Source organism: Streptomyces sp. NBC_00057 (assembly GCF_045041165.1).
In the GTDB taxonomy this organism is placed as follows: Bacteria; Actinomycetota; Actinomycetes; order Streptomycetales; family Streptomycetaceae; genus Streptomyces.
In genome coordinates this window covers 8,479,053-8,534,730 of the sequence record NZ_CP108256.1, presented here as the reverse complement: position 1 = coordinate 8,534,730, position 55,678 = coordinate 8,479,053, and the positions used below count along the sequence as shown (strand labels likewise).

Below are 55,678 nucleotides of genomic sequence, written 5' to 3'. Positions count from 1 at the left end.
AGGTCAGGGCCTCGGCTGCCACGGTCGCACTGCATTCCACCGTGCCCGACGCCCAGGGCATCACGCTGCTGGCCGTCCATCCGCGCGCGGTCGGCCGCGGCGCCCGCATCGTGGACGAAGCGCACTGGCAGGGCCTGCCCGACGGACATACCCGCGCCACCACCACCGATCCCGGCACGCCTGCGGCCAGGCCGGCCCGCACGGACGCCGAGCCCGGCGGGCTTGTTTCCTTGCTGACCCGGGCCAGAGCCGCGCAAGTCCACGTCGGCACCCGGCCGCTGGCGCTCTACGACCAGATCACCGGCACCCACCCCTTCACCCCCGCCCCCATCGACCCCAGGGACATGCGTTGAGCGAGCTGGTCACCGCCCGGATCCGCGCCACCGCCACCAAGCTCGGCCTGCCCCATCTGACCCAGTCGCTGGCCGAGTACGTCGGGCGGGCCGATGCCGGTCAGATGGCCTACCTCGACTTCCTCGACCTCGTCCTGGAAGAAGAACTCGCCGTCCGTGAAGAGCGCCGCTTCCGCCATGCCCTGCGGGTCTCCCGGCTGCCGCACTACAAGACGATCGAGGAGTACGACTTCTCCTACCAGCCCGAACTCGACCCCAGGAAGGTCAAGGATCTGGCCACCCTCGCGTTCGTCGAGGCCAGGGCCAACGTTGCTCTGTTGGGCCCGCCGGGAGTAGGGAAAACACACCTCGCGGTCGCCCTGGCGGTCGCCGCCTGCCGGGCCGGCTACACGATCTACTTCACGACCCTCGACGACATGGTCCGCCAGCTCAAAGCCGCCGACTCCATCGGCCGCCTGGCCAGCAAACTCCGCACCTACCTACGGCCCAACGTCCTCGTGGTCGATGAGGTCGGATACCTCCCACTGGAACGTGACGAGGCGAACCTCGTCTTCCAGATGCTCTCCAAGCGCTACGAAAAGGGCTCCACCTTGCTGACATCGAACAAAAGTTTCAGCGAGTGGGGCCAGGTCTTCGGCGACGACGTTCTGGCCACCGCCATCATCGACCGCCTCCTCCACCACTGCGAAATCCTCGCCATCAACGGCGCCAGCTACTGCCTGAAGAACCGCCTCACTGCCATCGAAGGCGGCATCGCCGCCGTCAGCTGACACAGTCTCAAGCTCTGTACATCAGCCCGTACATACCTCTGCACTACAGCCCGTACGCCGACAGCGGGGACCGCGAGGATGCGACGTTGTCGGCGGCCGGCTGCGAGCCGTTCGGTCTGATCGGTGGCCATCGCTGGACCGCGACTGGTGAAGAAGGTCTCCAGGGCACGAGCGAGGGATCCCATCGAGCGGCCCGGGCGGCGGGAGCGTTCGAGTACGGACTGGGGGAGGTTGGGCTGGCCGTCGGTAAGAAGTCGCCCCAGGGAAGTGATCATCGTGCAGGCCCGGCCGACGGAGTACTTGGCGGCGAGATCTGTAGTGAAGTCCTGCAGCCAGTCGGGCGGATTGTCGAGTTCGGCGATGAGGTGCTCGGCCCGGACGAAGGGCCGGTCGGGGTGACGCTGCCAGCAAGCCGAACAGAGTCCCAGACCTGTGTGCTTTCGTACTCTGCCGCATTGTTCGCAGGCCCGGGGCGGCTGCTTGGCCTGCCGGGGACGCGAGCAATGCCCGCACCAGCCGGTGTCCTCGCGCAGATATCCGGGCCGGCCGCAGCAAGGGCAGAGTGCCTTGGCGGCGGCGCGTTCAGACTCGCGCGAGCATGTGCGGCAGAGAATCGAGGACTTGCTCCGCACCGGGTGTCCGCAGGCGGTGCATACGCGTGAGCAAGTGATGCACCGGCCGGTGTCCGCCTGGAGTACACGCTGCTGGCCGCAGCGGGGACAAGCGGCCCGGGCCGCGGCCTCCTTCTGCTGGGCAGTGCAGCGGCAGCAGAAGTGCCGGTCGATGAAGCCGACTGGGGCTCCGCAGCCGATGCAGTCGCTCTGTTTGACGCCCACGATGCCAGCCTCTCCAGGTCACAGAGGAGGCATCGAACGGCCGCGGGCGGAGGCTGCCTTCGGCAGGTCGGCAACCGGGCGCGGTGGGACTGCGGGACGTTCGACGGGCGTGGTGTCGACCTCGAACAAGTCATTCGGGGTGCATTCCAGCGCGGTGCACAACGCGATCAAGGTCGACATCTTCACCTGGGAGGGCTCTTTGCTGAACAGTGCGGACACGGACGCGGAGGACATTTGCAGCCCGGCGCGTTCGGCCAGGAGCCGCTGCAGTTGGGTGCCGGTCCAGATCTCACGCTGGGCGGCGGCCATCCGCAGGCGCCATCGGATCTTCATGCGGGGCTGTCCTCCTCGGCGGTGAGTTCACCGAGCGTGGTGGTCACCGCGCGGCGATAGGCATCCTCGATGAACGTCGCGGAGGGACGGACGTATCTCATGGTCGAGCTGACCGTCCAGTGACCAAGAAGTTGCTGGATTGCCACCAGGTCCACGCCGCGTTCGTAGTTGTGGGTCGCGCAGGGCCGCCGCAGGGCATGTGGGCTGAACCGGTCGGTGGCCGGGCGTCCTTCGAGTTCCATCAGATAGCGCAGGCGGTTGCGGATCGTCCCGCGGTGCAGGCTGCCGCCGGACTCGTCCGCAAACAGCACCGGTGAGTCCGGGAACTTGCCCCGCACGTCGTCGAGGAACCAGTGCAGGACGAGGTCAAGGCCGTCCAGCATCGGAACCCAGCGTGGCCTGGGTCCAGAAGTGCGGGCACCTTTGCCGAACCGCACGTGGAGTTTTCCGAACGGTCCCCGCGTGAAGTGGAGGTCCGAACGCTCCAGAAGCGACGCCTCTTCCGAGCGCAGGCCGGCGTGATACAGGGTCCGGAACATCGCATAATCCCGAGCAGCAGGCCCGTACTTGCGGGCCGTGGCGATCCGGGCCTTGAGGAAATCGAAGAACTCCACCACCCGTTCCGGGGTCGGCGGCGGCAGCTGAGCCGGGGAATCGTCCCCGACATGCCGCGAGGCGTTGAACTCGTCCACCGGGCAGACCAGGCGGACGCCGAACCCCGCTTCGATCTCGACGGCCTTGCGGACCTGCAGGAACCGGTGGAAGCCCTTGAAGATCTGCACGTACTCGCGCCGGGTCGAGGCGCCCCGCCCGGCAAGGGCCAGGTCGCCGACCACACGGTCGATGTCTTCGGGAGTGACCTCCCACGCGGGCCGACCCAGCGCGGTGAGCGTCCGGTCCAGCAGTCCGATGTCGTTCTCGACCGTCACCGGGCTGAACCCCCGGGCCCGCCATGAGGCGACGAACGCCTCGACGCAGTCGGCCTGGAACTCCCACGGATCGGCGGTCACCGGATCCAGCAGGACGGCACCACCCTGGACCACCCGCAACTGGGATGTCACCGGCACACCTTCCTCGCACCTGACCGATCAAGGCGGCACCTGGAGAATCCGCGCACCACCATGAAGACCAACGAGGACCACGGAAGATGGATACGGGCCGGTGGCAGCGGCGATCCACGAAAAGGAACATGTGCCAGCCTCAGATGAATGGGGACAGGTCTTCGACGACGAAGTCCTCGCCACCACCATCCTTGACCGTCTCCTCCACCACTGCGAGGTCATCTCCATCAACGACCCCAGCTACCGGCTGAAGAACCGCCTCCAGGCCATCGAGCGAGAAACCGACGTTGCCTGACCCGGCGCCGGTTGTTAGACAGACTCTTCGCCCGGCGGGATGAAGGCGTCGGCACCATCAGCATCCTCAACATGCCCGTGGACGTCGACCGTGATGGCCGTCGCCCGCCCCTGCGACGTAATGAGCCAGGCCAGCACCTGTTCCGTCAGCGGCGTTCCGCCAGGGCCCTCGTCTTTCCAATACACCTGCCACCCTCCACCAGGCACCGCGGCCACGATCTGCTCGGCCTTCTCCAGGTGGGAGAAGTCTTCGTAGTCCGTCACCGGGCGCAGGGAGCCACGCTTGGGATCGACGACCAGCGCCGTTCGAGTTTCCTGATCCCAGCCCTCTACGGACACCATGCGGCCGATCTCGGTGTCAGTGCCGTTGAAGATCGCGGTCCAGCCGGTCTGATTGAAATAGCGAAGAGACACCGCCCCATCATCTCGAACCACGACGCGAGCCCTTCAAGTGGCTGCCCGCTCTGCACGTTCATCCGTACCTGGCTCTGCACATAGTCGAGTACGCCGACAACACTCGTGGATTCCGACAACACTCGTGGATTCCACTGTCCGGGACCACCTCGGCCGGATGCCGCGACACCCTGACCTCGGTCATGCCTTCCTGTCCACGACGATGGCGGCCGGACCGCGACCGGGTAATCCACCTGCCGAGGGTTTGTCGGGAGACGCCGGCACAGGATGCAACGGGCAGACACGCCCCGGCGCACGAGCGGAGCGGGCTTGAGCTGTGGGGATAGCGGTGGGTGACTGTTCGAGATGCGTGGGTGTCGGGGCGCTGTTTCGCTGATGAGGCCCGCTCTTCCCGACAGATCCAGGAGTGATCATGAGCGTTGCAGGTGAATCCGGCCGTGCCCAGCAGATGCGTGCCAAGGCGCAGGAGATGAAGGACGAGGCCGCGCGCACCGCGGACCCGAAGGAGCGTAAGCGGCTGACGGACCAGGCCCGCCGACTGCAGGAGCAGAGCGAGAAGGAGAGCCGCGGAGGCAACCAGAACGTGGACCCCATGTAGCCAGCCCCCGCTGCACACGCCGGCCGGTGGTCTCCAGCACTCTGAGCGTCGGAGGCACCGGCCGGACCATGTGTCGTTGTCGCTGCGGGCGCCCGCATTGCGTGCCAGGCAGCTCTTCACGGTGCCGGTCGTTGGCTTCAGCGGGCGGCGCTTGAGCGGGACCGCGTAGCGGTCAGGCTGACGTTGCGCGCCGACTGTGAGCCGCCCCGCCCCCAGCGCCGCCGTGTCGACCGCGACGCGCACTGCCCCAGCCTCAGCAACACGAAGCGGCCTCGCCTATTGGGCGAGGCCCTTTCGCGTTTCCACGCCCGGTCTCAGCGGCGCCGGGCTGCGACCAGTGTGACAGGAGCGCGTCGCCGATGTGCCCGGTTGCCGTGCCGAGCGTGACGGAGCGAGGCGCGCCCTGGACGGCCGGACGGCTCCGGCATGTGTCGGGCGTGCCGCTGGCGGAGGCGTAAGGGCCCGTAAAGAATCAACACGTTGCTTCACGGCCTCCCTGTCGTTGGTGTGGTTTGCGCATACCGAGCGAGGTTCGTGACCAACTTGCCCTGAGATTAGTAGTGTTGTTCCCTCATCTGAATGAGCGGCAGCAGCGGCTGGCGCTGGCCGCCGAGGCCCGGCTGCTGGGGCACGGCGGGGTCCGGGCCGTCGCGCGTGCCGCAGGGGTGAGCGAGACGACGGTACGGAAGGGCGTCTTTGAGTTGGAGGGCGGTGAGGGCCCACTTGCCCGATGGCCGGGTCCGCCGGGACGGTGGCGGTCGCAAGAGCGCCGAGAAGCTTGACCGGCTGCTCGTTCCGGCGTTGCCAGCGTTGGTCGAGCCGGATAAGCGGGGCGATCCGATGTCGCCGCTGCGGTGGACGACCAAGTCGCTGCGGTCTCTGGCCGGGGAGCTGACGCGGCAGGGCCATGCCGCGTCGGCGCCGACCGTGGACAGGCTGCTGCGGGAGAACGGTTTCAGTCTGCAGGCCAATGCCAAGACCCTTGAGGGCGCTCAGCACTCCGACCGGGACGCGCAGTTCCGGTACATCAACGACCAGGTCAAGGACCATCAGGCGGAGGGCGAGCCGGTGGTCAGTGTGGACACGAAGAAGAAGGAAGTCGTCGGGGAGTTCAAGAATGCGGGACGTCAGTGGCGGCCGGCCGGTGAACCCGTGCGGGTTGACGTCCATGACTTCCCCGGCGATGCACTGAGCAAGGCCCTGCCTTATGGCATCTACGATCTGGCGACGGACACCGGCTGGGTGAATGTCGGTACGGATCACGACACCGCAGCCTTCGCGGTCGAATCGATCCGCCGTTGGTGGAACGGGCAAGGACGCCTCGACTACCCGCAGGCCAGACGTCTGCTGATCACTGCCGATGCCGGCGGCTCCAACGGCTGCCGCACCCGGGCCTTCAAGACCGAGCTGGCCGCGTTCGCCGCCCGGACCGGCCTGGCCATCACGGTCTGCCACATGCCGCCGGGCACACAATGCCGTTGCTTGACTAGATGCAATACCGGTGACTTTGCAGGTGCTGGCTCGTTGAGTTGGTGTGCCAAGGCCAGGACAGTTGAAGTCAGTTGAGAGTGATCGGTTTTCGGATCGCATCGCTCTGGGAGTGCTCACGCGTGCGTTTCCGCCGGAGCTGGTGGATGAGGTGGTGGCGGGGTGCGGACGCACGGAGGAACGTCGGCGCCTGCTTCCCGCACGGGTGGTGATGTATTTCGTGCTGGCGATGTGCCTGTTCTCGGGGCAGGGATATGAGGAGGTCGGACGGCTTCTCACCCAGGGCCTGGAACGGGAACGCCGCTGGTCGAAGACGTGGCGGGTGCCCACCAGCGGGGCGATCGGACGGGCCCGGCTCCGGCTGGGGGCGGAGCCGGTGAAGGCGTTGTTCGCCCGGGTCTGCCGACCCGTGGCGGTCCCGGCGACTATGGGAGCCTGGTTTCGGGGTCTGCGGTTGGTATCGGTGGACGGCACGACCTTCGACCTTCCCGATACGGAGGCGAACGCCGTCTTCTTCGGGCGGCCGGGAACGGGGCGTGGGCAGGGCAGGAGTGCCTATCCGCAGGCCAGGGCCGTGGCCCTGGTCGAGTGCGGTACCCATGCCGTGTTCGCCGCCGACGTCGCGCCGCTGGCGGTGCACGAGACGGTCCTGGCCCGCCGCCTGTTCCCCTCGCTGACCAGGGGAATGCTGCTCCTGGCAGATCGGGGCTTCCTCGGCTTCGACCTGTGGCAGGCCGCCGCGGCGACCGGCGCGGACCTGCTGTGGCGGGTCAGGAGCAACGCGGTCCTGCCCATGGTGACCGCGCTGCCCGATGGTTCGTACCTGTCGGAGATCGTCGCCGCCCGGGACAAGAACCGGCGAGCTGACCCGGCACCGGTCCGCGTGATCGAATACACCCTGGGCCCACGTGGAGAAGGCACCGTCTACCGGCTGGTCACCACGCTCCTGGACCCGGCCACCGCACCGGCCAGGGAACTGGCCGCGCTCTATGCCGAGCGCTGGGAGATCGAGACCACCCTCGATGAGATCAAGACCCATCTGGGCGGACCCCGCTTCGTCCTGCGCTCCCAGCATCCGGCCGGGGTGGAGCAGGAAATCTTCGCGTTCCTCCTGGTGCATCACGCGCTGCGCGACCTCATGCACCAGGCGGCCCAGCTGGAGAGAGAGGACCCGGACCGGATGTCCTTCACCCGCACCTTGCGCGTCGTCCGCCGGCAGACCACCAGCCAGGCGGGGCTTTCCCCCCTCCCGGCTCACCAGGGCGCTGACGCAGACCCTGCATGAAATCACCGAACGTCTCCTGGAACCACGACGGTTACGGTCCAACCCGCGAGTGATCAAACGCAAAATGTCCAACTGGGCACTCAAACGCACCGAACACAACAACCCGCCTCGCCCGGACACCCCCGTCGTCACCCTCGTCGAGCCCACCAAAACAGCCCCAACCCCACGAGTGAAGCCCTAAAACACCGGTATTGTGACTAGATGATCGATTCCAAGGGGTCAGTGGTCATATGCGGTCAGTGAGCGCAGGACGGGCTGTCCTGTGTGGTCGTTGTGCCAGATCGCTGCGGTCAGCGCGAGGATGCTGTTCGAGATCGAGTTGGCCCTTGAAGGTCTCGTTGACCGACTCGATGACCTGCCGCAACGGCTTGAACAGGGGCGCTCCGGGCCGTTCCGGCTCGCCTTTGCGGGCCGCCGCAGCAGCCGGATGTCCTGCTCGGCCAGTTCGTGTTCGAAGCCCGGCCGTAGTAGTTCTTGTCGCCGATCAGCGTCTGGGCGGGCCGGTCGGCGACCAGGCCGGGTTCGGCAGCGAGGAGGTCCAGCAGGGTCTCACGCTCGTCGGCCTTGGCCCCGGTCAGGGCGAAAACGACCGGCAGGCCCTGGAGGGTGCACACCAGGTGCAGCCGCAGGCCCCAGAAGAAGCGGCTGTGGCTGGCGCAGTACCCGTACTCGGCCCATCCGGCCAGGTCGGAACGTTTGACCGTCTCGCGGGAGCGGCCGCATTCCACCGGTGTGGAGTCACGATCCACACGTCGTCGCTCCACACGGAGGTGTCGGTGGCCAGCAGGCGGGTGACCCGGCGAAGCAGGTCGGCGCTCTTGCGCAGCCGCTTGTTGTAGCCGGGCTGCTTGGGCAAGTACGGGAAGAGATGCCGCAGGTGGAAACGGGCATGGCGAAGCCACCTGGCCTCAGAGGTGAAGCCGAGCATGGCCTGCATCATCGCCAGTGTGACCAGCTCGGCGTCGGTGAGCTGCGGGGCGATCCCCACGGCCGGCCGCCATGGCGAGAGATGCGGAGAAGCCTTCAGCAGGTCGTCGGTCTTCACATAGAGTGCGGTCGCGAGGGTGTCCAACTCTGTCTTCACACACTGACGTTGGACGCCCTCGTCCCATGCGCGCAGCCGATCCCTTGGAATCGATCGTCTAGCAACGGCATTGGCCGGGCACATCGAAGTGGAACAAGGTGGAGCATCGGCTGTTCTCCGCGATCACCATGAACTGGCGCGGCAGACCGCTGAACAGCCACGAGGTCGTCGTGCAGTCCATCGCCGCGACCACCACCCGCACCGGTCTCACCGTCCACGCCGAACTCGACACCGGCACCTATCCCACCGGTGTGAAGGTCAGCGACGCCGAACTGAACGCGGTGCCGGTCACCGGACATGCCTTCCACGGCGAATGGAACTACACCGTGCACCCCCACCCCGCCAGCCCGGCAGGCCCCACCAGGCCGACGCCCGGGCCGGCGGCGGTCTTCGACCGCGGTGCTCTGTCACATCCCGTGCTGACCGGCATGACCTGCACCGCACTGACCGAGCTGACCGAGACCCTGACCCCCGGCTGGCAGGCGCTGCAGAAACAGGACCCGGCCACCCGACGCGACGGCGGCACCCGGCGCCGGGCCCCGGGCGGCGGCCGCAAAGCCAAACTCGACCTGGCCGACCGGGTCCTGGCCACCGTGCTGCAACAAAACCTCGCTCTGCCGCCTACCGTGCTGGCCCACCTCTTCGACGTCAGCAAGGACACCATCCGCCACACCACCAGCGAGATCCGACGACTGATGGACCAGCACACGCACACACCCCAGCCCCCAGCAGCACACCTCAGCACCCTGGCAGGACTCCTCGTCCACGCCACCGCACACGGCGCGATCCTTACGACAGGGACCAAACCAACGTGTTGATTCTTTACGGGCCCTAACTGATCGTTTCAGATTGAGTTTGTTGTGTCGGCTTGGTAGGTGATGCGAGACGGAGCAGGGTCTGCCGGACGTCCGTTGATCTTGTGTCTGACGACCTGTGGGAGCGGGTGGTGCCCTTGCTCCCGGCTCGCCCGCCTCGGCTGCAACGGTTTCCCGGGCGGAAGCCGGCGTGCGACCGTGCGGCCTTGCGGGGCATCGTCTATGCAGTCGATCACAACGCCGCGTGCCGCTCGGGCAGGGTCTCGATGGTGGGCATGACCTGCCACAAACCGGGCGAGCGGTCCCGCCTGATCTACTCGGTCCGCGAGTACGGCGGACGCAAGGACCAGCCGAAGGACTTCGGCCGACGAGACTTCCGAGACCTGCTGGTGCGCGCCCGCATCCAGCTCGGCGGGCCGATCGTGCTGGTCTGGGACAACGTGCGTATTCACCTGACCGCACCCCTGCGCAAGTTCATCGCCGCGAAGCCGACTGGCTCACGGTGTTCCAGCTGCCCACCTATGCACCCGGCCTGAAGCGCAGGAAAGCGTGTGGTCCCTGGTCAAGCGCGAATTCGGCAACCTCGCCGCCGTCGACCTCAGCCAGATCGCCCGGGCCGTGAAGCGCAAGCTCAACATGCTGCGACCGACATCACGAATTCAAGTTCAGTAGCCTGCAGGGCTCCAGGCCGAGGAACGTGAGCAGGGATGCCTCTGCCGCATCCGGCGCGACGCCGGACGGGCGAGGGCCTTCGGCGCTCAGTGCCGTCCCTCGACGCAGCGGCACCCGGAACGACCGGACGCCCGCATCGGACACACGCCGCGACACCGGAGTGTTCCTGTCCCTGCCGCACCGTCGGCCACTGGTCCCGCCCCCCTTGTCGTTGTACCGTCACTGCCCGGATGCTCACATTATCCGGCTGGCTCCGTGCGCGATACGACGGCTTTCGGGGCGGCCGAGAGACGGTCCTGAAAGCGATCCTGTGCGCCGGGATCGCTCGGGGAACCGTCGGCCCGGGGGCCGCCTACGACACCCTGCCTGTGCGGGGTGGCGTAACTCGATACAGCTGAGCCGAGTGCTGTGCTCTGGCCAGACGTTGCTCATCCTGGTAGGCGTCGGGCACTGGCCGAGGTGGTGCCGGACGAGCGAGTCCAAGCCCTGTGGGCGCGGGTGCACAACGCATCGACCGAACTCCAACCCGGGCCGGCCCTGGAGTCATTGCTGCGGGCGACGGTGCTGCACAGCAAGTCATTCCGCGGGCCGACCGTGGTGTTGTCCGAAGAACCTGTCGAGCCCGGACGCCACGTCGAAGCGCGCCACGATCAGTGACATGCGGCGGGTAGAATCCTCCTCCGCCGGGCACAGCAGTTGGGTACGGCCAGGAACGACGTCACGATCCCCGACCTCCTCGACCTGGCCAACGGAGTCGCGGCCGCCACTGAGCAGGGGCGGAAACGGAGCGACGGCCGGCCACCTGCTCGACGTCGTGGTCTCCGGCGTGTGTGTCCCAGGAGACCCAGGCGCAGGCATGCTCAGGTCGGGCACCTTCTCGACGGCCCGGCAGCAAGAACCAGCTGCGCCTGGCGACGAAGCCGGCTTGCTGCGTGGCCAGCAGCGGGGTGGACAGCCGGATCACCACGGCCCCGCCACCGGCAAGCCCTTTTTTACGTCGCACTTCGACCAGCAAGCACTCGACGCGCAAGCCGCCACCGACGGCTGGTACGCACTGCCGACCAACCTCGACCTCGCCAACGGTCGTACCTCCAGGGGTACCACCCTGCCGTTCACACCCGACGGGTACCTGCGGGCGGCGGTGGGCACGACCACGAGCGCGTCCCCTCTGTCGGCGCCTCAGTGGTCCGTCCGTGCTCGCTGCGATGGTCCTGTGCAGCGATTGCGGTACGGGCCAGTCGCCTTTCCCTCCTCCGTACCGGCCGGTTCGCGGACCGGCCGCGGGGCCAGAACAGCTGGTCCGCTGCCAGGGCTCAGTCGCGCATTCCCGCCCGAACAGACGCGCCGTCACCCGGTCCGCCCCGGCGCTCGCACCGGACGTGACGACGGTCCGACTCATGACCGCCGGGAATCCTGGACGCGGCGGGCCCCTGGGACACCCGATCGGAGCACCGGTGAACTGGTGAAATTCGAGGTGTCACCGCCAGTCGTACGGGCCGTCCATGGTGGCAGGCTCCACCATCGAGTCAACCGGGAGGGACGGAGAACCGATGGCACAGGACCTGCAGGAAGCCGCGTCGGCCGAGCCGGTGGCCAACAAGCGCATCAATGCCGGTGTGAGGCTCATGGGCTGGCTGACGACCACGGACCACAAGGTCATCGGCAATCTCTACATGGTCACCGCGTTCGGGTTCTTCCTGCTGGCCGGAGTGCTGGCCATGCTCATGCGAGCGGAGCTGGCCCGGCCAGGACTCCAGATCGTCAGCGCGGAACAGTACAACCAGCTGTTCACCATCCACGGCACCATCATGATGCTGCTGTTCGCCACGCCGATGTTCGGCGGCTTCGCGAACGCCATCATGCCGCTTCAGATCGGCGCGCCCGACGTCGCCTTCCCCCGCCTCAACGCGCTCACCTACTGGCTCTTCCTCTTCGGCGGAATCATCGTGGTGTCCGGATTCGTGGTGCCCGGCGGCGCGGCGCACTTCGGCTGGTTCGCCTACGCTCCGCTGAACAGCGCCGTCTTCTCGCCCGGCGCCGGCGGAGACCTCTGGACCATGGGCCTGGTGCTGTCGGGAATCAGTACGACCCTGGCATCGGTCAATTTCATCACTACGATCGTCTGTCTGCGTGCGCCGGGTATGACCATGTTCCGGATGCCGATCTTCACGTGGAACGTTCTGTTCACCTCGATCCTCGCGCTGCTCGCGTTTCCGGTGCTTGCTGCCACCCTGCTCGCCCTCGAGGCCGACCGGAAGTTCGGGGCGCATGTTTTCGACTCCGCGAATGGCGGGGCGCTGCTGTGGCAGCACCTGTTCTGGTTCTTCGGCCATCCCGAGGTCTACATTGTCGCGTTGCCCTTCTTCGGAGTGGTGAGCGAGATCATTCCCGTGTTCAGCCGGAAGCCGATGTTCGGGTATTTCGGAATGGTGATGGCCACGATCAGCATCACCATGCTCTCGGCGGTTGTCTGGGCCCACCACATGTTCGCGACGGGAGCCGTTCTCCTGCCCTTCTTCTCCGCCATGTCGTTCATCATCGCCGTACCCACCGGCGTCAAGTTCTTCAACTGGATCGGCACCATGTGGCACGGCAGTATCTCGTTCGAGACACCCATGCTCTGGGCGATCGGCTTCCTCGTGACTTTTCTCCTCGGCGGCCTCAGTGGAGTGCTGATCGCCTCACCCCCGCTGGACTTCCATCTCACCGATTCGTACTTCATCGTCGCCCACCTCCATTACGTGCTCTTCGGAACAGTGGTCTTCGCGATGTTCGGCGGCTTCTATTTCTGGTGGCCCAAGTTGACCGGGCGCATGCTGGATGAACGCATCGGACGTATCCATTTCTGGACCTTGTTCGTCGGCTTTCAGCTGACCTTCCTGGTCCAGCACTGGCTGGGTGAGGCCGGAATGCCCCGGCGTTACGCCGACTATCTCGCGGCGGACGGCTTCACCTTGCTCAACACGATCTCGTCCTTCGGCTCCTTTCTGCTGGGCCTGTCGACACTGCCATTCCTGTACAACGTGTGGCACACCAGCCGTTACGCGCCGAAGGTCGAGGTGGACGACCCGTGGGGGTTCGGCCGTTCCCTGGAGTGGGCGACTTCCTGTCCACCCCCGAGGCACAATTTCCGGGCTTTGCCCCGCGTACGTTCCGACTCGCCGGCTTTCGACCTGCACCACCCCCTCATGCCGGAGAAACAGAAGCCGGGCCTCGGCCGAGGCGGGGCCCACTCCGCATCGGGCGCCGAAGAGGAGTCGGGCGAATGAAGACCGAGGCCATTCTCTTCGCCGGGGTCGCGGGGTTCTTTCTCGTGACCGATGTTCTCTACGCCGTGTGGTCCCGGGATCCGACAGGCACGGCGGCTCTCACCGTCTCGTTCCTCATGGCGTTGCTGGTCACATTCTTCTTCGCCACCAACTACCGGAGGAAGGGACTGCGCCCCGAGGACCGCGGGGACGGACACATCCATGAGCGGTCCGGTCCGGTGGACTTCTTTCCTCCGTACAGCATCTGGCCGTCGCTGACAGCCGCGGGGATGGCCCTGCTCGCTCTCGGTGTGGTGTTCGGTCTGTGGCTCTTCCTGATCGGGCTGGGCGTGGTCCTGGCAGGGGTGTTCGGAATGGTCTTCCAATACGCGCGTGCCCAGGGCTGAGGACGGTTCTCAGTCCTCGGGCTCGCGGACCGGCTCCGGCGGCGCGGTCCGCTCGGCGATCCGGGACCGTTGCTCGTCCGTGGCGGGCAGTTCCACGCGGTCCCCGTAGTACCAGCCGCTCAGTACGGACCGAAGCCGTCGCCGAGGCGAGATCGGGCCCTTTGCGGGAAGCTCCAGGGGCGTCGGGACATCACGCATCAGGATGCGGTAGCGGGCTGTCGGGCTCAGACCGCGGTGGCTCTCCGAGAGGTCGCCGTTCAGCGACTGGGTCACCTGGCCGGTCTCCTCGCCCTCGGTCAGTCGGCGGCGGTCCCGCATCTGAAGGGCGAGGCAGAGGCGTTTGGTCAGTGCGAAAGCCAGGAGCGGGCCGGCGATCAGCGCCGTTCTGAGAATCCAGGTCATGGCCTCGACCGAAACCCTGAACGAGAAGGCGACGACGTCGTTGCCGCCGGCGACCAGGAGAACGGCGTAAAAGACGATGGCCGCCGCGCCGAGCCCCGTACGGGTCGGCCGGTTGCGCGGCCGGTCGCACAGATGGTGTTCCCTGCGGTCGCCCGTCACCCATTTCTCGAAGAAGGGATAGAGGAACAGCACTGTGAAGACCACACCTGGCAGCACGATCGCCGGAATGAAAACATTCCACATGATGGTGTGGCCCGCGATGTCTGTCTCCCATGGCGGCATCAGTCGGAGCGCGCCCTCCAGGAACCCGACGTACCAGTCCGGCTGTGCATTTCCGGAAACCTGGTCGGCGCGGTAGGGGCCGTAGTTCCATACGGGGTTGATCTGGGCGAGCGCGCCCAGCAAGGTCAGTACGCCGAACACCATGAGGAAGAAACCTGTGGTCTTCGCGGTGAAGTGAGGGAACGCCGGTGAGCCGACGGCGTTCTCGTTGGTCTTCCCCTGACCCGCCCAGTGGGTGTGTTTGAGGTAGACCACCAGGATGAGATGAGCGGTGATCAGTGCCACGATCAGGCCGGGCACGAGCAGGACATGCACGGGATACAGACGGGGGATCACGTCATCACCCGGGAACAGTCCGCCGAAGACGAACAGCTCCAAGTACGTTCCGACGACAGGGATCGACCCCACAATGGTGGCCGCCGTCCTCAGGCCCGTACCGGACAGCAGGTCGTCGGGCAGCGAGTAGCCCGCGAATCCTTCGAGGAGCGCGAGTACGAGCAGTGTCACGCCCACGATCCAGTTGGCCTCCCGCGGTTTACGGAAGGCGCCGGTGAAGAAGATGCGCAGCATATGGACGGCGATCGCGGCGACGAACGCCAGTGCCGCCCAGTGGTGGATCTGACGGATCAGCAGGCCTCCGCGCACGGCGAAGCTGATGTCGAGGGTGGTGGTGTAGGCCTGCGTCATCCTCACGCCCTGAAGGGGCACATAGGAACCGGTGTAGACGCTCTCCATCATGCTCGGGTCGAAGAACAGGGTGAGGTACACGCCGGTGAGGAGCAGGACCACAAAGGAGTAGAGGGCGATCTCGCCGAGGAGAAAAGACCAGTGGTCGGGAAAGGCCTTGCGCAGCAACTGCCTGGCCAGCTCGCTGACGGGCAGGCGCGCATCCACCGCACCGTATCCACTGACCGCCGCCTGCCCGGCCCGGGCCTTCAACTGCGCCTTACGCCTCCGCAGGGGCATGCACCACTCTCCCGTCGATCTTCCTTCCACCCCCCGCCCCCTATTGTTCCGGTTCGCCCTTTATGGGTAACGCATTACTCGAAGGGACTACGCAGAATCGCGGGATCGGCACCTGATCGGCCGACCTGGTCCTGACGTGCAGGGTGGGGCCGGGCTGGTGCGTCGGGGCGCCAGGCCGCGGTCCGTCGGCGCGGCGACTGCACGGCCGCCCTGCACGTAATGAAGATGGCTCGCGTCGTCGCCGCGGACCTGCGGTGCACCGAACCGCGCGCCATACGCAAGGAAGCCGGCTGCCCGGCCCAAGCCTTCGGCGAAATTCGCGTCTTGTACCGGGTCGACGAGCATCGGGCCGACGTCAACCTCGCGCTGACGAGCACCAAGGTCGAGCGGCTGTTCGGGGCTGGCCGTGTTCACACCGACTTGCTGACCGGTGGCGAACGTCCGGTACTCCCCTACCACCCGACACTGCTGCCGATCTGCGACGAGGAGGTACGGCGGAGGCGGTGGAGCGGAGACATCCCAGAGCTGTCCGAGCTCATCCTGCACAACAGCCCCATCCACCGCTGGGAGCGTCCGGTCTGAGCGGTCACGCGGGGCAAGCCCGCATGCGGCTGTGAAGGACCGCGCCTGATGACCTGCCAGCACGTCGAGCACAGGCACTCCAACGCCCACCTGGGCGGCCGGCTGACCAGTCCCCCGCCGAGGCGTCAGGCGCGCGCCTTGCGGGCCGACATCCATGCGTAGACCAGAACACCCGCGAAGAGAAACAGCACGCCCTGGTAGACGGCTGCGTAGCCGGAGCCCGCCAGGAGCCACATGGAGAAACCAAAGGCGGCCAGCGCGAGCACTGCATCACGGGCGAGGCGAGCCGGGCGGACCCGGTCGCGCTGTCCCGAGACGAGGAAGTACAGCTGGGCCGCCGTCGCCAGGAGGTACGGAACGGTCGCGGTGAAGGTCGTCACCAGCACCAGGATCTCGAATACCCGGGCCGTCCCGGCCATGTAGTTGTAAACGGTCAGCAACGAGGCGAGGACGACCGTGACGATCACACCGAAGGTGGGCACTCCCCGCCGCTTCACCGCGAAGCGTGCCGGGAACAGCCCGTCGCGGGCGGCGGCGTACGCGGTCTGGGCGCTGAGCAGCGTCCAGCCGTTGAGCGCGCCCACGATCGACACCAGCGCCGCGCAGGCGACCGCCGCGCCGCCCCATGTGCCGCCGAACATGGCATTGACGGCGTCGGTGAAGGGGGCGCTGGAGGTGAGCAGCTTGTCGTGCGCGACGGTACCGAAGACGGCGAGGGTGCCCAGCAGGTACACCAGCGCCGCACCAAGAGTGCCGAGGACGGTCGCCCGTCCGACGTTGCGCCGCGGATTGCGCACCTCGCCCGCGCTGACCGCCGCCGACTCGACACCGAGGTAGCTGAACAGCAGGATCGCGGCGGACGCGGAGACCGCGCCGAGAGCGCCACCTTCCGTGGCCTGGAAAGGACCGAGGTTGTCCGGGTCGAAGAAGAACAGCCCGCCGATCGCGACCAGCAGCAGAGGCACGAACTTCAGCACGGTGGAGACGAGCTGCACCGCGCCGACGTAACGGGTCCCGGCGAGGTTGGCGAGAGCCGGAAGCCACTGCACGACGAGTGCGGCAGTCATCATCAGCCACGGCGAGTCGTGCAGGGGCAACAGCACGTCCAGGTAGCCCACGGCGGTGACGGCGAGCGCCGCATTGCTCACCCAGGAGGTGATCCAGTACGACCAGGCGGCCAGGAAGCCCGCGAAATCGCCGAAGGCCTCGCGCACGTAGACGTACGGCCCGCCGGTGCGCGGGTCGCGCTGCGCGAGCCGCCCGAAAACGAGCGCGAGCGCGATGGCGCCGATGGTGAGTACGCCGAAGGCGACGAGGCTGATGGTGCCGTACGGGGCGACGGACACGGGGAGCAGGAAGATGCCGCCGCCGATGATGTTGCCCATGACCAGTGCGGTGGCGACCGGAAGCCCGAAGCGCCGGGTGTGCCGGTTGTCCCCTTCCCGCCCCGGGGACGGAAGGTGCCCCGTCCGGGCGGAGTCGGGTCCTGGGGTCGGGGCCGGAGCCGATTGCGAGACGGTTCCGGTGTCGTGCATGGGGATGGTGCGCCTTTCATCGTGCTGGGTACCGTCGCCTGCCCCGCGAGGCAGCGCCACGGCCCCCGGTCCGTGCAGTGGCGGCCCAGCGTGCGGGCGCATGCCTGCTGCGGGAACCGCCGGGGGAGGCTTCCATGCTCGGATATCGGACACCGCACAACAAATCACCTGTGAATTTTCACCGCGATACAGGCCGCGACCGAAAATCGGACGGAACTGAGCCCGTGCGACCGCGCATCCTTCTCCACAGGCTCAAAGGCTCCAGCGACCACTGGGACCGGCAATCACCCTCCTGACGGGCCCGGAAGGCCCTGCGCCGACGACGATTTCGTCCTGCGAGACGAGGAATCCGACAGCGGCTTCCTCGGCTTCTGGACGTGGCAGGGATGTGCTCGTGACCGACGCCGGAATGAACCGCCCCGAGGAGTTGCGATCGGCGCACACGCTGATCGAGCGCCGCATTCCGTAGCCGCCGAGGCACTGGCGTCACCTGCCACCGACCTGCGTTCCCTGGGCAAGGCGCCTGCAGCGTTCCAGCCCCTGGGGACGACCGGCAGCCGACTCTCGGGCCTCCGGCGGTGACTCCGGACGTGCCGCCCCAGCCGAACCGTTTCGAGGGTCCGTGTCAGGCGTCTTCACGGTAGAGGTCAAAGAGCAGGGCGACGGCGGCGTGAGTAGCGGCGTGGGGGTCATGCCGGCGCCAGATGAAGTGGACGGGAACGGGGTCGGCGTCACGCAGGGGCCGGTAGGCGATGCCGTCACGGCGGTACTGGGTGGCGGTGGCCTGTGGAGTGACGCCGACGCAGCGGCCGGTGGCGATGGCGGCCACAGCCGTCGATGTCCTGGGTGTACTCCACGGCGGGGAGGAAACCTTCGGGCCACAGGTCCAGGGTGGTTGTGCCGGTGCGGCGGTCGACGACGAGGGTGCGCTCGCGGATTTCCTCCAGCCGGACACTGCGACGCTCCTGGCCGACAAAGGCGTGGGCATAACGGCGGGCGTCGATGGCGGTGCGGACAACGGCCAGGTCGCACAGGCCCTCGGCCAGACCACCGGTGGGGGTGTTGTGGCGGAGAGGTGCAGTTCGACATCGGGGCGGCGGTCGTGCCAGCGCCGCTGGAACTCGGTGGTGTGGCGGCCCATTGCCGACCATGCGTGGCCGACGCGCAGGCGGGTGTGGCCAGTGGTGGCCAGGCGCACCAGTTCATCGGCGTCGGCGAGCAGGGGACGCGCGCCGGCGAGTACCTGTACGCCGGCGGTGGTAGGGGTGACGGTACGGCTGGTGCGGTGCAGCAGCCGTACGCCGAGGATTCGCTCCAGCACAATCAGGGTGCGGGAGACCGCGGCCTGGGAGACACCGAGTTCGATCGCTGCATCGGTGAAGCCGCCTGTGTCGACGATGGTGACCAGGCAGCGCAGGCCGCAGCTCAAGCTCCGTACGACCATCCATGCGTCAAGTGTATAGATGGTGCATCGGATGCATTTTGCGTGTGCATCGTCGTGGCGGATGGTCGTGTCATGGCAACCGATGCTCGTACGGAAATGACAGCCGGGGCCGCACCGCCGATGGCCCCGCCCCGGCCGTCCGGGATCGCCCTGATGCTGGGCAGCGGCCTGTCCAATCAGGTCGGAGCGTCGGTGGCCGCCCTCGCCTTCCCGGTCCTGGGACCGGTAGGCGTTGTGGCGGTGCGCCAGTGGGTGGCCGCCGCAGTGCTGCTGGGCGCGGGCCGGCCGAAGCTGCGGTCATTCACCACCGCGCAATGGCGGCCTGTGCTGGGCCTGGCAGCGGTGTTCGCCGCCATGAACCTAACGCTGCCCGTCTCGCCAGGAAGGACATGACGCGGTTTGTATGCAGTTCGTCAAACCCGGACGGGGATCTGAGCCTCTCCTGTTGGGAGGACCCTCGATTTTGGACGAGGACGAGCAGGCCGAAGTACCCCGGCAGATGGCCGACGCAGCCCGATATGCCGCGCACTACGGACTGCCTCCACTCCAAACCAACGACGGCGTGATCACACTCTTGGTAGCGGCCGAGGTCATCCACGAGATCCCCGGCAGGGACGGTGTGCTGCGCCTGCACCCTGCGCACCCCTTGCCCGCGCCCGCCGACGTCTTCCCGCTGGCCGAGGATGAAGCTGCCATCCAGCGCCGGATGCGCTTCGAAGCCGCTCACGAAGACGACTCCTCCGTTCCGGCCCCGCGTGCCCACGGCGCGGGCATGCGTGGGTGGGTGCAGCTTTCACATCAGCCGGTGGCGGATCTGATCCGGGCGTCCATGGATCCTGCGTCGGTCGACAGCGAAGCGATGGGTCGGCGCTGATGAACCGGCCGGTCGCAGGGGCGCATGCACGGGCATCGATGTACGTGAGGCCCGTATTGGTGCCGCATCCCCGCCCACACCAGCCATCACGCCGAGCAGCGAGGACTTGCTCCAGCCGTTCCGCCCGACAACCGCGGTGGTCATGAACTGCTGCCATCGCTGATGATCAGCCTCAGGCCGTTCGGCCATCGGCCTCATCGGCTTGCGCCGACCATCCATGATGGCTGGTCCATCCGCCCACATACCCGCAGCGAACCACCGGAATCACAACCCGGCCATACACCTGACAAAGCCCTGGTTCTGTCCTGCGGTTCAGGCCGCAGGCTCATCAAATGAGCTGATCCCTCAGCTTCCCAGCACTGCTTGCATCACACGCTTCGCGATCGGTCCGCCCAACCGTCCGCCCGAGATGTCCGAGCGGGAGATGTCCATGTCCGTCGGGTCGATGAAGACCGCAACCGCCACCGACGCGCCGTCGGCCTTCTTGCCGTACGAGACGAACCAGCCGTACGGCACCTCGTCATTCACATTCACACCGCGCTGCGCCGTGCCGGTCTTGCCACCGACCGTGACGCCATCGATCAGGGCCCGTTGGGCGCTGCCCTCCTGGGCGGTGAACTCCATCATTTCCTGGACCTTCTTCGCCATCTCCTCAGAGACGGCCTGGCTCTTGAGCTTCGGTTCGGGCTTCTCCAGGGTCGACAGGTCGGGGCCGCGCAGCTCTTCGACGATGTACGGCTGCATCAGCTTGCCGTCGTTGGCGAGAGCAGCGGTCACCATGGCCATCTGCATCGGGGTGCTGGTGAGGCTGCCCTGGCCCATGCCCGTCAACGCGGTCCCCGGCTTGTCCAGTTGGCTCGGATAGAGGCTTTTGGTGGCGAGCATGTCGCCGAACTCGTCGGAGTAGATGTCGGCGTTGAAGCCGAATTTCTCCGCTGTCTCGCGCATCTTGTCCGCGCCGACCTTGGAGGCCGCGTCGAGGAAGACGTTGTTGCAGGAATACTGCATGGCGGTCTTCATGGACGCCTTGTTGCAGACCGCGTCGCCGGCTTCACTGCTGATCTTGTTCGAGGAGAGTGGCAGAGGGTACGGGGAAACGGCGTCGGACGCCGCGTCGACGTCGGTGACCACACCGTTCTCCAGAGCGGCGGCCGCAGTGAGGATCTTGAACGTCGAGCCGGGCGGGAAGGTCTCGCGCAGCGGGCGGTTGGCCAGGGGCTTGCTCTTGTCGTCGACGAGGTCCTGGAATCTGTCGCCCTCCTTGAAGGAATTCCCGGCGAAGACGGACGGGTCGTAGGAAGGGGTGGAGACCAGCGCGAGTACCTTTCCGGTACGCGGGTCAAGGGCCACGACCGCGCCGCGGGCGCCGAGATCGGTCAGCCCCTTGTAGCCCGCCTTCTGCGCCTTCGGGTCGATCGTGGTGATCACATCGCCGCCGCGGCGCTGCTCGCCGGTGAGAATGTCTTTGGCGTGCCGGAAGGCGAACCGGTCGTCCTGGCCGCTGAGCACGCTGTCGTACGTCTTCTCCAGCAGGGACATGCCCTGTGCCTGTGAGGCGTACCCGGTTACCGGAGCGTACATCGCGCCCTGCTTGAAGGTCCGCTGGTACTTGAAGTCCGTGCCGGAGACCGCCTTCGAACCGGTGATCGGGTCACCACCCACGATGATGTCGCCGCGCGGGGTGGCGAACTGAGCGATCTTCACCCGTCGATTGTGCTCGTCAGTGGCAAGAGCATCGCTCTGGAAATACTGGAGCCAGTTCGCCCGGAGCAGCAAAGCCAGCACCAGCAGTCCACAGAAGACGGCTATATGCCGCAACGGCCTGTTCATCGTTCTCTCGCTTCCCGAACCATTCGATCTTCAACAATGGAGATGCACCTGCGGACCGTATGGTTGCGCCAAGGCACCTTCGCTGCTCCTGCCCGTGGACCGAACCATTGGGAGTTCTCCGTGCGGAAACCCTGTTCGTCGAGGTGACGGTGATTCTGGTCGGCCGAGGGTGTCCATACCGATGAGCGAGAAGCGACCGGGTCGAGGGCCAGTCTTCCCAGAGGGCTCCGACAGGCGTTCGGGCAGGTCATCGCAGAAAACAGCCGCATCTACCGTTTCGGTCTCCTCTACCGCCGAGGCAGGCCGGCCGGAGCACGCCAGGTGGACGTGCCGGCAGCCGTCGCTCGGCAGCTGACCGCGCACTTGACTCGGCTGCGGCCGGACCTGGGCCCGCTTGCCGGGCCGCGTCGGGGCGCCTGCGGCACCGGTCGCCGCCGACGGCGGATCCGCTGCGCGGGCTTCCGCCCCGCCGAGATCACGCGCCGGCCAGCAGCACCTCCAGCGTCACAGCCGTATCCGGACGGCGACCGGCCAGTGCCGCGCCTGGCGGGCCGGGGTCCACCGTCTCCCACGTCCCGTCACAGCCCAGCAGGCTCGCCACCGCGTCGCACGCCACGGGGTGGGCAGCGAGCAGCGCGCAACCACGGCTGCCGTCCGCGCGCCGCGCCGCATGCACGGCTTCCGGCTGCGCCCGCCACGGCGGTACCCACTCGTCCAGCGCTGCGAGCCGGCCGGGGAAGATCCGGCCGGCCTCACGGACCAGCAGCGGGGCCAGCTCGGCACCGCCCGATCGCAGGGTGGTGATCAGGGTCGGCAGCCAAGGCAGGAGCACCGGGTCCGGCAGCCGTCCGAACGCGTTCGAGACTGCCTCCACAACAAAGTCGGTGAGGCCCGGGACGGGCTCCGGGGCGTGTACGAAGCCGCTGAGGTAGCGCGGATAGGCGGGTACCACCAAGGGGTTGCCGAGCAGTTCGTCGCACCTCGCCCGAAGGTTCGCGCGGGAGAGGTGCCCGAGCTGCACCTGAGCCGCCCACAGCAGCGCCGTCTTTGGCGGGTCCTGCGGATGCGACCGGGCGAGGGCCAGCTCAAGTTGGGTCCGGTCGCAGCCCAGCGACAGCGCCAGACCCTCCATGCTGAACAGGAAGCCCAGCATCGCCGCCACTTGACGGACGGTGGCGGGGGGTCTCGCCTCCGGGCGCGCCACGTTCCCGAGTACTACCCGTCCCCGCGCATGACCGCCACGATGGCTGCCCACAAAGCGCGAACGCTCAGTGCGACGGCGAACCGCTTCAGCAGCTCGGGGGCAGAGCCTCACCCGTTGAGTTGTCCGCGGGTCACTCATACCCTTCTCTCCTGGGCGCCGCGGCTACGGCGCGGCACCTCCCCCAGAGAAGTAATGGGCACGTGCAAAGCTGCAGACCGAAGTTGACTGCGGCAGCCCGTTCGCCAGACGATCAAGCATTCACGCGCGGCTTTACCGGCCCACGCGACTACGGACATCCCTCTCCGTCAGCCCGAGAGCGGTCCCCCCTGACCGCCAAAGACCCAACCAGTGAGCAGACTCCGCATCGTCGTGCCGTGGTGCTGTCCATCGACGAGAACACCGACAGCGGGCTCTACCCGGGCGTGTACCGCTCCCCCGCCGCCGGGGCCGCTGAAACCCATACGCGCAGCCCGCCCCGAATCGCGGGGGGTGTGGAGCAGACACACGGCGAGGCCGGCCCGGGCCGGTGGGGTTGGTCCCGGACACCGGCCCATCGCCACCCGGAGCGCTACTCGATGACGAGCTCGACCGGGATGTTGCCACGGGTCGCGTTGGAGTAGGGGCAGACCTGGTGAGCCTGCTCGACCAGCTTGCGGCCGGTGGCCTCGTCGACGGTCTCGGGAAGCTCCACTCGCAGCGTGACCGCGAGACCGAAACCCTCACCCTGCTTGCCGATGCCGACCTCACCGGTCACGGCGGCGTCACTGACGTCGATCTTGGCCTGACGGCCGACGAGGCCCAGGGCACTGGCGAAGCAGGCGGCGTATCCGGCGGCGAACAGCTGCTCCGGGTTCGTGCCCTGGCCGCTGCCGCCCATCTCCGCCGGGATGGCCAGCTGCAGATCCAGCTTGCCGTCGGGGGTGATGGCGCGGCCCTCGCGGCCGTGGGTTGCGGTGGCGACGGCGGTGTACAGCGCTTCCATGAAAGCGATTCCTCTCGAAAGTCATGTCCCAGCGGCCCTGTCCGGCCGCTTTCACTCCAGGAAAGCACACAATTAAATTGTGCACAATCCAATGGTGCGCAGGGTTATGCTGGATCCATGACCTCCATGCCCAGCCCGAGCCGCGAGGCCCCGCCCGAGGCCGACTACCTCCGCCTCGACCAGCAGATCTGCTTTTCCTTGAACGCCGCGTCACGCGCCTTCGGCAGCGTCTACCGCGTACTCCTCAAGGACCTCGGGCTCACCTATCCCCAGTACCTGGTGATGCTGGCACTCTGGGAGCACGGCGAGCTGCCGGTGAAGACGCTGGGAGAGCGCCTGCGGCTCGACTCCGGCACGCTGTCACCGCTGCTGAAGCGGTTGGAGGCGGCGGGCCTGGTACGGCGCGAGCGCAGCGCCCAGGACGAGCGGTCGGTGCACATCCACCTCACGGACGAGGGCACGGCACTGCGCGAGCGGGCGCTGACCGTGCCGCGCCGGATCGCCGCGGCAACCGGCTTCGACCTCGACGAGATCAGCAACCTGCGAGCCCGCCTCAACCGGCTCACGGCAGCCCTGGACACGGCGGCGCTGGAGGAGAACCAGAGCTGCGCCGACGCGGTGTCCGAGAAGTAGGCGTCGTTCGCCAGGTGTGGGCGGTTCTGCAGAGGACCGTCGCGGGAAGCGCACTCGGGCGATGGCTCTGTCGCAGGCGAGACAGCGACCTCGGCAAGGTGTGCGGTGGGCGAGATATGCGAGTGCACTGGTCCTGCCGGTACCGGCGCCCGCTTGGAGGGCCAGGTGCTCGCCGGCACGGAAGGCGCCGGCGACCCGCAGTGGATCTCCGTCGACCTCCAGTGCGAGGTCGATTCGATACGGCTGATGTTCGAAGCCACCAAGGACGACCCCGACTTCACGCCGTCCACCAGCGGAAATCCACGTGACAACACAACCGGCCAGGAGATCCTGTCCAGCTGCGCGGTGGAGTTCACCATCGAGACGTACCGGGATCGCCAGGCGTGGACCACGGTATACCGGACCGCCTCCGGTGCCGGCCGGGTGGTGGAGATCAAACTGAACAGTCCCTCCACAGCACGCTGGTGCGGATGACCGTGACGAAACGGTCGAAAGCCAACCCGCTGGGCCTCAACGGCTTCGAGGTGTACGGCACGGGCAAGGGCCACAGGCCGGGTGGACCAACTGGGGTACGCACGACCACGAGGCACCCGCACCGAAGGCCGCCGACGACGGTACGGTCCCGCTGGAGTGGGGCCGGGCCCTGACAATGGACGGCTGGGCCGGTGAACTCGGGGCGGCGCACGGCTCCATCTGCCGAGCAGTGCGGGGGCGGATCTGCGGCTACGCTGCCGCTGCCACAGACCCGCCCCCGGCCCCGCCGATCCGTCAGGCGTTGGGGTCGAATGAGATGTCGGCCGGCTTGGCCTTTTCGAGGTGGTAGTTGAAATTGCCGTCCTTGAGGCCGAAGACGGCACTGCCGAAGTCGGCCTGGGTCAGCGTGTCCCGCAGGCCCGCGGGGAAGCCGTTCCAGCCGACCAGGCTGGGGAACTGCCACCCGTGGTAGTGGTTCTCCGGCGGCTCGTCATTGGAATTCGCAGGACGGAAGCAGTGCGTGCTCACCCCGTCCTTGTGGTAGACGATCTTGGGGTGCGTTCCATCCCACCGGATCTGGTCGCGGCCGTAGATGTCGAAGTTGCCGTGGGCCGAGGTGGACACGTAGCGGGCCTCGTTGTTCTGTACCCACACAACGACGTGCTCCCAGTCGTGCCTGTGCCCGCCGAGCCCACTGCCGGCCACGGCCTGATCCTTCTCGAAATAGAGCCCGTACATGATGGCGCACCAGCCGTTGTTGCACTTGTAGCGGGCATATCCGTTGGTGTTGTCGAGGTCCCAGGAGTCACGACACCGACCGTTGACGGCCCCGGTGGTGTTGAGGCCGGGGGCTATGGCCCCGTCGGGACCGATGGCGGGAGTCGGGTAGCAGCCATCCGTGTCGTAGTCGTAAGCGGGTTGGAACGTCTGCTCCAGTCCGTCCGCGTTCGCGGGTAAGGCGGTGGGCGGGGCAGCGAGAGCGCTGCCGGAAGCAGCGATCACCAGCACGATGGCGCTGCCGACGACGAGCGAGACCTTGCGGATCCGTGCTCTGATTTTCACTGCGTCCTCCTGGTCGACGCGTGGCCGGGCACGCGCCATGATTGACATGCCCATCGCAAACATATCGAATCTCGCGGCGCCCGGGCCGAGCCCCGCCAGGTGACCAAGCGATGAAGGGTCAGCCAATACACGGGGTGAGCCTGCGGAGAGGTATCTGGCGGACATGGCGAACGGGCAGGCAGGGGCGGAAGTGAGGCTGCCGGGGCCGAATTGCGCCCGGACAGGCACCGGGCGGGCACGCTCTGGATACGGACATCCCGACGGGATGTCAGGCGGAGGCATTCTCACCAGGGGTGACAACAGCAGGATGAATCCACCCGAGGGCAAGTGGGACCGGGTCCTGGTCCGGGACACTGGCGCCTGGCATCTCGGACGGCGCGGCCTATATGAGCAAGAACGTCGGTGACACGTACGGCACGTCCCGCTTCAACCCGGCGGACCCGCCGGCAGAAGCCCCCTACGAGCCGCACGAGAGCGCCCTGGGCATCACGTCCTCGGCCTACGCAGCCAACATGGCCAAGCTCATCGCCCGTCTGTCTGTCCGCTGACTGACCATCTCGCGGTTCCGATCACCCCGTCTCCGGACCATGGCTGCGCCCAAGGCCGTTGATCGGGATCGCAACCAGGACTGATCGAAGTCGGCGTGGTCCCGACAGGCCATCGCGAGCGCCCCCACCACATCGCGGAGCGTGTCCGTCTCAGCGCTGCCGGCCATGGGGGCCTCGACGGGGACCGCCGTCAGGCGACGGATGTGATGTCGGCCCGGACGCCCGGTGAGTCCCGAGTGATCAGGTGGCTGGCGCTGTCACGCCGGGTGTTGACCACGGTCCGTCGTGGTCAACGAAGGCGGTGCCGCTGCAGGATGGATAATTGCCCCAGGAGGTTGCTGTGACCCGCGGTTCCCTAATCGCGCTCCTCAAACCGGACACGCTCCAGGCTGTGCCACGGTGGACGCTCGTTGTGCTTCTCCCGCCGGGGGCGGGTCACTGGGGTGCGATTTGGATGACGACTTTCCCGCGCGTCTGAAGAACTCCCATCATCGCAGGTCACAAGGTACTTCCTCGTTCCCCGGTGGATCGAGGCTTAGAGGAGCAGGTGGAGCAAATGCGCGCAGGCGAGTTGTTCGCTCGGGTGGCGGGCGATGACCTCGTACGTACCCCGTTCGTACACACCGGTCTCCCACGCCCCGTCGGATGCCTGTCGCAAGAACAGAAAGTCCGTGGGGGTGGGGACCGGTTCGTGAACGCCCTCGATGCGGTAGTAGCTGTCGGCCACTCCTGCCTCGCTGAGCACCGCGTGCAGTTCCCGGCGTTCCACGCTGAAGTTACGCGGCGGCGGGCTTGAGGTAGTCATGCTCCAGCAGCCACTTGACGTTCAGCCGCTGCCCCTGGCCCGGGTCGAGGAAGACCGCGTCGAGCTTGACCTGCTGACCGCCCCCCGGCTGCTCGAACCACGGGGCGATACTGCCCTGCCACACCCAGAAGGGCTTGGCCACCTTGTAGACGCGGTAGTCGCAAGCGATGCCTGCTTCACGGGTGTTGAGGTTCTGCGGTGGCAGCGCGCGCTCTGCATACGCGTCACCAGCGGGTGCCAGGTAGCTGCCGTACTCAGAACCGAAGCGGTCCAGACGCTGGCCCGAGCGGAGCTTGGTCGGTTCCTTGTCGATCTGGCTGTTGACCTGACCGAAGCCGTCGTTGGGCGGGTACTTCCAGCTGCCGGAGTCGGCGGGTCCTTCCCAGTACTTCTTCAGAAAGGCCTGCGGGGACAGGGCTCCGGTGCGCTTGTACCCCTTCAGGAGCGGGCCCACAGGGGCCAGTCGCCTGTTCGGAAGCCACCTGGGGCCGAGTCGGGTGTCGCCGCGGAACTCACCTGTGCAGGGATCGTGCCGCGCTACGGATGCAGGCGTCCGGTCCTCCGGCTTCGCTGAGGCGCTCGCGGCAGGGGCCGTGACCAGCCCGGCAGTGATGCCGAGCACGGCAAGTACGTTGCGCATGCGGTTCATTCAGAAGTCCCCCTCGGGTGCGGAGATCAATTACGACAGCTGACAAAGAGTAGCCCCTCGCTCACTCAGGGCATCCATCCTGTGCCTTTTTTTGGACACGAAGGAGCGCGGCATCCAGACCTGGTTCTGTTCGGGGCGTGCCGGATGCCGAGGCATCTGATGCGCACGGTGTCAGTGGCGTTCGCGACGCCTCCGGCGCGAACGGCTTCCTCGATTCCGCCGGGCGCGAGCTGTGCGGACTGCGGGCTCTGCGCTGTAACCGGATCGGGCTCGATCTTGTGGTGACGGTGCGGTCCGCAGCCTTGCACGGAGCGCCGGACTTCGTCGGGCGTCCACAAAGCTGCCGGCCCGTCTCTTCGAGCACAAGGTCTCCTCTGCTCATTCCTTCGCCCCTCGGGGCAGGCTGTCGTTTGCAGGGCCGGGCGTGGGTTATGGGATCTGTGGCTGGATCAGAAGGGTTTCGAGTGGTCTGGTCCGGTGGGGCTGTGGGATCCCCAGCCGGCTTTGACCGTCGTCGAGGTGCCAGAACAGTGCGCGAAGACAGCGCCAGCCGAGGTCGACATGGGACGCGCCCTTGCCGACCGCTCGCCAGACCGTTGAGGCGGGCCGCGTCGGCCACGGTGGTCTTGGAGTGCGCCATGCCGCCTTACCGATCAACGGTGGCCGATAGGGGCGGTTCGAAAATCCGCCCCACGGTCCACCTCCTCGAACAATTCCGCCGCTCCCGCGGCGGTGTTCAGGGCCCATCGCCCCGTGCTCAGCAGGCCCAAGACCACGATGCCCAGGCCCAGCCCGAGCACCATCCACCACACGCCGTGCTCCGCTTTCATGAACGCCGTTTCGCCGCGGGTCAGGACCGAGCCCGCGATCGTTCCGGAGATTGCAACGCCCAGGGTGGTTCCGGTCTGCCGGCCCGCGGAGGCCAACGAAGTGGCCACCCCGGCCATCGAGCGGGGCATGCCGGAGACCGCTGTGTTGGTGATCGGCGGGTTGACGGTGCCCAGGAAGATGCCGAACAACAGGTAGGTCGCGAGCACGGCCGGCAGTGGGGTGGCCGGTTGGAGCCAGAGCGACGCGCCACCGGCCAGCGCCAGCGCACCCCCGGCGACCAGCAGCGGAAGCCGGGGGCCGCGCGCACCGACCAGCCGGCCGGTGAACGGGGAGAGCACCACGACCAGCGCCCCGACCGGGAGCAGGCACAGCCCGGTCGCCAGTGCTGACAGGTCGCGCACGTCCTGCAGGTACTGCGTGGTCACGAACAGGAATGCACCGAACCCGCACAGAGCGAAAAGCGCCATCAGGATCGCCGAACTGAACGGCACGCTACGAAACAGGCGCAGCTCCAGCAGCGGGTCGACGCGGCGTGGTTCGTAGCCGAGGATGCCCAACACGCCGAGCGCGGCCACGGCGAGCAGGCCCAAGAGGACCGGTGAGGTCCAGCCCAACTGCCTGGACTCGGTGATCGAGAAGACGACGCTGCCCAGTACCAGGATCACCAGGGTCTGGCCCACTGGGTCGAACCGGCGTGCCCGGGCAGCGCGGGACTCGGGCACGAACAGCGCGGTGCATACGATCGCGGCGGCCACGATCGGCACGTTGATCCAGAAGATGGAGTGCCAGCCGAAGCCGTCGACCAGGGCGCCGCCGAGGATCGGGCCCAGCGCCAGCGACAGGCCGGTCATCGAGCCGAAGGTGCCGATGGCCCTGGCCCGCTCGGCCGGTTGGGGGAACGTGGTGGCGACGATCGCCATCGCCACCGGGTTGAGCATCGTGCCGCCGACGGCCTGCAGCACCCGCGCCGCGATCAGCCAGGCGAGACTCGGCGACAGCCCGCACAATAGCGAGCCCAATCCGAAGGCGGCGAGGCCGACCTGGAAGATGCGCCGACGGCCGACCCGGTCAGCGGTGGATCCGGCCAGCACCAGGAAGCCGGCCAGCACCAAGGTGTACGCGTCGACCGTCCACTGCAGGCCGGACACCGAGGCGTGCAGATCGCGACGGATCGACGGCAGCGCAACGTTGACGATAGAGATGTCCATCACCACGACGATCACGCTGGCGCAGCAGATCGCGAGCACCAAGAGTCGACGGCGTCGGCTGAGTTCGGGCATGCGGGTTGTCCCATCGATAGGCACTGCTGACGATCGGCATTGAGGGGTTCGCGGAGCCTGACCACGACGCTAGGATTTAGAGCGTGGTCGAGGTCAATCAGCAGCCGGAATCCGGGCCCCCTCACTCCGACCCTCAGGCGGGCCTGAGCATCGGCGAGGCCGCCCGCCGCACTGGCGTCAGCGTGCATACCCTGCGCTACTACGAACGCGTCGGCCTGGTCGTCACCCCCGTCGACCGCACCCACGGCGGCCGACGCCGCTACCACCAACTCGACCTGGAATGGATCACCGTCTGCACCAGGCTCCGGGCAACCGGCATGCCCATTAAAAGCATCCGCCGCTACGCCGAACTCGTCGCGGCAGGCCGGGGTAACGAGGACGAACGCTTGAACCTGCTGGAGTCGCATCGCGACCAGGTGCTCGCCAAGGCTGCCGAACTCCAGGAGAACCTGAAACTCATCGACCACAAGATCGACGTCTACCGAGGCCGACTCGCCGCAGGCGACGCCTACCAGCTATGGGCACCCAACCGCCAACCGGGTGCACGCTGAGCGATCTGTCCGGTCGCGCCCTGAATCATCGGTCGTCGCTCAGTTCCGCGTAGGCACGCCACGGCACGCCGTCGCCGTCAATAACGTGTTGTTCCGCAACATCTGGAGTCCCGTACGTCGGCCTGGTACCGCCCATGAAACATGCCAGGGCCGACTGCATGCTCATCGACTCCACCCGTGCGCTTCGTCGGCTTCCCACCCAGCGTTGCGGTCGTCATCGCTGAGCCTGTCGTGGACTTCGTACTCGGTGAGCACACGGGTCTCGTCCATGACGCCCAGGATGCCAACAGCCCACGGCGACTGGTACGGCGGACAGGGTCGTGCTCAGCTGCACGACCCGTACGGTGCCGTTCCCGGGCGGCTTGCTGGGAGCCTGCGGATGTTCCCGACGGCTGCGGCCTGCTCCCGTAGGCGCTGGATCTCGTCGTGCGGAGCGGCCAGCCGTGAGACGGCGAGGTTCTTGAAGGTGGTGAGCTCGGCGATGGTCTCGTCCTGCTTGGCCAGGCTTTTCTTGAGCTCGGTGACCTGGGCCTTGAGTCGTTCGATTTGCGCGATCCGCGGGTCGACGACCTGCCCGGCCTCCTGCAGGGCACGAAGGCGTCGTTCGAACTCTTCGGCAAGGTGCTGGTAGGGGCCGGGGCGGGCGGTGCCGTCACGATTCTTCTTCGGCTGGCACGCGGTGCGGGTCAGGTCGGCTTCGGCGGCCAGTGTCTTCAGGTCGCAGCCGCCGCCGGGCGGAACGTCACCCTTGAGGATCCGGTCCATCGCGGCCCGGATGGCCTCCTCGTTGCGGGCGCGGGTCTCTGCGCTGATGCAAGCCATGAGGTGGGGATTCTCCTTACGCGATGGCGTCGATCGAGGCCAGGACCTTCATGTCCCGCTCCAAGTCAGCCGTCAGACGGGACTTTTCGGTCTTGTGGTTGCGGCCGATCGATTCGATGAAGACCTGCTTGGTCCTCACACTCTCGGCCCAGACAGGTCGCGTGCCCACTCGGTGACGGTGGTCTTGTAGGCGCGGCCGAACCTCGAGTAGCCCAGGTCTTCAGCGTCGCGGCGCCAGCAAAACGGTCCAGTCCCGGGCGAATCGAGCGTACGTCTCCCAGGATTCCGGGGACTTGCAGCCGTTCGCGGGGAGCTCTTGGGTCCATCGGTTGAGTACCACGGTGATCCGAGGCCCGGCATCGTCCTCGAAGAGAAGGTCGTCGTCTATGAAGAGCGGCATGAGGTCCGGGATGACTGGCCGACTCGACAGCCCCCAGGACTCCCAACCGATCGATGAGAAGTAGGTCACGAGCACGCCGCGGCGACCGTACGTATGAGACGCGATCAGCTGCAAAGCGCAAACTTCGAGGTCCCGGCCCTGCGCATCCTCAATGAGACGCGACAGTTCTGCCTACAGCGGACGTCCGAATAGTCGCCCTCACCCGACAGGGTTCCGTCCTTGAAGTGCTCCTCCGCCATGGGAACAGCATAGGAATGAGCGGCCCCAACAACTCGGCGCGTCATCCCATGTCTTCGAGTACGCAACCAACCGTCGTCGGAGCCAGCCGCCGAGATGTGAATTCGTCGGTCTGCGCTCACCAATCAGGACACCGCCCAAGTCGGCTTCCCGGAATGGATGGCTACCAGGCCGCCGTGGAATCGGTTCGGAACGCGGGTGGGGCGGCGAAGGTCGTCGCCTACAGTGCGCCCACCGCCGATCGGGGGCCCGGATCGAAAAAGTCGCCGCTGCCCACGGAGACGCGGTGTGGCGATCCGCGTCGGCAGTCGGTTGGCCTCCCGCGCATGGCAACTGCCTAGCTAGTAGCGTGTCGCTACTTAGTTATGGGTTGTTTGGTTGGGAGGTTGGTGTCTGGCAGATTCTCCTTCCGTTCTGCCAGACAGGGCTGGTGTGATGGGTTCGCAGAAGAGGCCGGTGGTGCTGACCGTGGCTGATCGTGAAGAGTTGGTTCGGGTGACCACGACGGGGGTTCATCCGGCCTCGGTGATCAGGCGGACACGGATACTGCTCGCGCTCGACACTTCTGCAGGCGCGATCGGCTCGCAGGACGTGATTGCTGCCCGGGTCGGGGTCTCGGGTGAGACGTTGCGACTGGTCGCCAAGCGTTTCGCTGAGACCGGTGGCGATGTTCACGCCACGGTCGCGCGGAAGAAGCGCGACCTCCCGCCGGTGCCCTCGCCGGTGACCGGTGAGGTCGAAGCCCGGCTGATCGCGATGGCGTGCTCACAGCCACCCGAGGGTTATGCCCGGTGGTCGCTGCGGCTGCTGGAGAAGCACGTCGCGCTGGTCGAGGACATCCCCGATCTGGATCACTCCACCATCGGGCGGGTCTTAAAAAAACGAAACTGCGTCCTCATCTGAAGAAGTGCTGGACCATCCCACCACGAGCGAACGCGGAGTTCGCGGCCCGGATGGAAGACGTGCTGGCCGTCTATGCCCGGCCCTATGACCCGGCACGTCCGGTGGTGTGCATGGACGAGAAGCCCTGCCAGCTCCTCGATCATGCCCGCGACCCGCTCCCGGCCCGCCCTGGTCACGACGTCTGCCAGGACAGCGAGTACATCCGCTGCGGCACATGCTCAATCTTCGTGTGGGTCGAACCCCTGCGCGGATGGCGTCGGGTTCAGGCACTGCCCCAGCGGACCCGGATCGACTGGGCCGGCCAGGTCAAGCAGCTGCTGAGCGTGGATTACCCCGACGCCGAGGCCGTGGTGCTGGTGATGGACAACCTCAACACCCACAACATCGCCTCACTTTACGAGGCATTCGACCCAGAAGAGGCCTTCGCCCTGGCCCAACGCCTCGAAATCCACCACACACCCAAACACGGGTCATGGCTCAACATCGCCGAGATCGAACTCTCCGCACTGACCCGGCAATGCCTCGACCGCCGGATCGGCAACCTCGACATCCTCAACACCGAACTCTCAGCCTGGCAGAACGCCACCAACACCGACCAACGTCAGGTGGACTGGCACTTCACCACCCACGACGCACGCATCAAACTCCGCCACCTCTATCCCAAAAGATAGCTGCGACGGTCTACTAATGCAGCCTCCAGGTGAACTTGCCGCCGCCCACCCACCGAACCTCGCCCGGGTCGTCGAGGTCGTGGACCCTGATGCCTGCGGCCGAGGCGGCGTGGAGCACGTCCGTCATCGATGTTGCCGCACTGACGACCTCCCCGTCGATCTCCACAAGGCGGAAGGGCGGATCACCTGACTGGACTGCCAGCACGGTGATCCGGGGCATCGAGATACGCGGGCTCGCACTTTCGGTCATGCGCAGATCCGTTCCACGCCACGGTCGACAGTATGCCCGGCGGCAGGATAGGTAACGCGACTCCAGATGACATGACCCCAGCGGCTGAGCCAGCTGCCCGTCGGAAGGCGGATACGCCGACAGCAGTCCGCAACCGGGCCCAACAGTGCGCGTCAAGACCCGCTGGCTGTTCGCCTGTCACCTGTCACCTGTCCCGGAACGCTGTCGGGTCAGCGGGGCAGGCCGGTCACGGCAAGGAACTCAGTGCGCGATCGGGCGTCGGTGCAGCAGGCCCCGGAGGGCGGGGGTCATGGTGGTGGTGCCGGTGGCCTGGACGCCGCGCCGGGTCATGCAGGCGTGCTCGGCTTGAATCACAACGCCGACACCTTTGGGTTCCAGCTGGGCTGGAACTGGGCGCTCCAGCCTTTGACCACTCAGTGCCCACCGAGTTCAGGGACCGGCTGAGCGGGGTCTGCTCAAAGCCGGCGGCCGGGCCTGCACGGACTCCGCCCAGCTGAATGTCGTCGAAGCGTTGAGCCCTTCGGACCCGTGCTCAGGGAAGTCGCCATCGGGCCGTGCGAGCGGCGGCGCCCTGGATCCGCGGTGCGTACAAGCCTGAGGCCGGGGCGGTTGTTGCGTTTCTGTGCGCTGTCCAGCCAGAGTTTTCCGCCAGGACGTTGTCGAGGAACGAATCGGTCGGCTTGCGCACTTCCGTCCGCAGGGGCGTCACCCGTCCGCCCTTCGAGTGTTCGGCGTCCCCGTCAGCTGCAGCACGGTATTACAGCTGATCAACACGATGCCAGAACTGCAGCCACAGGCCCGCGGGCCTGTGGCTGTCGACGAAGTTCGTCTGCCGCGACCGTACCCAGTAGCGGGGCGGCGTGGGAGTACCGAACCGGGCGCGGGGTATCCGATGCCGTAGAGCTCCAGCACAGAGCGCGTACCGCAGTTTCGCGAGCTCCGCGTGGTGCGGTCCGTCGGTCTCCGTGCCTCCTTGGACAGGGTCCTGCATCGAGTGGTTGCCGGAATTCATGGGCATGCTGCTGGGATGCCGGCAGGACACACGGCGGCGAGCACTTCGGCGCGTCATGGAGAAGCCGGAGCACCGTCAGGGGAAACTTTCGCCATGACCAACGCGATGAAAGCAGTCCTTGAGGGCGGCCCCGACGATCTTCCTGAGCGGATCGTTTCCATTACTACGCCCGGAGTCGACCTCAAGATCCCGTTCCGTGGTGGATACGAGCACTTCAAGGCGACGACACGTCACCAGAAAACCGACAAGGGCCAATTGCCTGTCTACGAATGGTGGGAGCGCACGGAAGTCCCAGGGTGAGGGTTGTCCGGTTACTGCCCTCGCGTTCCGTCCTGCCACAGCGTGAGTGATCTCGTTGTCGACTGCATGGCCGAGCCGGGATGCCATCGTGTCGTCGGCGATGTCGTAGCTCACGTATTCGGCGCCGCAGAAGCAGTACGCGCTGCCGTCGCGCCACACCACAGCCTCGTCGACACGCGCGGCAAGCCTCCCCGTCACCAGCCACCTCAAATGTCGTGGAGACCGGGTAGAACTCAAAGCCCTGGTCGTGGGCCGAACCCGCGCGCACTCAAACCGCTGCCTGCTCCTCCCCCAGTCCGCTGACCTCCATCACGTCATCACGCGACACCCACAGGCTGCCGCGCTCGCGGCAGGGCATGAGCATCTCCACGCAGCACCGGATTGCTGCACACCCGTCCCGCCGACCACGGACTGTTCGACACGCGTTCGGGGAACATCACTCGCTCATCGCCGTCCCACGGTGCTGCTCCCGGAAAGAGCACCGGACACGCGAGAGCCCCCGCCGCCAGGGACAGCAGAGAGCTGAAAAATCAGTGTGCCAGGAGTCCACCGACAGCGCGCTCGGTTTGCCTGATATGTCGCCGCTCGCGTCAGCCCAAGGGTCCGGCGGTCCGTACGGCGGGCGCGAGTGCGCGCCAAAAGGTCGGCCGACGGGGCTGGTCGGCGGATGCGAGTCAGCGAGGTGCTGGGCTGCGGGCCGCCGTCATGCGAAAGTGGCTTGCCCACGGGGCTGACCAGGAAAAGCGCCCAGGATCACGGAAAGACGGTTTTGCACCTGCATTCCTGTCTGAGGTGCAACCTCGGTGCACCCCTCCAGACACCCTTCGGTACAACCCTCACGTCGACGCCCCGCGGCACGCTTGCCCAGCAGTCACGGGCTGCAGCGGCTGGGGACATCCGCCAGGCGCCGGAGCTCGGCGGCATAGAACTTCGGCTTCCCGCCGGACCGGCCGGTCGACGTCGGATCCGTAGCCACGGGCCAGCTCGGCCAGGTGCCGGGAAGGTACCTGGCCGGCCCGCTTGGCAGGGGTGGCTGTGCGTGCCTCGACTCGTCATCGCACACCTCACCCCGATAGGGAAGCCCTCACCCACACACCCCTGCGGCAGTCGGCAGGAGTGCCGGCACGCTCGCCTGTCTGCACTAACCCGGTGCGCGCAGCGAACCTCCCACCGCGAAGCTGTGGGCATACGCGTTCACGCCGTCCCCTTGGCGAAAGACAGAGAAGGTTTTCCCGTGCGTCTGTACCGAATTGCACTGTGGGTCACGGCCCCTGTGGCAGTTCCTCTCATGGCGGCACCGCCTGGAGTGACTACGGCCCGCGCCGTCGGCGATACGACACCGGAAGGCCCCCTTGCCGTATGGCGGGCCGGAGCAGTTCCGGAGTCGGCTGTCGATTCCGCGCTGCCGTTCCCGGCCCTCGGAGCGAGGCCAGTGGCATTCCCCCGTGCGGCGCCTCGGCCCGCCATCGTGTTGCGTACTCAGTGGCGGGCCGACGAGACCAAGCGCGACCCACATGCCCACTACGCGCAAAGGGTGACGGCGGTCTTCATCCATCACACGGCCACCCCCAACGGCTACGACTGCGCCGACGTCCCGCGTACCCTGCGCAATCTGTATACGGGCCAGACCCGTGACCAGAGATGGGGAGACCTCGGCTACAACTTCCTCGTCGACAAATGCGGCACCATCTACGAAGGCCGCGCCGGCGGTACCGGCCGCCCCGTCGTCGGCTCCCACACCCTCGGGTTCAACCAGGGCACCACGGGGATTGCGGCGATCGGCACCTTCGGACGAGACACCCCCGTACCGGCAGCCATGGAGCACGCGATCGCAGCCCTCGCCGCCTGGAAGCTCGGCTTGAACGGCATCGACCCCACCAGCAAGGTGCGGCTCACGTCCACGAACGACAAGAGCCGCTACGCCAAGGGAGCTTCGGCCGAATTCGACGCCATCTCCGGCCATCGCGACGGCTATGCCACCAACTGCCCCGGGGAAGCGCTGTTCGCGCGGCTCCCCGCAATCCGCAAGATTGCTGCCGGCCTCCAGGGCAGATCCCCCCGAGCACCCTCTGGTGTCGCCCTGCCTGCGGGCTTGCGGAGCCTCCAACAAACCAGTCATTGACGCTCCATCAGCAAAGGGTGCAACTGGGGCGCAGCCCCTGGCATCGCAGACAACTCGGCCGGGGCGAACGAGCCCAGGGCGGCTATGCGGCCGCCCTCATGCCGAAGCCGACGCAGGACTCCACGCCGGCTTGCGGATCTCACGGACAGCCCTGCGGATCGATCCGGGCAATCTCGCGGATCCCTTTGACCGCCTCTCACACGGGCGTACGGCCCGTACTCCGGACTTCGCCTGCGCCTTTCACTCCTGTCGACGAGTCGTGTCATAACGGTTGAGCGGGCCACGAGCTCACGGTCGGCGGCGCGGGCGGCGCCCAGACCCTCGTCACGTTCCTTCAGTTTCGACTCCCGGTCGACCACCTCGTCCGCGAGCGCAGTGATCCGGGCCTTGAACAGCTCGGAGTCGTCCGGCCCGCCGAGACCCGTCTGACGGGACCATCCGGGAATGTCCTGTTACCTCATGGACTGGCGCTGGGGGCAGCCAAAGCTTCTCCCGTGGCTCCGAGGCGTATGCCGCGCAAGAGGGCCGTCACCCTGAAGCGAAGACTTTGACTCTGAAGGAGACGCACCGATGGCTACCAGCGACCTTGTTCTCGTCACGGGAGCCGGTGGCGGCACAGGTGGTGTGAGCCGCATCGTCCTCGACTTGCTCCTGGCCCAAGGAGTGTCGGTGCGCGCGATGGTGCACCGCAACGACCACCGCGCGGATGAACTGCGCGCACTCGGCGCTGAGGTAGTCGTCGGCGACCTCACCCGGCCCGCCGATGTCGCGGACGCCCTCGACGGTGCCGCCCGGACGTATTTCAGCATGAGTGTGTCGCCGGACTACCTGCTGGCGGCGACCGTGGTGGCCACCGTCGCACGCGAGCACGGCGATCTCGACTGCTTGGTGGACATGTCGCAGATGACGGTGTCCCAGATGACCAGGCACGGCCTCTGGAGCCCAGTATCACCGTCTCCACAAACCGGTACGGGGCGACTATCGACATGAGCATGAGCGTCGGGACTGACGCGGACACCGACCTCTGCCGGAATATGCACTCCCCCAGCAGGCCGGGGCCATCAGCGTGGGATGCCGCTGCCGTCCGTGCTCCGTAAGCTGGTGGACGACGTCGGGGCGGCCGAACTTCACGCCCGCCCGCTACACACAGCAAATCCGCGCAGCGATCGCGGCGGCCATCGATATCGACAGCTGGCCTTGACGCTCGGCGTCACGCCGAGCGCCGGACCAGCCGCTCAGCGACGCAACGCTACTGATGCCCCTGACACGGAGCCATTCATGACCACACCGCGGGACCTGTTGATCGCCGCCATGGACATGGCGGCCAGTCGCCCTCTGGAGCGAGGCGATCTGTCGCTTGCGCTCGCGGGAGCCGAGGTGATCGACCTCCTGAGCGTCCAGGCCGTCAGACTGGACGGCGATCAGATCGTGCCGAGCCACCCGCCGGCAATAGCTGATCGCCTGTTGGATGAGGCCGCGTCGTCGCTCGTCCGACAAGCGCCGTACGAGTCGCTCGAAGACTGGCTGTGGCGCAGAGGCCGCGGCCTGTCCACGGCCTATCTGGACGCCCTTGAGGTTGAAGGACAGCTCACTCGGCAACGCCGCCCCCGCTGGATGCCCTCCCGAGCCGGTCAGATGGTGTTGGTCGATTCGCCCGCTCGCCGCGAGGCGGCTGACCGCTGGACATCGGATGAGCCCGTACTCGCCGCCCTTGCAGCGGCCATCGGAATCCGTGACAAGCCGATTGGCGACTCCCCTGGCCTGGCCGACGACGCGGTGGCGACGGTGCTCGCCGCTGTTGACGACGCGTTGAGGGATCTGGAGTTCCAACGGCAACGGCGAGCCCTCGACGAGGCGGCCTTCGACAACATCTGGCGAGGCGAATAACGAAGGCATACGCGATGTATGGCGAGCATGGACTGGCCCGGGCCATGGCCGGTGCTCTCGGGCAGCTGGAGCAGCTGGGGTACGACCGGGGCTGGGCATACATCGCGAACCCGACCAGGATCGAGGCCGCGTTGGTCATCAGGACCTGGGGGCCAGCCGGTATGAGACAAACGTGGCTACGGCTTTCTCGGCACTGTTATACCAGCAGCACTTGCCATCCGGCTCCGCACGCGACCGGGGGAGAACCATCAGAATCCGACATCGGCGGGACGCCGGTGCCCGCATGACGTCAGGCTTGCCATGCTTGTCGAAGACATCGGCGTCCCTACCGGCGTTCACCCACACGGTGATGCCCCGATCACGAACAACGGCATTGAACGGCGAACCGTCCGGCTCCGTCCCGGTCACCACGGCGAACTCTCCACCCGGACACATCCGGTGATCGGTTCCCCACGGATCGGCCGGACATGGTCCAGTCCGCCACTGTGACCTGCTCGCGAGCCCCCAGTACGTGCCACAGCATCTCCCCGACCTTCTCCGTGTCCAAGAGCCTGGAGTCCGGAATGCGAGCGGTCAGCTCTTTCGCGGTGGTGGTCTTGCCTGCACCGAAGGTGCCGTTCAACCAGATGATCAGGCTTCCGACCCTACACACCACTCCGCGAGTGGATTCCGGAACCGAACCACGGTCAGCACACGCTTCACATCCCTGGCAGGGCTGTCACCACTGAAAGACACACCGGACGCCCCTGGGCAAGCCAACCCTGCGAATGGCGGCCTCTGGCTGTGTCGGCTTCTGCGGATGCCGTTTGGCGGTGACTTCGGGAGCCGCTGAGCAGCAGGTCGCGCCGCCGTCGACCAGGTCAATGCCCCAGGTCGGCCGGGGCCAGGACGTCGGCAAGGCGCGCAGCAGTTCCGGCTCGCCGTTGGCCACCCGTCCTCCGACGGCTAACGACGTGCCCCGCGCGGGGACGGCGGACCTGCGCCTCGGTGCCGTCGATCCGCAGCTTGACACCCACAGCGTCAGCGTAGGCGAACAGGTCCTCCAGCGAGCGCAACCGAACTCCCGGACGATCCGGGACGACGAAGCCGCGGGCCGCCAGCAGCGGGCGGACCTGACGGATCGCCCCGGAGACAGTGGAGCGGTCCACCGAGTACAGCTCCGCCAGCGCCGCGTGCGGCAGCCCCAGCCGCAGGTGACCCAGGGTGACCATCAGCCGGTCGGTGAACACCATGCGTTGCTCGGGACCCGCACCGGCGGCCCGTCGCCGGGCCCCACCGCGTCGTTCGCGCAGCGCCGACTCCCGGACGGCCTGCCACTTGGCGGCGAGTTCTTCGATCAACTCGACGAGATGTGCGCGGGAGAGGCCCGTCAGGACAGGATGGGAACAGGCCGCACGGGCCCAGCCAGCCTTCACAACCTGCTGAACCCGCCCGGCCGTTGCCCGGTTACGGTCACCGTTCCTCTTCCTCCCGGGGCTGCCCCCGGCCGGCGTCCCACCACGGGAAGGGAGCGAGGTCGGGCTCGACCCAGCCTGTCTTCGCCTGCGAGGAGGCCAGCGTCGACGGACGGTAGAAGCGGGCTGTCAGGAGTCGCTTGTCGAGCAGGGCGGGGTGGTGGTCGGCGAACGCGGTGAAGTCGTCTTCGCCGTGTTCGGCCGCGTGGTGACCGACCAGCTCCACCCAGGCCCGGCTGACGGTCGCGTGGTACTTCTGGGGCGTCCCCGCATAGCGGGCGGTGCGCTGGATGCCGTCGCTGACCAGGCCGACCGCCGCGCGCACACCGACCCGCCGCACGGCCAGCCACGTCAGATGGACATGTTCCCGGTGGCCGAACCGCTTGGTGGTTGCCATTACTTCGGCCATCAAGGCTTCGAAGTCGGGCGCGTTGGCAGCGTGCGGGGGATGAGCGGTCATGAGGGCACCTGGGTCAGGGCTTGCAGGGCAGCGCGCAGGCCTGCGATCGCGTCCGTCGGCAGGCCGTCGAGCGCGCGATGCTCCAGGCCGGTGATGGCCTGTCGGATCGTGGTGGCGGTCAGCTGTCCGGAGGAGGTGAGTTCGATGAGCACCGCGCGGCGGTCTCCCGGGCTGGCGCCGCGGGTGATGTGGCCGCGTCGTTCCAGGCGGTCCAGGACGCTGGTCAGCGTGGTGGGGCGGGTGCCCACGGCCGCGCCGAGTTCGGACACGGTCCGGCCTCGGCCGTCGGCCAGGTTGGCCAGTGCGTTGATCTCGGAGGCAGTCAGGTCCAGGTCGACGAGCTCTGCGGCGAGCACTTGCAGGGTGGCGTGGGTAGCCCGCTGCAGAGCAAGCAGAGCCGACCACTCAGATGGCACGGATTCGGATTTCACGATTTCGAACTATACGATTTCGTATTAACTGCTGCAAGTGAGACCGGAGCCATGTCCGACCTCAATCGCTCCCCGCGCCGTAAGGCCTGTCCAGTGGTTCGGGCAGAGCCAGAGACGTCCGTGGCGGTGCCGGCCAATACGGGGTCGCCCTTGGCCGCCTCAGGGCACTGGATGCCTTGGTGGCGAACTGGGCACAGATGCGCGCCTACTGCGGCCACGTCGATCGCGTCCCCGCGCTCCTGGAGCGGGTGGAGCGCGGAACGCGGCGACAGTGACCGTGCCATGGTCGGTGGGCCGGCCACCCTTGCTGCCTCGGCGCCGACGGTCGGCGAACGCGAGCGGATGGCACCCACCCCCGCCAGCCAGATGAATTTTGCAGGTCAGCCCACCTCATGAACGGCCCGGGGCCTCGTCGGGGCGGTGTCGCGCCGGCCTGACGCGTCTGCCGGGGATTCGTGGTGGACGGGTGTGGGCTCCTGCCACGTGCTGATGAGCGCGGCACGAGGTGGAGCCAGAGCGCCGAGGGAATGGGTCACACCCAGGCCCTCCTCGCCCCGGCCCGCCGCTGTGTCCATACCCTCTGGGCCCTCCTGGGCTACGGACGGTGCCATGAACCCTTGCCGCCGACGGCGCTGGCACCGTGATGACGAGCAGGCTTGCTCGGTGATCCACTGGTTGGTGCCCGAAGGCAAGGAGCCCGGTGATCACTCAAGGAGCAAAGACCGGCGCGCCCTGCTGGCAGAACACGGGCTCGCGCGTCTCCCCCTCGCGAACAAGGAGTAGAGCCTCATCCCCGTCCTGCAAGCCCTGAGAGAGACGCTTGACCTGCCCCTGGACCAGGCACGGCTCCACCTGGCGAAGCCCTGCCAGAGGTGACACGCGCCGGCGCCGGTGGACCGAGAACTCGCACTGTCCATGGGCCGGCCGTTTGACCATCAGTGTCCGCTTCCGAGTGTTGGCCGCCGGGGCACGGACACCGGGAGGCAACAAGGAACAGTGCGGTGCACATTCGACCGCGGAGGCGGGAAGGGGCGATCGGGGGCCCATCCGTACCGCTCGGGCGGATTCCTGGGCGGCCGGGACGTGGGCGGCATCTGCCGCGCCGGTGCCACGTTGTGCCGCCCGGGTCGCAGGGTCCTGCTGGAAGGGGAAGGCCGTGTACGGTGCGCGGCTGGGCTGGCAGCGCCTCGCCGTCCGGCTCTAGTATGGCGTGGCAGAAGGTTCCAGACTGGAACCCCGGCCCGATTCCGGCGGGCCGGGGTTCTGTGTCAGGCGGGTGAATCGATCACCGGCCTTTGTAGGGGTGCTCGGTTACCGGCCACCGTGATGGTGCTCGATCACCGGTCTCAGTAGTCGCCGCCCTCGTCGCCGCCGCCGAAGTCGCCGCCCTCGTCGCCGCCGCCGTAGCCGCCGCCGTGGTGGCGCTCGATCACTCGGAAGCTGCCCACGACTCCGTTGTGGACCTTCACGCCGCCCCGGACACGGCCCGGGTGGACGCCGTCGCTGGAGCTCCAGGGACCGACGGTCGCCAGCGGGGCGCCGTTGTCGCAGGTCGCGCCACGGAAGACCTCGACGGTCCGGCGGCTTTCGTTGCGGATGTTGAGGGTCTTGGAACCGAGACCGCTGACCACCGTGACGCAGCCGCCGCCTTCGGCGGTGTAGGTGCGCTCGTTGATCTGGATACGGCCCCTGAAGTGCTCCCGGTGGCCCTTGTTCTCGCGGCCACCACCCTTGTTGTTCTCGTAGCCACCCTTGCCCTCGTAGCCACCCTTGCCCTCGTTGCCCTTGCCCTCGTTGCCCTTGCCCTCGTTGCCGTTGCCGGACTCGCCGCCGTTGAGGGCCGACACGGGGGCGGCGGCCTGCTGGACGACCGGGGCCGCCTGGGCCGGCTCGGAGGAGGCGGCCGAGGCGTAGGTGATGCCGGTGGCGGCCAGGGCCGCGGCGGCCGCGAGAGCGGCGGTAACGACGGTGGAACGCGTAACCATGTCACTTCTCCTGTCTCAGAGAGGCCGGCTGAGCAGCTGGCCCGTGATTGAACGTACTAACGGCCCCCAAAGCTGTCATATCGGACACGTTGAAGGGTTGAGGCCAGGGCGCCAATCGGGGTACACGAGACACCCATATGCTATTTCCATTTAATCTGATGAAACATCAATTCCTTTCATATATTGGGTAGTTGATGTGCCATTAGCCTGTCCGGGCGACTTCCTGATGCCCGCTCACCCTTGGTGACAGCGTGTCTTTGTTGACACAGGACAGGCCGCAGGTGCCTGCCGTCGTCCTGAATGCCCGTCATTCATGGTCCCGCCTGCCCTGACCTGCAGTGACCGTCCGTAGAGCCGTTGCCGGCCCCGGCACGCAACCGGTCGAGGCGGAGGGGTGCCGTGCGGCCCGACCACGGCACAGCAGGCTCGCCCCTGCCTGCAACGCAGCCAGGCGCACCCAGCAAGCAGCCGACCTGTCCCTCCCGCGCCGGCGATGCCGTCGCCAGGCGACCGGTCCTTGTGAGTACGAGCCCGAGAATCCACGCACCGGAGCGCTTCTTCTCCACCAAACAGCGCCATCCCCTCCTGGAGGTCCTGGACAGGATCAGCCCGCCCATCCAGCCAGTCCCCGCAATCGACGCCCCAGACAACGCACTGAGCCGGTTCGACACACTCCGGACCCAGGCAGTCGAGGACAACCTCGCGACACGGACAGGCACGACCTACCAGGCCACGGCCGAACGGGGCGGCGAGCACGGCTCTTACGCTCACGACCGGACCACCGACGACAGTAAGACTGCACCGAAACACCGCCGACAGCCAGGCGGCAGCGGACCGGCCGGTCCGCATGAGGGCCGGAATCTCTACGACGAGGTCGCCGACGAGCTCCGGAACGCACCGGGCCTCCCGAATGTGCCGCTGATCGTGCTCACCGTCCTGAGGCACGACGACACCCAGGCCCAGCTGTGGTCCGCGCAGACACTGCGCAAGATCAACGAAGCCAAGACCACGCTGCACGCGCAGCCGGCTGCGTCAGTCCCGCACGGTGAGCACCGGATCCTCGACGACGCCGGGCACAGCCGGCTCCACGGGGAGCGCCAGGACGTCGTGCTCCAGGCGATCAATGACCTGCTGGGCAAGACCGCGTGACGGCTGATGGGCGCCGGCTCCGGCCCGCCCCTGCCCGCCCTCGTCATCGTCGAGCTCAACAATGTCCGGGGGCAGGCCTGCCGGGCGCACTGCAGGGCATCCTCCATCGCCTTGCCCGAGACACGGACCGGGCCGACGCGCCGGCTGAACCGGCTCGGAGATACTGCGCCCGTCGAACGCCTCCAGCAGCCGGGCCACCTCCGCCCGCCGTTCGCTGCCGACGGCCACGTAGAGGCCGGCGAGCAGCCTGTCGTTCCTCTCCTTGCGTGCGCTGAACGCCCGGTGCAGCGTCAGTCGCGGAACACCGAGCGGTACCTCGCGGTCATGTTCCTGAAAGGGCGCTGGTTGTAGCGGGGAGCCAGCAGGGAGCTACTGGGTCATCTGGCCTCATCCGGCCCATGACATGGACAGGCAGTGCCGGGTGCCGGCCGCCGTCTGTGCGGTGTCGGTGTCCCGCAGCAGCCGGAATAGCACCCCGCAGGCGGTTTCGGGGGTCGGGCGGCGTGGCGTACGTACTCGTGCGGGTCGTCGAGACTGCGTAGTTGGCCTTGGCTCCCCAGTCGCGTGCGCTTGAACGCCTTCGCTGTTGGACCACTCAGCGCTCCGGGGGTCAGCAGCGAAGTCCAACGACGCCCCAGCCGCGGTGGTCGGCTTCCACGACGACTTCGCCCCACCCCATGAGGAACTCGGCGAACGACTCAAAGTCACAGATCCAGCCCTGTGGTACTGCGGCGCGCTCCGCGAACGGCACTCGCAGAGTGTCAAGTTCAGGCTGCGCCTGAACCCAGTACCGCCTGATCGCGGAGACAGCGCCCGGTGGGCACCACAACAGAAGGTCCGCGTCCCGGGGGCACTCCCGCACGGGTATGTCTTTGGATTCCTCCCCAGCTACATACTCTCAAGCCCCTGCCGGAACAGCAGTGAAGCAAAGCGGTGCGCAGGCTCGGATCAGCGAAGTCCCTGACGTCTTCCCATCGCTCACCTGCCCAGAAATGAGGTTTGGAGGAGCCGAGGGTGTTACGGAAGGCGTACCTGCCGTCCCAGCCGGCATCTGGCACCGAAGGCCAGATCCACCCGCCTCGTCGAGGCCACCCGACGATTCGTCCCCGAACGCAGCCTCGTCCAGTTGGACGATACCCACCGATGCGTCCACGTCAAGAGCGACGACTTCAGCCGGAGTTGACGACACAAGCGACTTTCGGTCAGCCCTCACCGGGTCCAACTGGCCATACCCTCGGGGCTCACGCCGAGATCACATGCCACAGGAGAAAGCATGACTGCACGTCCCCCCGTTCCGCCGTTCACGCGCGAGTCGGCGATCGAGAAGGTCAGGCTGGCCGAGGACGGCTGGAACTCCCGGACGCCCGAGAAGGTGGCACTCGCCTACACCGAGGACTCCCGGTGGCGAAATCGCGCCGAATGGGTTACCGGGCGCGACGAAATCGTCGCCTTCCTGGCCCGGAAATGGGCCAGGGAACTCGACTACCGGCTCATCAAGGAGCTCTGGGCATTCGACGGCAACCGGATCGCGGTGCGGTTCGCGTACGAGTGCCATGACGACTCGGGCAACTGGTACCGCTCGTACGGCAACGAGAACTGGGAGTTCGACGCGAACGGGCTCATGAGTGCCCGGCACGCGTCCATCAACGACGTACCGATCCGGGAATCCGACAGGAAGTACCACTGGCCGCTGGGCCGCCGGCCGGACGGTCACCCCGGACTGAGCGACCTCGCCCTCTGACGAGCCGACCAGGCGGGGACAGCCGGCCGCAGTCTGCAGGAAAGGGCCGCAGGCGGCAGGAAGGGGCGACCCTTGCGGGATACGGGATATGCGCGCACTCCATCGGGTGCCCCTTCCCACCGTCGTGGCGCGATTCAGCCGGCGTCCGGAGCCGGGACGAGGCCCTCCGCGACCAGCCCCTCCAGGACGGCCGCGCCCAGGGCCTGCACCGCGGACTGCGGGCGGACCATTACCGTGAACTCCTTGATCAGGCCCGCCTCGTCGAACTGCAGCAGGTCGATGCCATGTATCTGCTTGCCGTTCACATTCGCCCGGAAGAGCAGAATCTCGGACGGGGCCTGTACCCCGTCCGTGCTGGTCTCGGCCGATCCGTCGAAGTGGCCGATGTAGCGGAATCCCTCGAACGTACGCAGCAGGACCCCGAACAGCCCAAGCACCATGGGCCGCCCTTCGAACGGAGTGAACTTCACCGGGCTGTAGAGCCGCACGTCCTCGGTGAACAGGCCGTCCAGTGCGGCGAGATCGCGCTTTTCGACGGCGGCGCGGAAACGGTCCGCGGTCTCGGCAGACATCATCAGCCTCCATACTCAATAATCTGACTACTCAATTTTATGAGTATCATGAAGGGGCAGGCAGCGAAAGGGAAGGGGCGGGGCCATGGCCTTGCGGCATGCGGTGCTCGCGGCACTGCTGGACGGGGAGTACAGCGGGTATCAGCTGGCCAAGGTCTTCGACGTCGGCGTGGCGAACTTCTGGCACGCACTGCCTCAGCAGCTGTACGCCGAACTGGCCAAGCTGGAGAAGGACGGGCTGGTCGCGGGCCGGCAGGTGGTGCAGGAGACCCGGCCCAACAAGCGGCTGTTCCATGTCACCGACGCCGGGATGGCCGAGCTGGAGCAATTCGCCGCGGCCAGTGCGAAGCCAGGGTTCATCCGCGATGACCTGGTCGTCAAGGTCCAGGCCTCCGATCACATCGGAAGCGGTCCAGTCATCGATCAGCTGGACGAACGGGCGGCCGCCGCCTCGGCCAAGGTCGAGCTCTTCGGCAACCTGTTGCGGCAACTGCGCGGCGAGATGGACGAGGACGAGTTTCTGCTCAGGGGCGAGCGAATCGGACCATATCTGACCTGTCTGCGGGGCCTCGCCTTCGAGGAGGAGAACAGGGACTGGTGCCTCCGGATCGCCGCCCTCCTGCGCCGACGACAGGCTGTTGCGGCGGAGAGCGACGATGCCTAGCCGGTACCAGGCTGTTCCGATCCCACCGCCTGTCCGTCGTTGCGTCGGTGGACGGCGCACTCTCCGGCCTCGCCGTGCCGGAATCACGGCGCCTCCGAGACGGCGATCCATGCCCTGCAGGCCGCCATCGACGACCTGCGACATCCGTCGGCGACCGGCGTCCAGCTGCGTGTCGGCGGCAGAAGCGGAAGCTGGTACGGCACTTCTGGGGTCGCCGACCAGCGCAGCGGACGGACGATCCGGCCCGGCGATCGGGTCCGGATCGGCAGCGTCAGCAAGGCGTTCCTCGCGACCGTCGTCCTGCAACTCATCCATGAGCACCGGGTCGAGCCGCCCACACCTGTTCAGCTCTGCCTCCCCGGGCTGCTTCCCGCCGAATATCCGGATATCCGCATCTCCCACCTGCTGACGCACACCAGCGGTCTGCCGAGCAAGAGCGGACCCGATGTCATCGACACGAGCACGCCTGAGCTGATCCTGGCCCACCGATACGACCGGGGGACACCGGACCGGCTCCTGGCGACCGTCACCCGGACGAAGCGGCTGAAGTCGCACTCCACATCCTCGTCGGCTGCAGGTCCTCTGGCACCTGCTGACGGTGCCGGAGCACGCTGCCCCGATGAACCAGCTGTCTCAGCTGATGGGGTTCTCCACCGCCGGGATCACCAAGGTCGTCGACCGGCTCTGCGAGGCGGGCCTGCTGGAGCGGCGGGCCTCGTGCTCCGACCGCAGAGTGACCTATGCCGCCCTGCCTCCCGTCGGACTGTCCGCCGCGGCCGACGCCTCCTCGGCGCCGGCGGCCGCCCTGCGTCGTCGCATGGCGGCAGCCGGAGTCGGCACGGATCTTTCGCCGCCCTCGCGGCGGACATCGCCCTGCTCGACCCGGCACCGGGACCGCGCACCGCGGGCCTGACTCCCCCGGCGCCTGAGCGGCTATCGGGCCGTGGCTCTCTCAGTGGCGCATCATCACCCCGTCACACCGTCGATCCGCTCGCGCAACAGGTCGGCGTGGCCGCTGTGGCGCGCGTACTCCGAGATCATGTGGACGTGGACCATGCGCAGTGAGTACACCTCGTCGGCATGGGTGAAGGTGTCGTCCAACGAGGCATCGGCAACGATCTCGTCCGCCAGTCGGCATTCCTCGACGAGGCGCGCATAGTCCTCGGCGGCGCGGGCCGGGTCCAGGTCCTCGAAGTCCGCGTCCTTGCCCTTCTCGGGGTCGTACATGGGGTCGAGCATCTGACCGGCGAACCGCTGCCGGAACCAGACGCGTTCGACCTTCGCCATGTGGCGGATCAGTCCGAGAAGTGTGAGATTCGACGGCGATACCGTCTGTTCGGCGAGCTGCGCCCCGTTCAGGCCGGCGCACTTGTGCAACAGGGTGCTGCGGAACCAGGCGAGATAGCCCGTGAGCATCTCCCGCTCACCGGCCACGAGTGAACCGGGCGTGCGTTTCACATCAGGCGCTGTCCATGTCATCCCGTGATCTTGCCTTGTGCGCGCCGGATCGGGACAGGGTTTTCACATGCCGTCCGTGGGCTCCGTCGGCCAGGTGGTCGTGATGGATGTGGTGATGCTGACGGCCACTCCGAGCACCAGGAACAGGACAAGCAGCCCTTCCCCGCCCCACTCGTCGGCGAGTGATTTGTGCGCCGTCGGCGCATACGGCGTCACCCCACGTCGGGCCGGAAGGGAGCGGCCAGCAATCGGCCACGGGCCGATCGGGTGTCCCGGCCCAGGTCCAGGAGCTCCGGCGGAAGGAAGCTCGGGGCCTGGGCCGGCCGCCCGGTTGGCGAGCAGACATGCGAGCAGGCCCGCGAGCAGACCACGCGAGAATCGTCTCCGCGAACCCGCACGGGCCGACTCAGGCGCTCCCGACAGTCGTGCCGCGTGCGCCGGACCGGCCCTCCCCCGCGGGTTCGAGGAGGTTTCTGCGCAGCGCAGCCACCAATTCCTCGTCAGCACCCAGGAGTTCGGCGGTGTATTCGCGGACGGAGCCGTGGGTCGCGGCGAGATCCGCCAGGAACAACCGCATGATGCCGGCGGGCGCCCGGCCGTAACCGGGCCAGACCGGGTCCTGGTCGGCGTGGTCCGCCCGCCAGTCGGCCAGGAGCCGTTCTGTGGCGAGCTCGGTGAGGGTGAAGTCGGCGACGATGTCGTCCTCGGCCACACCGAGCAGGGACAGAACAAGTGCGGCAAGCAGCCCGGTGCGGTCCTTGCCCGATGCGCAGTGGAAGACAACGGGGCCGCTGTCCTCGGCCGCGAGCACGTCCAGGGCGCAGCGGAGCTCGGCAACTCCGTCGTGGGCGACCTCTGCGTACCGGTCCGCCAGGAAGCGTCCGGTCTCCACATCCGGGCCCAGTGCCGCCTGGTCGTAGGGCCGGTGCTCGATGCTGAGGTGGTGGTAGCGCAGTCCCGGTGCGTCGGGCACTCGCCCCTTGGCTGCGATCTCCCAGTCGTAACGCAGGTCGATGACCGTGCGGACGCCGAGGGCCAGGAAGCGGTCCCAGTCCTCGCCCCGGAGCTTGCCCAGCGAGTCGGATCGGTAGAGCCTCCCCCAGCGGACCGGGCGGCCGCCGTACCCCCGATATCCGCCCACGTCGCGGAAGTTGTGCAGTCGTTCGAACGCTATGTGTCTGTTCACAATGCAGAACTTTAAGGTCATGTCACCGTGCACGACGGCGCGGTGCCGGTGCTCGGCCTTGGCCCGCTCGCCGCGCCGTACCGGCTGCGAGTCGGCGCCTTCGGAGGGGCTGAGCCGAGAATGCAGGCGTGTCTACTCCTACCCTCCTCACCGGACGCGATCCACGGGGCGAATGGGCTCTGCTGCTTCTGTCGGCCGCTTCCGGGGCTGCCGACGCGTTCGTCTTCATCTGTGTCGGTCAGGTCTTCGCCGGAGTGATGACCGGGAATCTGGTGCTGCTGGGCGCTTCCGCCGCCGGTGTCGGGGAGCACTGGGTGGCCCTGCGTGTGATCACCGCACTCGTTTCGTACGGATTCGGGGTCATGTGCGGTGCGTGGATGAGCGAGCGGCTGCGGTGGCCTCTGCCGGTGATGCTGCTGATAGAAGTGGCACTGCTGGCGGCGGCGGCTGTGCTGTGGGCGCTGGACCTGATCACCTCCGACGGGGACCGGCTGGGACTGCTGGTACTCATTGCCGTGGCCATGGGGATTCAGGGCCGTATCCGCGCGACGCCCACCAATTACTTCACAGGCACGCTCACGTTCCTCGTCAGCCGCGTGACGCTGCGGTCGCGCAACCAGGGGGACGGCTGGGTGGCCGGCCGGCTGATCGCGGTCGTGGCAGGGGCGGCAGTGACCGCGCTGGCGGTGCGGTTCTGGCCGGGTGCCGCAGCCACGGTGGCCGTGGCGCCCGCAGTGGGTGCGCTCCTGATCGAGTCGGTGCCCAGGAGACTCTCCCGGGGCTGACCGCGCCCACCACGGGGAAAAGGGAAGCCCCGGCCGGATCGGGGGAATCCGGCCGGGGCGGCTCACGTGCGGGCGCGATGTGCGACATCCACACATAGGTGAACAATAAACCATCGCGCCCCGTTCCCGAGAATCCGCACCCCGACTGTGATTCACGGCACGGAATCAGGTCTTCCGGGTATGGATCAGCTGCCGGCGGGTGCCTGACTGCAGTAGCGGCGGTTGAACTGTTCGATACGGCCGGCCGTGTCCAGCACCTGCTTCGTCCCGGTGTAGAACGGGTGACTCGCCGACGAGGTCTCCACGTCGATGACGGGATAGCTCCGACCGTCCTCCCAGGTCACTCGCTCATCCGCGTCCGCGGTCGAACGGGTCAGGAAGGCAACCCCCGCCGCACGGTCACGGAAGACCACCGGACGGGAGACGGGGTGAATACGGGACTTCATGGGCGTTCCTTCCTTGCCACTACAGGGGGATGGGATCAGGGGTCCGACGCGGGTGCGGCGGTCAGCGCTCCTCGCGGAAGAGGACGTGCTGCCCCACGACGGGGTCGAACTTGCGCAGGACCAGCCGGTCGGGATTGTTCCGGCGGTTCTTGCGCGTCACGTAGCCCTGCCCCGTTCCGGCCGTTGACCGGAGCGTCACAACGGGGCGGGTCTCACTGCGTGCCATGGACGCCTCCACTCTCTCGCGCCGACCCCACTCGCCCCTTATGGGAATGGGTATCGTTTTCCTTCTGGTGCTGTAACGCGAGAGGGGTCAGCCGCATTCCCGCCCATAAATCGCTTCGAACCCCCCGCCATGGCGAGCCCCCTCGCATATGCCCCGTTCCGGCCGGGCGCGCCGCCCGGGGAACAGCGAGCGCAGGCGCACAACCGTCTGCGGGCGCCGGGTGACTTGCTTCAACATCCGTCGAGAGCATGACTGTTCGACGGAGCGGCGCCCAGCGCAGCCTGTGGCATATGCCGGAAGCAACAACGCATCGAGTGTTGCCAAATCCCTTACGGGGTCCCGCAGCCTGTGCAACAGTCGTCTACGGTCCATCTTTCAGACCTGGTCGTGCCGCGCCTGTATCGGAGTACGAGATGCCGTCCCATCTGTCCGCGGACCGCCCCACCCCACAGCCACCCGAGCGCTATGCCGTCGATGCGTTGATCAACCGGACCCGTCGGTTGCGTGGCGACGTGGATGCCGTGCGGCGGGACGCGGTGCTGATCGACGAGGAAGACCCTGAGATGCGCTGGCAGCGCGCACTCTGTGATCTGGCGGTCCATCACCTCGACGATCTCGGCACACAGCTGGGGCAGCTCAGGGAAGGCCTTGCGCCGGAGACCTCGGAACAGGCCACGGGGACTTCGACGCAGGACGCCGCGGAGGACACCTTCGACGAGCCGCGGCCCGGTTCGCTGATCGGCCGGGTGGGCAGCGCCGAGTGGAATCTGCTGACCGACGAGGTCACCTGGTCCGAGGAGTTGTTCCAGATCTTCGGCAGGTCCCCCGATGCGGGACCTCTCTCGCTGGACGACCTCCCGTCCGTGCTCCTTCCCGAGGACCAGCCACTGCTCACCGCACTGGTTACCGACTGCCTGGTCGACGGAAAGCCGATAGACGGCGAATTCCGCATCCTGCGGACCGACGGCCGGATGCGCACGCTCCACATGATGGGCGAGCCCGTCCTCGACGCGGACGGGTGCACGGCCTCCATGTGGGCTGTTCTGCGCGATGTCAGCGAACTGCGGCGCAGCCAGCAAGTGGTGCGCACGACCCATGACTCGCTACGGCGCCGACAGCACATGGCGCGGACCGAGCACCGGATGGCGGTCGAGCTTCAGGAGGCCGTGCTTCCCCCGTGGCGGGGCTCGCTACGGCTTCCTTCGCAGGGAGCGGGCGCGCTGGACATCGCGGCCCACTACCTTCCGTCGGAATCGAGTTCCCTGATCGGCGGTGACTGGTACGACGCGCTGGAACTGCCGGACGGCAGGACCGTCCTCACGGTCGGCGATCTGACCGGTCACGGCATCCAGGCCACCTCGGCCATGGCGATGCTGCTGGGCGCGCTGCGCGGGATGGCCGTGGCCGGCATCGAGCCCGGGGCCCTCATGGGGCATCTCAATCAGTTACTGGAATCCTCCGCCCAGCCCGCTCTCGGCAGTGCGGTGTGCTGCCGTTTCGATCCGGCCACCGGCACCTTCGCCTGGTCACAGGCGGGGCACCCCGCACCGCTGCTGTTCCGCAACGGAGAGGGGCGCCCGCTGCCGCCACCGGACGGCGTCCTGCTCGGCGCGGCTTCCGGGGTCGCGTACGAGCAGGACGAAGTACACCTGCTGCCCGGTGATGTGCTGATACTCCACACCGACGGGTTGAACCGTCACAGCAACCGGGGTGCGGGCCCGGAGGCGCTGCTTGCCCTCGCACCGCACTTCGCGCAGGCCCGTACGGCACAGGAGTGCGTAGGGACGGTCGTCGCGGAATTCGGTGGCACCGCGCGCCTGGACGACGCGTGCGTGCTGATCGCCCGCGTCGGGGCGTAGGGCACGGCGACACGCGTGCGAAGACACGGACACGAGTAACACCGGGCACAGCGCGGTACACAGGAGAGTGAACCGCCTACGGGTGCGGTGCTCGGACAACCGGTGGCCGGACTGTGGTCGGTCGGACAGTTGATGGTCGGGGTGTGCTCACTGCGGCGCCCGCATGTCAGATCTCCGACGAGCGCCTCGGCCGCTTGATGATGGAGCTCTGCGGCAGGGAGAGCTTGATCTCCTCGCGCAGGTCCTCGATCTTCGCGTAGCCCGCGAACCGGCCCGTCAGCCGGTACATCTCGCGCAGCCGGTCCCAGGTGCGGTGCGAGGAGGTCTCCCCCATCGTCACCAGGGCGAGCCGCGCATAGCGGTCGGCCTGCTCGGGATCGTCGGCGATGAAGCACGCCGAGGCGAGTGAGATGTAGTCGAAGATCTTGGACCGCTGGCGCCCGTTGACCCGAAGCTCCAGTGCCTGCTTGGCGTGGCGCTGAGCCACGATCGCCACCGACGGGTCGTGTTCGGCGAGCGTGCGGAACGCCAGAGCCTGCATGCCGTGCAGATCCGCCTCGTCGAACAGCTGCATCCAACTGGGCGGCGGCACATCGCTCTTGTCCGATACGAAGAGCTCCTCGGCCTTGCCGAGGGTCCGGCGCATGGCCTGGCCCCGGCCCATGGACGCCTGCGCCCAGGCCTCGATGGTGTGCAGCATGGCCTGGGTTCGCGGCAGCACCATGTCTCCGGAGCCGGACTTGGCGAGCTTCATCAGGTCCAGGGCGTCGTCGGGACGGCCCAGGTGGATCATCTGACGGGCCGCCCTGGAGAGCGCCTCGCCCGCGCGCGGGCGGTCGCCGCCCTCGCGCGCCGCGTGGGCGGCGATGACGAAGTACTTCTGGGCGGTCGGTTCGAGACCGATGTCGTGGGACATCCATCCCGCGAGTACGGCGAGATTGGCCGCGACGCCCCAGAGACGGCGCTGCAGATGTTCGGGGTGGCGGAAGGCAAGCATGCCGCCCACCTCGTTGAGCTGGCCCACCACGGCCTTGCGCTGAAGTCCGCCGCCCCGGGACGCGTCCCAGGCGCGGAACACCTCGACGGACCGTTCCAGCGCCTCGATCTCCTCCGACCCGATGGGCGCGGCCTCGTACCGGTCGAATCCGGCTGGGTCCGCGTACAGAGGGTCGTCGATCCGTGGAGCATCGGCCGCCAGCACAGGGTCGGTATGCAGCCAGTCGTGCATGGGGCCGGTGATGGTCGATCCTGCGGCGAGCGCGGCGCCCGCGCTCACCAAGCCGCGTCGGTTGAGCATGAGGTCCATTCCCGTGAATTCGGTGAGGACCGCTGCCGTCCGCTCGGGCGCCCACGGCAGTCCGTCGGGATTGTGCTGCTTCCCGACCTCCCGCTGTTTTCCCGCACGCCCGCGTCGGCCGAACCCGAGGTCCTCGATGGTCACGACACGACCGAGCCGCTCGGTGAACAGGGCAGCCAGCACTTTGGGCACGGGATCGCGGGGGGACTCCCCCATATCGATCCAACGCCTCACCCGCGAGGTGTCGGTGGCCAGCTGCGGATGGCCCATGGCCGCCGCCTGCCGGTTCACCATTCTCGCGAGTTCGCCCTTGGACCAGCCGGCAAGGCCGAACAGGTCGGACAGGCGGGTGTTGGGTTCTCCGGTCACTTCAAGCCCCCAGGTTCTCGGCTGTGTTGACAGTAACCCCCTGTCAGATGCGTTGCGACTATTCGCCAGGGTTCGCCAGGGTGCGCCAGATGGTCTGCTACCCGCGGTCCGGTGTCAGGTAGGAAAGCGCCACCCCGCCCGGCAGCCCTAGGTACTCCCCAGGGTGCCGAACGGCCGCCGGCCGGGGCGGTGCACGCAACTTGTCGGCGCACGAAGGGATCTGTCTCGCCCATGTACACAGCATCGTCCTCCGTGACCGCCCCGCCCCGGCCACTTCGTCCCCTGGGGGCGGGCGGCGGGCCGTACCTCGCACCGCATGCCGCTCCGCCGGTACCCGGCGCGGTTCGGCCGCGGCGGCCGACGGGGTTGGGCGGCCCGCCGCTCAGCGGACGGCTGGACC

Annotated in this window: 55 protein-coding genes and 12 pseudogenes (2 of these 67 only partly in view); 33 read left to right on the top strand and 34 right to left on the bottom strand. The window is 67.4% G+C overall.

Features of this window, described 5'->3' with window-relative positions; translation table 11 throughout:
* A protein-coding gene (gene istA, locus OG953_RS40125) for an IS21 family transposase (protein WP_405681794.1) crosses the window boundary here: on the top strand, positions 1-353 show its 3' portion. The gene continues 1,063 nt to the left of window position 1, outside the view; 353 of the gene's 1,416 nt are visible here — the last part of the coding sequence; the start codon falls outside the window, past its left edge; its stop codon occupies positions 351-353.
* Positions 350-1,123 carry an IS21-like element helper ATPase IstB gene (gene istB / locus OG953_RS40120; RefSeq protein ID WP_405690762.1) on the top strand — a complete coding sequence of 258 codons (774 nt, stop codon included), beginning with the start codon at positions 350-352 and terminating at the stop codon, positions 1,121-1,123. Before istA ends, istB begins: the two co-directional genes overlap by 4 nt.
* A gap of 854 nt (positions 1,124-1,977) precedes the next feature.
* Here istB and OG953_RS40115 read toward each other — a convergent pair.
* Both OG953_RS40115 and OG953_RS40110 read right to left on the bottom strand, forming a co-directional pair.
* On the bottom strand, positions 1,978-2,292 hold the full coding sequence (locus tag OG953_RS40115; protein ID WP_405690761.1) for a helix-turn-helix domain-containing protein: 315 nt from the start codon (positions 2,290-2,292) through the stop codon (positions 1,978-1,980).
* Positions 2,289-3,353 carry a tyrosine-type recombinase/integrase gene (locus OG953_RS40110; protein WP_405690759.1) on the bottom strand — a complete coding sequence of 355 codons (1,065 nt, stop codon included), beginning with the start codon at positions 3,351-3,353 and terminating at the stop codon, positions 2,289-2,291. Before OG953_RS40110 ends, OG953_RS40115 begins: the two co-directional genes overlap by 4 nt.
* A 145-nt stretch (positions 3,354-3,498) precedes the next feature.
* On the opposite strand from OG953_RS40110, the pseudogene OG953_RS40105 reads away from it, so the two are divergent.
* Positions 3,499-3,648: pseudogene (locus OG953_RS40105) on the top strand (ATP-binding protein); the annotation flags it as partial.
* A 14-nt stretch (positions 3,649-3,662) separates the two neighbouring features.
* Here OG953_RS40105 and OG953_RS40100 read toward each other — a convergent pair.
* Entirely contained in the window at positions 3,663-4,061 is a 399-nt protein-coding gene (locus OG953_RS40100; RefSeq protein ID WP_405690757.1) for a hypothetical protein, read from the bottom strand.
* 412 nt (positions 4,062-4,473) lie between these two features.
* On the opposite strand from OG953_RS40100, the gene OG953_RS40095 reads away from it, so the two are divergent.
* The 3 genes and pseudogenes from OG953_RS40095 to OG953_RS40085 all read left to right on the top strand — a co-directional run bounded on the left by OG953_RS40095 (position 4,474) and on the right by OG953_RS40085 (position 7,432).
* Entirely contained in the window at positions 4,474-4,659 is a 186-nt protein-coding gene (locus OG953_RS40095; RefSeq protein ID WP_405690755.1) for a DUF6381 family protein, read from the top strand.
* 512 nt (positions 4,660-5,171) lie between these two features.
* Positions 5,172-6,129, top strand: a pseudogene (locus OG953_RS40090) (ISAzo13 family transposase); the annotation flags it as partial.
* Between the two features lie 64 nt (positions 6,130-6,193).
* The gene (locus tag OG953_RS40085; protein ID WP_405690752.1) at positions 6,194-7,432 is read left to right on the top strand and encodes an IS4 family transposase; all 1,239 of its coding nucleotides are present in this window, start codon (positions 6,194-6,196) and stop codon (positions 7,430-7,432) included.
* Between the two features lie 219 nt (positions 7,433-7,651).
* Here the strand turns inward: OG953_RS40085 and OG953_RS40080 are convergent.
* Positions 7,652-8,516 (bottom strand): annotated as a pseudogene (locus tag OG953_RS40080) (IS982 family transposase).
* Positions 8,517-8,590: 74 nt separating this feature from the next.
* Here OG953_RS40080 and OG953_RS40075 point away from each other — a divergent pair.
* From OG953_RS40075 to OG953_RS40050, 6 genes and pseudogenes are all read left to right on the top strand, one after another.
* Positions 8,591-9,334, top strand: a pseudogene (locus OG953_RS40075) (ISAzo13-like element transposase-related protein); the annotation flags it as partial.
* 272 nt (positions 9,335-9,606) lie between these two features.
* The gene (locus tag OG953_RS40070; RefSeq protein ID WP_405690751.1) at positions 9,607-9,867 is read left to right on the top strand and encodes a hypothetical protein; all 261 of its coding nucleotides are present in this window, start codon (positions 9,607-9,609) and stop codon (positions 9,865-9,867) included.
* Positions 9,868-9,880: 13 nt separating this feature from the next.
* On the top strand, positions 9,881-10,003 hold the full coding sequence (locus OG953_RS40065; protein ID WP_405690750.1) for a hypothetical protein: 123 nt from the start codon (positions 9,881-9,883) through the stop codon (positions 10,001-10,003).
* A 672-nt stretch (positions 10,004-10,675) separates the two neighbouring features.
* A complete protein-coding gene (locus tag OG953_RS40060; RefSeq protein WP_405692350.1) occupies positions 10,676-11,386 on the top strand; it encodes a hypothetical protein in 711 nt (236 codons plus the stop codon).
* Positions 11,387-11,628: 242 nt separating this feature from the next.
* Positions 11,629-13,272: a cytochrome c oxidase subunit I gene (gene ctaD, locus OG953_RS40055; protein WP_405692348.1), complete on the top strand. Its 1,644-nt coding sequence runs from the start codon at positions 11,629-11,631 to the stop codon at positions 13,270-13,272.
* A complete protein-coding gene (locus tag OG953_RS40050; RefSeq protein ID WP_405690748.1) occupies positions 13,269-13,658 on the top strand; it encodes a cytochrome c oxidase subunit 4 in 390 nt (129 codons plus the stop codon). The genes ctaD and OG953_RS40050 overlap by 4 nt, the downstream gene beginning before the upstream one ends.
* A gap of 9 nt (positions 13,659-13,667) precedes the next feature.
* On the opposite strand, the gene OG953_RS40045 is transcribed toward OG953_RS40050, so the two are convergent.
* Complete coding sequence (locus tag OG953_RS40045; protein ID WP_405690746.1) at positions 13,668-15,308, bottom strand: cytochrome bc complex cytochrome b subunit; 1,641 nt, start codon at positions 15,306-15,308, stop codon at positions 13,668-13,670.
* A 219-nt stretch (positions 15,309-15,527) separates the two neighbouring features.
* On the opposite strand from OG953_RS40045, the gene OG953_RS40040 reads away from it, so the two are divergent.
* Positions 15,528-15,890 carry a hypothetical protein gene (locus tag OG953_RS40040; RefSeq protein WP_405690745.1) on the top strand — a complete coding sequence of 121 codons (363 nt, stop codon included), beginning with the start codon at positions 15,528-15,530 and terminating at the stop codon, positions 15,888-15,890.
* Positions 15,891-16,015: 125 nt separating this feature from the next.
* Here the strand turns inward: OG953_RS40040 and OG953_RS40035 are convergent, their stop codons facing one another.
* Together OG953_RS40035 and OG953_RS40030 are read right to left on the bottom strand one after the other, a co-directional pair.
* Positions 16,016-17,425 (bottom strand): amino acid permease, encoded by a 1,410-nt coding sequence (locus tag OG953_RS40035; RefSeq protein ID WP_405690743.1) that lies wholly within the window; start codon positions 17,423-17,425, stop codon positions 16,016-16,018.
* Between the two features lie 625 nt (positions 17,426-18,050).
* Positions 18,051-18,869: pseudogene (locus OG953_RS40030) on the bottom strand (LysR family transcriptional regulator).
* Between the two features lie 96 nt (positions 18,870-18,965).
* On the opposite strand from OG953_RS40030, the pseudogene OG953_RS40025 reads away from it, so the two are divergent.
* Both OG953_RS40025 and OG953_RS40020 read left to right on the top strand, forming a co-directional pair.
* Positions 18,966-19,238, top strand: a pseudogene (locus OG953_RS40025) (EamA family transporter); the annotation flags it as partial.
* A 94-nt stretch (positions 19,239-19,332) separates the two neighbouring features.
* Entirely contained in the window at positions 19,333-19,743 is a 411-nt protein-coding gene (locus OG953_RS40020) for a DUF6042 family protein (RefSeq protein WP_405690741.1), read from the top strand.
* A gap of 345 nt (positions 19,744-20,088) precedes the next feature.
* Here the strand turns inward: OG953_RS40020 and OG953_RS40015 are convergent, their stop codons facing one another.
* From OG953_RS40015 to OG953_RS40005, 3 genes and pseudogenes are all read right to left on the bottom strand, one after another.
* Complete coding sequence (locus OG953_RS40015) at positions 20,089-21,573, bottom strand: peptidoglycan D,D-transpeptidase FtsI family protein (RefSeq protein WP_405690739.1); 1,485 nt, start codon at positions 21,571-21,573, stop codon at positions 20,089-20,091.
* 475 nt (positions 21,574-22,048) lie between these two features.
* Positions 22,049-22,750: pseudogene (locus tag OG953_RS40010) on the bottom strand (hypothetical protein); the annotation flags it as partial.
* Positions 22,751-23,345: 595 nt separating this feature from the next.
* Positions 23,346-23,759: an organic hydroperoxide resistance protein gene (locus tag OG953_RS40005; RefSeq protein WP_405690737.1), complete on the bottom strand. Its 414-nt coding sequence runs from the start codon at positions 23,757-23,759 to the stop codon at positions 23,346-23,348.
* Between the two features lie 117 nt (positions 23,760-23,876).
* On the opposite strand from OG953_RS40005, the gene OG953_RS40000 reads away from it, so the two are divergent.
* Together OG953_RS40000 and OG953_RS39995 are read left to right on the top strand one after the other, a co-directional pair.
* Complete coding sequence (locus tag OG953_RS40000; RefSeq protein ID WP_405690735.1) at positions 23,877-24,392, top strand: MarR family winged helix-turn-helix transcriptional regulator; 516 nt, start codon at positions 23,877-23,879, stop codon at positions 24,390-24,392.
* 105 nt (positions 24,393-24,497) lie between these two features.
* Entirely contained in the window at positions 24,498-24,866 is a 369-nt protein-coding gene (locus OG953_RS39995) for a hypothetical protein (RefSeq protein ID WP_405690733.1), read from the top strand.
* Between the two features lie 294 nt (positions 24,867-25,160).
* On the opposite strand, the gene OG953_RS39990 is transcribed toward OG953_RS39995, so the two are convergent.
* Complete coding sequence (locus OG953_RS39990) at positions 25,161-25,967, bottom strand: NPP1 family protein (protein ID WP_405692346.1); 807 nt, start codon at positions 25,965-25,967, stop codon at positions 25,161-25,163.
* Positions 25,968-26,314: 347 nt separating this feature from the next.
* Between OG953_RS39990 and OG953_RS39985 the strand changes: the two genes are divergently transcribed.
* The gene (locus OG953_RS39985; RefSeq protein WP_405690731.1) at positions 26,315-26,476 is read left to right on the top strand and encodes a hypothetical protein; all 162 of its coding nucleotides are present in this window, start codon (positions 26,315-26,317) and stop codon (positions 26,474-26,476) included.
* A gap of 535 nt (positions 26,477-27,011) precedes the next feature.
* Here OG953_RS39985 and OG953_RS39980 read toward each other — a convergent pair.
* The 3 genes from OG953_RS39980 to OG953_RS39970 all read right to left on the bottom strand — a co-directional run bounded on the left by OG953_RS39980 (position 27,012) and on the right by OG953_RS39970 (position 30,008).
* A complete protein-coding gene (locus OG953_RS39980; RefSeq protein WP_405692343.1) occupies positions 27,012-27,245 on the bottom strand; it encodes a hypothetical protein in 234 nt (77 codons plus the stop codon).
* A gap of 7 nt (positions 27,246-27,252) precedes the next feature.
* A complete protein-coding gene (locus OG953_RS39975) occupies positions 27,253-27,930 on the bottom strand; it encodes a TNT domain-containing protein (protein ID WP_405690729.1) in 678 nt (225 codons plus the stop codon).
* Between the two features lie 653 nt (positions 27,931-28,583).
* Complete coding sequence (locus OG953_RS39970) at positions 28,584-30,008, bottom strand: MFS transporter (protein ID WP_405692341.1); 1,425 nt, start codon at positions 30,006-30,008, stop codon at positions 28,584-28,586.
* Between the two features lie 116 nt (positions 30,009-30,124).
* Between OG953_RS39970 and OG953_RS39965 the strand changes: the two genes are divergently transcribed.
* On the top strand, positions 30,125-30,592 hold the full coding sequence (locus tag OG953_RS39965) for a MerR family transcriptional regulator (protein WP_405690726.1): 468 nt from the start codon (positions 30,125-30,127) through the stop codon (positions 30,590-30,592).
* Positions 30,593-30,916: 324 nt separating this feature from the next.
* Here OG953_RS39965 and OG953_RS39960 read toward each other — a convergent pair whose 3' ends face one another.
* Genes OG953_RS39960 through OG953_RS39950 form a run of 3 tightly spaced genes read right to left on the bottom strand, consistent with a single transcriptional unit; the run spans position 30,917 to position 31,814 of the window.
* Entirely contained in the window at positions 30,917-31,414 is a 498-nt protein-coding gene (locus OG953_RS39960; RefSeq protein ID WP_405690724.1) for a hypothetical protein, read from the bottom strand.
* A 16-nt stretch (positions 31,415-31,430) separates the two neighbouring features.
* Positions 31,431-31,583, bottom strand: a complete 153-nt coding sequence (locus OG953_RS39955) for a hypothetical protein (protein WP_405690723.1) — start codon at positions 31,581-31,583, stop codon at positions 31,431-31,433.
* 51 nt (positions 31,584-31,634) lie between these two features.
* Positions 31,635-31,814, bottom strand: a complete 180-nt coding sequence (locus tag OG953_RS39950; protein ID WP_405690720.1) for a hypothetical protein — start codon at positions 31,812-31,814, stop codon at positions 31,635-31,637.
* Positions 31,815-32,507: 693 nt separating this feature from the next.
* Here OG953_RS39950 and OG953_RS39945 point away from each other — a divergent pair.
* Both OG953_RS39945 and OG953_RS39940 read left to right on the top strand, forming a co-directional pair.
* Complete coding sequence (locus OG953_RS39945; RefSeq protein ID WP_405690718.1) at positions 32,508-32,954, top strand: helix-turn-helix domain-containing protein; 447 nt, start codon at positions 32,508-32,510, stop codon at positions 32,952-32,954.
* Positions 32,843-33,625: an IS630 family transposase gene (locus OG953_RS39940; protein WP_405690716.1), complete on the top strand. Its 783-nt coding sequence runs from the start codon at positions 32,843-32,845 to the stop codon at positions 33,623-33,625. The genes OG953_RS39945 and OG953_RS39940 overlap by 112 nt, the downstream gene beginning before the upstream one ends.
* A gap of 13 nt (positions 33,626-33,638) precedes the next feature.
* Here the strand turns inward: OG953_RS39940 and OG953_RS39935 are convergent, their stop codons facing one another.
* Together OG953_RS39935 and OG953_RS39930 are read right to left on the bottom strand one after the other, a co-directional pair.
* Entirely contained in the window at positions 33,639-33,875 is a 237-nt protein-coding gene (locus OG953_RS39935) for a hypothetical protein (RefSeq protein WP_405690714.1), read from the bottom strand.
* 209 nt (positions 33,876-34,084) lie between these two features.
* Positions 34,085-34,256: pseudogene (locus OG953_RS39930) on the bottom strand (GTP cyclohydrolase I); the annotation flags it as partial.
* Between the two features lie 724 nt (positions 34,257-34,980).
* Here OG953_RS39930 and OG953_RS39925 point away from each other — a divergent pair.
* From OG953_RS39925 to OG953_RS39910, 4 genes are all read left to right on the top strand, one after another.
* Positions 34,981-35,187: a DUF5988 family protein gene (locus OG953_RS39925; protein ID WP_405690712.1), complete on the top strand. Its 207-nt coding sequence runs from the start codon at positions 34,981-34,983 to the stop codon at positions 35,185-35,187.
* 1,432 nt (positions 35,188-36,619) lie between these two features.
* Entirely contained in the window at positions 36,620-37,309 is a 690-nt protein-coding gene (locus OG953_RS39920; RefSeq protein ID WP_405690710.1) for a peptidoglycan recognition protein, read from the top strand.
* Between the two features lie 570 nt (positions 37,310-37,879).
* Positions 37,880-38,299: an NAD(P)H-binding protein gene (locus OG953_RS39915; RefSeq protein ID WP_405690708.1), complete on the top strand. Its 420-nt coding sequence runs from the start codon at positions 37,880-37,882 to the stop codon at positions 38,297-38,299.
* A gap of 288 nt (positions 38,300-38,587) precedes the next feature.
* Positions 38,588-39,196 carry a GPP34 family phosphoprotein gene (locus OG953_RS39910; RefSeq protein ID WP_405690706.1) on the top strand — a complete coding sequence of 203 codons (609 nt, stop codon included), beginning with the start codon at positions 38,588-38,590 and terminating at the stop codon, positions 39,194-39,196.
* A gap of 17 nt (positions 39,197-39,213) precedes the next feature.
* Here the strand turns inward: OG953_RS39910 and OG953_RS39905 are convergent.
* The 7 genes and pseudogenes from OG953_RS39905 to OG953_RS39875 form a co-directional block, all read right to left on the bottom strand.
* Positions 39,214-39,359: pseudogene (locus OG953_RS39905) on the bottom strand (MFS transporter); the annotation flags it as partial.
* Between the two features lie 327 nt (positions 39,360-39,686).
* Positions 39,687-39,830 (bottom strand): annotated as a pseudogene (locus tag OG953_RS39900) (ATP-binding protein); the annotation flags it as partial.
* A 226-nt stretch (positions 39,831-40,056) separates the two neighbouring features.
* Positions 40,057-40,536 carry a transposase family protein gene (locus OG953_RS39895; RefSeq protein ID WP_405690704.1) on the bottom strand — a complete coding sequence of 160 codons (480 nt, stop codon included), beginning with the start codon at positions 40,534-40,536 and terminating at the stop codon, positions 40,057-40,059.
* A 112-nt stretch (positions 40,537-40,648) separates the two neighbouring features.
* The gene (locus OG953_RS39890; protein WP_405690702.1) at positions 40,649-41,110 is read right to left on the bottom strand and encodes a hypothetical protein; all 462 of its coding nucleotides are present in this window, start codon (positions 41,108-41,110) and stop codon (positions 40,649-40,651) included.
* The gene (locus tag OG953_RS39885; protein ID WP_405690700.1) at positions 41,107-41,541 is read right to left on the bottom strand and encodes a MarR family winged helix-turn-helix transcriptional regulator; all 435 of its coding nucleotides are present in this window, start codon (positions 41,539-41,541) and stop codon (positions 41,107-41,109) included. The genes OG953_RS39890 and OG953_RS39885 overlap by 4 nt, the downstream gene beginning before the upstream one ends.
* Before the next feature lie 393 nt (positions 41,542-41,934).
* Positions 41,935-42,051 (bottom strand): annotated as a pseudogene (locus tag OG953_RS39880) (IS5/IS1182 family transposase); the annotation flags it as partial.
* Positions 42,052-42,887: 836 nt separating this feature from the next.
* On the bottom strand, positions 42,888-43,526 hold the full coding sequence (locus OG953_RS39875) for a hypothetical protein (protein ID WP_405690698.1): 639 nt from the start codon (positions 43,524-43,526) through the stop codon (positions 42,888-42,890).
* 519 nt (positions 43,527-44,045) lie between these two features.
* Between OG953_RS39875 and OG953_RS39870 the strand changes: the two genes are divergently transcribed.
* Positions 44,046-44,675 (top strand): hypothetical protein, encoded by a 630-nt coding sequence (locus OG953_RS39870; RefSeq protein ID WP_405690697.1) that lies wholly within the window; start codon positions 44,046-44,048, stop codon positions 44,673-44,675.
* A gap of 610 nt (positions 44,676-45,285) precedes the next feature.
* On the opposite strand, the gene OG953_RS39865 is transcribed toward OG953_RS39870, so the two are convergent.
* Positions 45,286-45,426: a hypothetical protein gene (locus OG953_RS39865; RefSeq protein ID WP_405690694.1), complete on the bottom strand. Its 141-nt coding sequence runs from the start codon at positions 45,424-45,426 to the stop codon at positions 45,286-45,288.
* Positions 45,427-45,948: 522 nt separating this feature from the next.
* On the opposite strand from OG953_RS39865, the gene OG953_RS39860 reads away from it, so the two are divergent.
* Positions 45,949-46,416: a DUF1348 family protein gene (locus OG953_RS39860; RefSeq protein WP_405690693.1), complete on the top strand. Its 468-nt coding sequence runs from the start codon at positions 45,949-45,951 to the stop codon at positions 46,414-46,416.
* 134 nt (positions 46,417-46,550) lie between these two features.
* Here OG953_RS39860 and OG953_RS39855 read toward each other — a convergent pair whose 3' ends face one another.
* Positions 46,551-46,991, bottom strand: coding sequence for a nuclear transport factor 2 family protein (locus OG953_RS39855; RefSeq protein WP_405690691.1), 441 nt, complete (start codon positions 46,989-46,991; stop codon positions 46,551-46,553).
* Between the two features lie 82 nt (positions 46,992-47,073).
* Between OG953_RS39855 and OG953_RS39850 the strand changes: the two genes are divergently transcribed.
* The 3 genes and pseudogenes from OG953_RS39850 to OG953_RS39840 all read left to right on the top strand — a co-directional run bounded on the left by OG953_RS39850 (position 47,074) and on the right by OG953_RS39840 (position 48,565).
* Positions 47,074-47,652 (top strand): PadR family transcriptional regulator, encoded by a 579-nt coding sequence (locus tag OG953_RS39850; RefSeq protein ID WP_405690689.1) that lies wholly within the window; start codon positions 47,074-47,076, stop codon positions 47,650-47,652.
* Between the two features lie 39 nt (positions 47,653-47,691).
* A pseudogene (locus OG953_RS39845) lies at positions 47,692-48,150 on the top strand (serine hydrolase domain-containing protein); the annotation flags it as partial.
* Between the two features lie 73 nt (positions 48,151-48,223).
* The gene (locus OG953_RS39840) at positions 48,224-48,565 is read left to right on the top strand and encodes a MarR family winged helix-turn-helix transcriptional regulator (protein WP_405692339.1); all 342 of its coding nucleotides are present in this window, start codon (positions 48,224-48,226) and stop codon (positions 48,563-48,565) included.
* A 53-nt stretch (positions 48,566-48,618) separates the two neighbouring features.
* Here the strand turns inward: OG953_RS39840 and OG953_RS39835 are convergent, their stop codons facing one another.
* From OG953_RS39835 to OG953_RS39825, 3 genes are all read right to left on the bottom strand, one after another.
* Positions 48,619-49,131 carry a DinB family protein gene (locus OG953_RS39835; RefSeq protein WP_405690687.1) on the bottom strand — a complete coding sequence of 171 codons (513 nt, stop codon included), beginning with the start codon at positions 49,129-49,131 and terminating at the stop codon, positions 48,619-48,621.
* Between the two features lie 42 nt (positions 49,132-49,173).
* Complete coding sequence (locus OG953_RS39830) at positions 49,174-49,326, bottom strand: hypothetical protein (protein ID WP_405690685.1); 153 nt, start codon at positions 49,324-49,326, stop codon at positions 49,174-49,176.
* Between the two features lie 190 nt (positions 49,327-49,516).
* Positions 49,517-50,296, bottom strand: coding sequence for a tyrosine-protein phosphatase (locus tag OG953_RS39825; protein WP_405690682.1), 780 nt, complete (start codon positions 50,294-50,296; stop codon positions 49,517-49,519).
* A 128-nt stretch (positions 50,297-50,424) separates the two neighbouring features.
* On the opposite strand from OG953_RS39825, the gene OG953_RS39820 reads away from it, so the two are divergent.
* Positions 50,425-51,081, top strand: a complete 657-nt coding sequence (locus OG953_RS39820; protein WP_405690680.1) for a YoaK family protein — start codon at positions 50,425-50,427, stop codon at positions 51,079-51,081.
* Between the two features lie 185 nt (positions 51,082-51,266).
* On the opposite strand, the gene OG953_RS39815 is transcribed toward OG953_RS39820, so the two are convergent.
* Complete coding sequence (locus OG953_RS39815; protein ID WP_405690679.1) at positions 51,267-51,527, bottom strand: type B 50S ribosomal protein L31; 261 nt, start codon at positions 51,525-51,527, stop codon at positions 51,267-51,269.
* Positions 51,528-51,588: 61 nt separating this feature from the next.
* Positions 51,589-51,753, bottom strand: coding sequence for a 50S ribosomal protein L33 (rpmG, locus tag OG953_RS39810; RefSeq protein WP_405690677.1), 165 nt, complete (start codon positions 51,751-51,753; stop codon positions 51,589-51,591).
* Between the two features lie 413 nt (positions 51,754-52,166).
* Here rpmG and OG953_RS39805 point away from each other — a divergent pair, with 413 nt between their 5' ends.
* On the top strand, positions 52,167-53,612 hold the full coding sequence (locus OG953_RS39805; protein ID WP_405690675.1) for a PP2C family protein-serine/threonine phosphatase: 1,446 nt from the start codon (positions 52,167-52,169) through the stop codon (positions 53,610-53,612).
* A 166-nt stretch (positions 53,613-53,778) separates the two neighbouring features.
* On the opposite strand, the gene OG953_RS39800 is transcribed toward OG953_RS39805, so the two are convergent.
* Positions 53,779-55,278 (bottom strand): hypothetical protein, encoded by a 1,500-nt coding sequence (locus tag OG953_RS39800; RefSeq protein WP_405690673.1) that lies wholly within the window; start codon positions 55,276-55,278, stop codon positions 53,779-53,781.
* Between the two features lie 231 nt (positions 55,279-55,509).
* Here OG953_RS39800 and OG953_RS39795 point away from each other — a divergent pair, with 231 nt between their 5' ends.
* A protein-coding gene (locus OG953_RS39795) for an aminoglycoside phosphotransferase family protein (RefSeq protein WP_405690671.1) crosses the window boundary here: on the top strand, positions 55,510-55,678 show its start. 968 nt of this gene lie beyond the right edge of the window; only the first 169 of its 1,137 coding nucleotides appear in the window; it begins with the start codon at positions 55,510-55,512; its stop codon lies off the right edge, out of view.

Excerpts from the sequence above, each read along its gene's own strand:
- OG953_RS39960 (WP_405690724.1), bottom strand. The coding sequence starts at position 31,414 with ATGGCTTGCATCAGCGCAGAGACCCGCGCCCGCAACGAGGAGGCCATC.
- OG953_RS40115 (WP_405690761.1), bottom strand. The coding sequence starts at position 2,292 with ATGAAGATCCGATGGCGCCTGCGGATGGCCGCCGCCCAGCGTGAGATC.
- OG953_RS40015 (WP_405690739.1), bottom strand. The coding sequence starts at position 21,573 with ATGAACAGGCCGTTGCGGCATATAGCCGTCTTCTGTGGACTGCTGGTG.
- OG953_RS40070 (WP_405690751.1), top strand. The coding sequence starts at position 9,607 with ATGACCTGCCACAAACCGGGCGAGCGGTCCCGCCTGATCTACTCGGTC.
- OG953_RS39915 (WP_405690708.1), top strand. The coding sequence starts at position 37,880 with ATGGCTACCAGCGACCTTGTTCTCGTCACGGGAGCCGGTGGCGGCACA.
- OG953_RS40035 (WP_405690743.1), bottom strand. The coding sequence starts at position 17,425 with ATGCACGACACCGGAACCGTCTCGCAATCGGCTCCGGCCCCGACCCCA.
- OG953_RS40095 (WP_405690755.1), top strand. The coding sequence starts at position 4,474 with ATGAGCGTTGCAGGTGAATCCGGCCGTGCCCAGCAGATGCGTGCCAAG.
- OG953_RS39835 (WP_405690687.1), bottom strand. The coding sequence starts at position 49,131 with ATGACATGGACAGCGCCTGATGTGAAACGCACGCCCGGTTCACTCGTG.
- OG953_RS39935 (WP_405690714.1), bottom strand. The coding sequence starts at position 33,875 with ATGACCGAAAGTGCGAGCCCGCGTATCTCGATGCCCCGGATCACCGTG.
- OG953_RS39985 (WP_405690731.1), top strand. The coding sequence starts at position 26,315 with ATGAGCAAGAACGTCGGTGACACGTACGGCACGTCCCGCTTCAACCCG.
- OG953_RS39890 (WP_405690702.1), bottom strand. The coding sequence starts at position 41,110 with ATGACCGCTCATCCCCCGCACGCTGCCAACGCGCCCGACTTCGAAGCC.
- OG953_RS40000 (WP_405690735.1), top strand. The coding sequence starts at position 23,877 with ATGACCTCCATGCCCAGCCCGAGCCGCGAGGCCCCGCCCGAGGCCGAC.
- OG953_RS39975 (WP_405690729.1), bottom strand. The coding sequence starts at position 27,930 with ATGAACCGCATGCGCAACGTACTTGCCGTGCTCGGCATCACTGCCGGG.
- OG953_RS39950 (WP_405690720.1), bottom strand. The coding sequence starts at position 31,814 with ATGCCGCTCTTCATAGACGACGACCTTCTCTTCGAGGACGATGCCGGG.
- OG953_RS39805 (WP_405690675.1), top strand. The coding sequence starts at position 52,167 with ATGCCGTCCCATCTGTCCGCGGACCGCCCCACCCCACAGCCACCCGAG.
- OG953_RS39910 (WP_405690706.1), top strand. The coding sequence starts at position 38,588 with ATGACCACACCGCGGGACCTGTTGATCGCCGCCATGGACATGGCGGCC.
- OG953_RS40040 (WP_405690745.1), top strand. The coding sequence starts at position 15,528 with ATGAAGATGGCTCGCGTCGTCGCCGCGGACCTGCGGTGCACCGAACCG.
- OG953_RS40005 (WP_405690737.1), bottom strand. The coding sequence starts at position 23,759 with ATGGAAGCGCTGTACACCGCCGTCGCCACCGCAACCCACGGCCGCGAG.
- OG953_RS40050 (WP_405690748.1), top strand. The coding sequence starts at position 13,269 with ATGAAGACCGAGGCCATTCTCTTCGCCGGGGTCGCGGGGTTCTTTCTC.
- ctaD (WP_405692348.1), top strand. The coding sequence starts at position 11,629 with ATGGGCTGGCTGACGACCACGGACCACAAGGTCATCGGCAATCTCTAC.
- rpmG (WP_405690677.1), bottom strand. The coding sequence starts at position 51,753 with ATGGCACGCAGTGAGACCCGCCCCGTTGTGACGCTCCGGTCAACGGCC.
- OG953_RS40045 (WP_405690746.1), bottom strand. The coding sequence starts at position 15,308 with ATGCCCCTGCGGAGGCGTAAGGCGCAGTTGAAGGCCCGGGCCGGGCAG.
- OG953_RS39875 (WP_405690698.1), bottom strand. The coding sequence starts at position 43,526 with ATGGTTACGCGTTCCACCGTCGTTACCGCCGCTCTCGCGGCCGCCGCG.
- OG953_RS39855 (WP_405690691.1), bottom strand. The coding sequence starts at position 46,991 with ATGATGTCTGCCGAGACCGCGGACCGTTTCCGCGCCGCCGTCGAAAAG.
- OG953_RS39990 (WP_405692346.1), bottom strand. The coding sequence starts at position 25,967 with ATGGCGCGTGCCCGGCCACGCGTCGACCAGGAGGACGCAGTGAAAATC.
- OG953_RS39815 (WP_405690679.1), bottom strand. The coding sequence starts at position 51,527 with ATGAAGTCCCGTATTCACCCCGTCTCCCGTCCGGTGGTCTTCCGTGAC.
- OG953_RS39925 (WP_405690712.1), top strand. The coding sequence starts at position 34,981 with ATGACCAACGCGATGAAAGCAGTCCTTGAGGGCGGCCCCGACGATCTT.
- OG953_RS39860 (WP_405690693.1), top strand. The coding sequence starts at position 45,949 with ATGACTGCACGTCCCCCCGTTCCGCCGTTCACGCGCGAGTCGGCGATC.
- OG953_RS39850 (WP_405690689.1), top strand. The coding sequence starts at position 47,074 with ATGGCCTTGCGGCATGCGGTGCTCGCGGCACTGCTGGACGGGGAGTAC.